Source organism: Hymenobacter metallicola (assembly GCF_004745645.1).
In the GTDB taxonomy this organism is placed as follows: domain Bacteria; phylum Bacteroidota; class Bacteroidia; order Cytophagales; family Hymenobacteraceae; genus Hymenobacter; species Hymenobacter metallicola.
The window spans coordinates 804842-862350 of the sequence record NZ_SRMB01000001.1 but is presented as its reverse complement, the minus strand read 5'-3'; the positions used below and the strand labels follow the sequence as shown (position 1 = coordinate 862350).

The following is a 57509-nucleotide window of genomic DNA, read 5'->3' as shown; positions in this document are numbered from 1 at the left end:
TGCCGTAAACAGGTAAAGCACAAAGATATGGGAATAATAAAACCTCAAACTCACCCGCTGTCATTTTCTTTTCCTATCCTCTTTCCATAATTCAATTTTAACAGGCTATAATTTAATAGACGAATTCTCCCAGTAGTCCACCTCTTCATCGGCTGGGCGCGGTACATAAGTTCAGCTTTTCATTACCCCTTCGTATCCTGAACCGTATAGCCCCTTACCACCAACCGCGCAAGCCGATGGAAACTCCTTATTTTAAGCCTATTCCCGCCGACTTGCCCCAGCCGGAAGCTGCTGCCCGCCTGAAACGGCAGCGTCACGCCGAGTGGGGTATAGCGGTGGCCTCAATGGGTGGAATTGGGCCCAAGCCCGAGCTGCTGCAGGAGTTGCAGCGCTACATCGACGGGGAACTGACAATCCAGCAGATTGCCCAGCTGCCCTACTCGTCCGACGTCAACCAGTCTCCGGCCCTGGAGGCTATTCTTACCCGCGAACGACTAAGCGACGCGGCGTAATTCAACAAAAAATCCCGGCCAGTGGCCGGGATTTTTTGTTGGGCTGGCAAGCCAATGCGGACTTAAACCGTCTGTTCTTTTTCCTGGATAAGCCGAAAGGCCTCGGCGTTGCCTTGCTGCTCGGCCAGGTCCAGAGCCGTCAGGCCGCGCACGTCGCGGACGTAGATATCGGCTCCGGCATCGAGCAGGAGCTTGACGAGGTTGTTGCGGCCAAACATGGTGGCAAACATCAGAGCCGTGCCCCCGTTGCCGTTCTGCAGGTTCAGGTCGGCGCCGTGCTCGATGAGCAGGGTGGCAATAGCGGGGTAGCCTTTGAAGCTGACGCCCATCAGGGCCGTGTTGCCGCTCACATCCTGCACGTTGGGGTCGGCGCCGGCGGCCAGCAGCGCCTGGGTGGCGGCCAGGTGGTCGTCGTAGGCCGCCACAATCAGGGGAGTGAAGCCCTTGCCATTCTGCACGTTCACATCCAGCTGGGCTAAGAGCTCCTGAAGTTGGGCTACGTCGCCGCGGCGGGCCGCATCGAAAAGGAGGTCTTCGGGTCGGGAAGAGGAAAAATCCATCAGTAGTAGGGGGTCAGGTTGTGGTTGGTTGGTGCAGGCAATACGACGAAAACTACCGCCGTGGTTAACCTATTGCATTTCGACATTTCGGCGGGCCGCCTAAGTAGTAGCCGCCTGCAGGTCGTGGCCCTGGATGGCACCGGCCATCAGGGCCGGAAACTGATCGGGCGTGCAGGCAAAGGAAGGAACCCCTAAGGCGGCCAGTTGTTCGGCCAGCTGCCGGTCGAAGCTCGGGGCGCCTTCGTCGCTGAGGGCCAGCAGGGCCACCATCGTCACGCCCGCCGCGTTGAGACTGGCCGTGCGCTTGAGCATTTCGGCCTGGTTGCCCCCTTCGTACAAGTCGCTGATGAGCACCAAAATAGTATCGGTGGGCCGGGTGATGAGTTGCTGGCAATACGTCAAAGCCCGGTTGATGTCGGTGCCGCCGCCGAGCTGAATGCCGAAAAGCAGATCCACCGGGTCCTGCAGGTCCTGGGTCAGGTCGGCCACGGCCGTATCGAAGACGACCATGTGGGTTTTCACGGCCTTGAGCGAAGCCAGCACTGCCCCGAACACGCCCGCGTACACCACCGACGAAGCCATGGAGCCACTCTGGTCCACGCAGAGCACGATTTCCTTCAGGGCCTGCCCGCGCCGGCCGTAGCCAATCAGCTTTTCCGGCACCACAGTTTTGTAGGCGGGCTGGTAATGCTTGAGGTTGGCCCGGATGGTGGCGCCCCAGTTGATTTCGGCGTAGCGCGGCCGGGGGTTGCGCACGGCCCGGCTCAGGGCGCCCTGCACAGCCTGGCGCAGGGGGTTGGCCAGGCGCTGCTCCAGATCCTGCACCACGCGCTGCACCACCTCCCGGGCCGTGTGCTTGACCTTGGCCGGCATCACCCGGCCCAGCGACATGAGCAAGCCCACCAGGTGCACATCGGGCTGCACGGTGCGCAGAATCTCGGGCTCGAGCAGCATGCGTTGCAAGCCCAGGCGCTGCATGGCATCTTTTTGCATCACGGCTACCACCGACGAGGGAAAGTAGCTGCGGATGTCGCCCAGCCAGCGCGACACCCGGGGCGCGGAGCTGCCCAGACCGGCTTTGCGCTCGGCCTGGTCGCTGTCGTAGAGGGCGGTGAGCACCTCGTCCATGCGGCCGTAGTCGGGGGAAAGCGGAATGTCATTGCTGGCGTCGGCGGGTGAGCCGAGCACGAGCTTCCAACGGGCGGCGTTGCTCATAAATTCGAATAAAGGCCGGCTACCGGGGCCTGAAACAGGTGAGAGCTTTGGCGGGTTTGCGGTACTTTCGGCTTTTGCCGCGACTGTACCCTGATTTCCGAATGAAATATAGCAACAATGCGCGCCGGGCCAGCTTGTGGCTGCTGCTGGGCGTGCTGGGCTGCACCAAAAAGCTGACCGTTTTGCCCCCGCCGGCTCCGGCCGGCGCCGTGGTGCCGGGCGTGAGTGAGGAGCTGGCCCGGGACCGGGCCCGGCGTATTTCGGGGGTTGCCTACGACCTGTTTCTGGATATACCGTGGGAAAAAGCCGACCCCATCCGGGCCACCGAAACCGTCCGCTTTCACCTGACCGACGCCAGCCAGCCCGTGCAGCTCGACTTCAAGGAGCAAGCCGATCATCTGAAAAGCCTGACGGTGAACGGCAAGCCCACCGGCGTTGACTTGCGGGCCGAGCACCTGGTGCTTCCCGCCGGTGACTTAAAAGGTGGGCTGAATCAGGTTCAAATCGAGTTTACGGCCGGTAACCAGAGCCTGAACCGCAGCGAGGAGTTTCTCTACACCCTGCTCGTGCCCGACCGGGCCCGCACGGTGTTCCCCGGCTTCGACCAGCCCGATCTGAAGGCTACGTTCAAGCTCACCTTGAACGTGCCGAATGAATGGGAAGCTATGGCCAACGCGCCGCTGGATTCGGTTCAAAAACTCGACCTCAGCGGCCTTCTGCCGGGGTCCAGCACTTACTTCTTCGCTCCTTCCGATACCATCAGCACCTATTTATTCTCCTTTGCCGCGGGCAAATTCACGCGCGTTTCGCGCACCTTGGCTGGTCGGAAAATGCAGTTTCTGCACCGCGAAACGGATAAGGACAAGCTGCGCCTGAGCCTGGACCCGATTTTCCGGATTCATGCCGACGCGCTACAGTTTTTGCAGGACTACACCGGCATTCCCTACCCCTTCCGCAAGTTCGACTTTGTGGCCCTGCCCGACTTCCAGTACGGCGGCATGGAGCACGTGGGCGCCATCGACTACAAGGCCAGCACCCTGTTTCTGGACCAGGGCGCTACCCAGGACCAGCTCCTGGCCCGCGCCAACCTGATTGCCCACGAAACGGCCCACATGTGGTTCGGGGACCTGGTGACCATGCAGTGGTTCAACGACGTGTGGATGAAGGAGGTGTTTGCCAACTTCATGGCCGACAAAATCACCCAGGTGGCCGTAGCCAATTCCAACTACAACCTCAAGTTCGTCATCGACCATTTTCCGGCCGCCTACGGCGTCGACCGCACTGCCGGGGCCAACCCGATTCGGCAGGAGCTGGCCAATTTAAAAGACGCCGGCTCGCTCTACGGCAACATTATCTACCACAAGGCCCCCATCATGATGCGGCAGCTCGAGCGGCTGATGGGCGAGGAACCGTTTCGGCTGGGCTTGCAGGAATATTTGCGCACCTACGCCCACGGCAACGCCACCTGGCCCGAGTTGATCCGCATCCTGGACGCCCGCACCCCGGCCGATCTGCAGGCCTGGAACCAGGTGTGGGTAAACCAGCCCGGCCGCCCCGTGTTCGACTACGACCTGCAAACCAGCCGGGGCATCATCAGCCGCCTGCAGCTCACCCAGCGGGCCGAGGATGGCTCGGCCCGGCTCTGGCCCCAGCGCTTCGAAGTGCTGCTCGTGTACCCCGACCGTGTCAAGGAGCTGACGGTGAATATGGACCAGCAAGCCGTGCTGCTGCCCGCAGCTGCGGGGGAGCCGGCGCCATCGTTTATCCTGTTCAACTCCACGGGGCTGGGCTACGGGGTATTCCCGATTCGGAAGCCCTTGGCTACCGGCGTCACCGGGCTGGCCAATCCCGTGGCCCGGGCGGCGGCCTACGTGAACCTGTACGAAAACATGCTCAACGGCCGTGGCATTGCCCCAGCTCAGCTGCTGACCGTGTGCCGCCGCGCCCTACTCCAGGAGCCGGAAGAGCTGAACGCCAAGCTACTCACGGGCCACGTGAGCGACATCTACTGGAAGCTGCTGCGGCCCGCCCAGCGCGCGGCCCTGGCCCCGGAGCTGGAACAGGAGCTCTGGCGCACGATGGAGCAGACGACCTCGGCCAACCTCAAAAAGCTGCTGTTCAAAACCTACCAGTCGGTTGCGCTGAGTGCGGCGGCCCAAACGCGGCTTTACCGCATCTGGGACCAGCAGCAGGCTCCGGCGGGCGTCAAGCTGACCGAGGACGACTACACGGCGCTGGCCCTGGCGCTGGCCGTGCGCGACTACCCCGCCCCCACGCCCCTGTTGCCCCGGCAGCTGACCCGCATCCAGAACCCCGACCGGCGGCAGCGCCTGGCGTTTCTGCTACCCGCCCTGGCCCCGGAGGCAGCCACGCGCGACGCCTTTTTTGCTTCGTTAGCCGACGAGAAAACCCGCGAAAAGGAAGCCTGGGTGGTGGCGGCCCTCGGCTACCTGCACCACCCGCTGCGGGCCGCTTTCTCCGAAAAATACCTACCCCAGAGCCTGGCCTTACTGGAGGAAATCCAGCAGACCGGCGACATTTTCTTTCCCTATTCCTGGCTGCAGGCTACCCTGGGCTTTTATCAGACGCCTACGGCGGCCCGCACCGTCCGGCAGTTTCTGGCCGCCCACCCCGCCTACAATCCCAAGCTGCGGGCCAAGATTCTGCAGGCCGCCGATGAGGTGTTCCGGGCCGAAAAGCTGGTACGGTAAGAGTCCGCTATTTTCTTCTGCGCTTCGAGTCAACAACCATCTACATTCAGGCCATCGACTGCCATGACACAATCCCACCTGATTTGATAATCTATGAGTTTGATTCAGAAGCTGCGTCATGTATTCGGTCCTGCACGGCCGACGTCTCAACCAACAACGCCCGAGCCGCCGACGCAGGTTGAAAGGGTGTTGCAACAGCAGCTTGTTACCCGGCTCCAGGAAGTATTCCCTGGTTTACAAGTGGCCCGGCACGGAGACCAAATCGTAATTGCCCCCTATTCCCTAATGCTGGATACTACTGTATTCGAGCGGACTCAGCACCCTAACGCAGTGGTTTTAGGCTTGGGCTTCCGGCTTATCCATTCGCAGTTCTTTCCTGCCGGAATAGTAGAGTGCCTTGCGGGGCTCGGTGAGAATGACTCCGATGCTATTGATTCTGGCATTCAGAATTACTTGCACAGTGGATTTAGTACTGTTGTTGAAGCCTTGGAAGGCAACCACAATCCTGCGTTAAACATAACTTCCGCCACCGGTGCCCTATGGCATTCTACACTAAGCCCAATCCAGGTCCAGGGGGCTTGGGCAGATCGGCAAGAGCACATAAATGAACATCACTTTTTTGACCTCTTAAAGCCCCAACTACTTCGCCAATTGACGTCAGAAGCGCTATGCTGGCTAAAACTATATACCTCGAAACAACCCAGTGGAGAGATTATAGCCGAATGCCTTCTAAATAACGAGCCTTGGCAAGAAGGCCTGGCTTTAGTATACCAGGATGCAGAACAATGGCCGGCCTCCGCTGCCTTTGCGGGGCAAAAGCAATTCTTGGTCTTTCGGCGCTGTGGCTCGGCGGTACTGTTATAGCAGAGAGTATTAAGATGGTATGCGGTTTCGCCTTTAAGGAGGAAACCTTTTTACCGGCCATAGGGGCTATCGGCTTTAAACTGCCGCTCAAACTCTTCCCGGGAGCAGAGCGTGTTGATGTCCGTCAGGCGGTCCAGGGCTAGGATGCCGTCCAAGTGGTCGATTTCGTGCTGCAGGAGTTCGGCCAGGTCGTCTTCCAGGCCGGCGTGGGTTTCGTGCCAGGTGCCCTGCACGTCCTGGTAGCGCACCCGAATCCAGGGGTAGCGTACTACCTGCATAAAAATGGACAGAAACGACAGGCAGGCATCCCACACGACCATGGTTTCGGGGCTGTGGTCGATGATGCTGGGGTTGACGAGCGGCCAGACCGGGCGCCCCGGCAGACGCAGCAGAATCACGCGTTGCAACACCCCGATTTGCGGGGCGGCAATGGCCCGACCGTAGCCGGTGGTTGCGCGCCAGTGCGCCACGGTGTCGGCCAGGTCCATAACCAGGCTGGCTACTTCCGGGGCCGTGGGGTCGGCCACGGGCTGGGCTACTTGGCGCAGCACGGGGTGGCCCAGCTGCAGAATATCACGAATGGGCATGGCTTTTTGCTACTAATTAGGGCTGTCTGACGGCCTGCACCAGCCGGCGCAGCTCCGCCGCCGAATACACCCGGCCCCGGGAAATGACGGTGTGAATCTGGCGCAGGTTGCGGATATCAGCCAACGGATTCTGGTGAAGCAAGACCAAATCGGCTTCCTTGCCCACGGCAATGGTACCGGAGCGCTGGTCGGCTTTCAGAAACCGGGCGCCGTTGATAGTAGCCGCCTGCAGAGCCTGAGCCGGGGTCAGCCCGGCCTCGACCAGCAGCTCCAGCTCGCCCAGCAGCGAGGCGCCCGGGTAGACGTAGGAGTTGAACGGCCCGCTGTCGGAGCCGGCCAGCAGCGTGACGCCAGCGGCCTGCAGGGGTTGGACCAGGCTCCGAAACCGGGCCGAAAGCTGCTGGTTGAAGGCCCGCGTGGCCGCCGACTGCTGCCGGGCGCTGGCCAGGCGGCGGGCGTAGGTGGCCTGAATGTCGGGGGCAATATAGGCCAGCATCGAGTCGCGGGCGTGGTCGGTGGCGGGCAGCTCGGTCAGCAGCTTCTGGATGTAGAGCGTGGGCACCACGGCCGTGCGCCGGGCCACCAGCAGGCGGTAGGTTTGGGCGGCCACGGCCGGGTCGTAGGTGCGGTACACGGCGGGCAGCACGGCAAACAGGCCCAGGGGCTGGCTGGTTTTCAAACTGGCCTGCACGGCGGCCGTGATGCTGTCTTCGCGGTTGGAACAGGCTTTGAGCACGTAATACAGGTGCTCGGTAGCATCGAGGCCCCGCTCGGCCGCTTCGCGCAGCGTTACACTGTAGGGCATGTGGCCGGTGGTCGTCATTCCCCGCTTTTGGGCCGCGGCAATGGCGCCCAGAAAGGCGTCCCGGGAAATGGTACTTTCGTAGAGCTTCACGTAGTCGACCTGCAGCTTCTGCAGCGAATCCAGGGCGCGGTCAATCTGGGCGGGTGTTTCAATTTCCAACGAGCCCGCCCAAGTAGGTTTGGGCCCGTCGAGCTTGGGGCCGGAGGTGAAAATGCGCGGCCCGGCCAGCTCCCCGGCCGCCAGCTGCTGGCGCCACCGGAAAATGGCCGGGGTCAGGTCGCCGCCCGCGTCGCGCACGGTTGTTACGCCGTGGGCCAGGTAGAGCGGCAGCAGGTTGCGGTTGGCCGTGGTAAGGGCCTCGCCCCCACGAAAGTGCACGTGCATGTCCCACAACCCCGGAATCAGGTAGCGGCCCTGGGCGTCGAGGGTGCGCTGGGCCGGGACGGACGTAGCCCCCGTTTTGCCCAGGTGCACAATACGGCCTTCCCGGATACCAATGGTCTGGTCGGGCCGCAGGGTACCGGTTTCGACCTCTACCACGTTGGCATGGGTGATGACCAGTTCGTAGCTTTTGCCGGCGGGGCGGCCGGCACACCCGGCCAGCAATGTTCCCAGCGCACTGGCCAGGATAGTAAAGCGAAGGTTCATGCCGATGAAAAAGCAGGTGGAGGCTAAGCAGTTAGGAAAGGTAGCAGATCCGGCAGGCTTTTGCAGCAACAATGAGCCGTGGGCCGCCTTTCTACCGCCCTCACCCGCCCAGGCCCAGCAGCTCGCGCAGCCCCGGCAACACCCGCAGGCCCCGCTCCAGGTCGATATCCGCTTCCGGAGTGGCAACAGCCGCGGCCCCGCCGGCCGCCAGGCTCAGCACCTGCTGCCGCTCGGGCTGACTGAAATCGGCGAAGGAGCGGCGGAGCAAGGGCACCACCTCCTGAAAGACGGATTCTTCCAGGCCGCTTAGCCAGGCGTCGAGCAAATCAAAAAGCACCCGGTTGTGAATCAGGAGCAAACCGCTGCCGCGCAGAAAGCCTTCAATCCAGGCCGTAGCGTACTCCGTGGGCTGGGCGGGTGCCAGGGCTAAACCCAGCAGCGTGGCCGTTTCCTCGGCCCCCAGCTGCTGGCCATCGAACAACAGGCGGGTGGCGGCCCCGGCCAACAGGCCGCTGCTGGCCGGCTGCCGGGCCACACTGTGCAGGGCAGCGTACCAGTCGGCGTGCTGGGCGGCATCGGGCAGGCGGCGGATAGCCAAGTGGGCCGCCTCCAGCTGCTCGAGCAGCTGGGCCGCCGCATCGGTGTCGAGGCCGGTGGTAGCCAGGGGCAGCGAGATGCACAGACGTGGCACAAGGTGGTGCACTACCTGGGCCACCTGGGCGGTTTCGGTGCGCCGCACGTTGCCGTAGCGCAGCACATTAACCAGGGGCGGCAGGGCCGTGAGCAAGTGGGCCACGTCGCGGGTATCGGCACTCAGGGTTTCGAGGCGGGCTACCAGCAGGCCCAGGGCCGGGCCCAGGTCGGCGCGCAGGGCCTCTTCCAGCAAGGTGCTAACCTGGCTCAAGTCGGTGGCCTGCCGGGCGCGCTGCGCGGCGGCCCCGCTGGCGGCGGCCACTACGGTGTTGCCCCAGCGGCCCGCTTCGAGCAGTTGCAGCACCATTTCCGGCCGCCACTGCAGGTCCCAGACCTCGTGAAAAGTGCCGCTCTTGCCAGTTACCCGCTCCGGCTTACCCCAGCGGATGTTGAGCAGCTGCAGGCGGTGCAGCAGGTGGCTGCGGCCCAAATCCAGGTCTTTGCGCAGGTCCAGGGCCAGGGTTTTACGGGCGGCCTCGGGCTTGAGACGCCAGGTTTTCTGCTGCAGGGCCAGGTCTTGCTGCAGCGGAGAAGCGGGCAGCTCGGCGGGCACTTCGCCCAGCTTCTGCCCAATGACCAGCTGCTCGTGTACCAGGCCCAGGGCCTCGGCGTACCCGCCCCCGAAAATGCTCACGGCCGCTTCTTCCAGCTCCTCGATGCCGGGCAGGGAGAGGCCGCGCACGGCAGCCAGGGCCTCGGCCAAGCGCACGCCTTCAATGGCATGGGCGGAGGAGGCGTCGAGCTGCTGCTCGCGCAGCAAGTGGGCCGCCCGCACCATCCAGTGGGTCACGACCTGCGCGTGGGGCTGCTCAAACAGCAGCTCGTACCAGGCCGGCGACAACACCCCGGCTCCGTAGCCCGACTGCCGGGCCAGGCGTTCGTAGGTCCAGGGTACCCAGGTGGCTTCGGTGGGTACTTTCTTCAGGCCCTTGAGGCAGGCTTTGTCGTTTTTGGCGTAGCCCGGCAGGTTTTCGGCCCGCAGCACCGGCGCGTGCCAGGCCCCGCACACCACGGCCACGCGCTGGTAGCCCTGCTTGAGCGTGCTGCGCAGGGTTTCGCGCATGTAGGCCTCCCGCAGCAGAGTTTCGGCTGATTCGGGCCAGGCTAGCTCTTCGCGCAGGGCCGTCATCATCTGCAACACCACCGCGAAGGCATCGGCGTGGCCGGCACTGTGCTCGATGCGGGCTTCCCACCACCGCTCCCCATCGGTGTAGCCGTCGAGGCGGGCCAGGTAGGCAATGGGGTCGTGGCGGAACGGATCTTCTGCGGCCCCCGACTCTCCGGCCGTTTCGGCGGCGGCAGGCTCCGCCGACGCTTCCGTTTCAACGGGCAAGTCAGCCGAAGAGTCCGGCGGCGGCACCAGCTCCACGGCATCGGACAGGGCAAAGCGCAGGGCCTGGGGCAAATCGAAGCAGCGCAGGTGCGCCCCGTGCTGCTGGCACCACAAGGTGGCCTGCCACTCGGGCGAGAAGTGGGCAAAGGGCAAAAAGCTAGCCTGTTGGTGCTGCTTGGGGTTGTAGAGCAACAGGGCTACCGGGGGCTGCAGATCCGGGGTGGAAGCCAGCAGCAGGGCTTTTTCGCCATCGGCGGGACACTCCAGCAGCACCATATCGGGCTGGTACTCGTCCAGGGCTTTCAGCAGGCTGGCGGTGCTGCCGGGGCCGTGGTGGCGAATGCCGAAAAGGCGAAGGTCGGTGGGCATACAAAACGAGGCAAAGGAGGCTCAGGCAGGACGAAACAGCGGGCGGGTAAAACCTGCTGCGCTCATGTAAGGGGAAGGGAAACGCGGTTGGCTTTAATCACCTCGGCCCCGGTTGCCAGACCGACGCCGGCTTTCGCAAAGCCCCGCTGCTCACTGCGGGCAATGAGCAGCGGGCATTCGGCGGGCGAGAGAAAGTCCGGAACTTCCAGAATGGCATCGGTCAGATAGTGCAGGGTCATAGCAGAAACAAGAGCGGAACAAGGAATACGTCGCGGCTAGATAAATTCGAACAGGCCAATCAGCCGGCCTCAAATTCCAGCGGGAAGCCCGGCGGATGCGCCAGTTCCACGTCTTCAATTTGCTCATCACGCAGCAGCTCCGTGCCATTTTCGGTTTGTTCATACGCCTGCACCACGGCCGCCAGCCAGGCTGTTAGGTCGGGGAAGAGCACGGGGCGGGCTTCCCAGTCGTGCCAGTGCTTGAGCACCTGCCCGGCCCGGCCGGTGAAGGTGCCCGCCGAGTCTAGGCAGACATGGTCGCCCCCGCCGTTTTCCAGGAATGGCACCCAGCCCGGCTGCCACCAGTTGGGCACAAAATCCCCGGCTTCCAGCAGCTCCCGGTTTACGCGCATGGTTTCGGCCGCGCTGTCCAACGACTGCAGGCAATTGTTCTGCACGAAGCTTTCGAAGCCCTGCTGCCCGTTGCGCCAGCCAAACCAGAGCCGCAGCTCGGCGGGCAGCGTCAGCCCGAACTCCGCCTCGAAAGCGGCCAGCTCCGCGGCAGGGGCCGCGGGCTTGAGTGTGGCGTAGTAATCGGGCCGGCGCTGCTGCAGCAGGGTATCGAGTCGGGTTAGCAGAGCGGAAAAAGTCATAATAAACAAGAGCAATAAAAAACAAGTATCACCTAACTATAATGACTTGATTAACAAATCTTTAAATATTATGCAAAAATTGCTATTGGGATTACCTGCAAGACAGGGCCTCTAACTTCTGTCATAAACTCTACGTTTTTCAGCCCATGTTCGTCCATGTTTTGAAAGCCTGAGAACATCTGCTTTAACATTGCATCAGAAAACTTACTAAGGCTTGTTTTGCGAAGCAGATTAATGCCCTGATTATTATCCTCCTTGATTACTCGAATAGCTTTTCCTAAAACACAAAATTCACCATCTGCTATATCTGATAATGAAGGATCATTTAGATAATCTCTATCGATAGTCAGAACTGCTTTAAACTGCTCATTACCAACGCTCTCACCAACAAGATCTAGGCTGCCTTCAGATTTCAATTGTTTAATAAGGCTCTCAAATTGTTCTAGGACTTTTTTGTTGGCTTGACCGTCTGCTTTTTGCTGTTTAGTCTGCTGACCAGAGTCAGTAAAGCCGAAAGCCAGCCTAAAAAGTGAAAAATAGCTTTCTAAATTATCAATAACCGGGTTCTTCTGGAGTTTAGATTTGAAAAGAACAAAGTCTCCACTCCCAGAGTCTAAAAGGCTTTCCTTCCTAATAACCCCTTTCTGGTCCAAAGCGTTATACATCTTAGCAAACAGTGAGTTGGGTGTATGCACCTTCTGTAGTTCGGAGGTCGATTCACTTGCATCTTTCTTATGCTTGCTTCCCTCACCCTCAAGCTTTACGCCTAGAAAAGCAAAGACATTATTCAGACCGACTTCACCCCTACTCTTAAGCAGAGAGTCAGCAGTCGAAGAATCTACAGTTTTAAGAGTCTGCATTTGACTGAAGCCATCTTCAATCATAGCTAATATGTCAAATACGTACTTCTGATTCAGGTACAGAGGAATTGGATAGACCATCAATGTGCTGCGTTAAGTATATTTTCCTTCTAGAGTGCTGCGTTTTGTGAAATATGGAAGTCCTTACTCCACCACCTCCCGGCAGGCCCGGTACAGGTCCTTCCATCCGTCGCGCTCCTTGACCACCGTTTCCAGGTATTCGAGCCACACCACGCGGTCCTGCACGGGGTCTTTCACCACGGCGCCAGTGAGGCCAGCGGCCAAGTCGGCGGCCTGCAGGGTACCGTCGCCGAAGTAGGCCGCCAGGGCCAGGCCGCTGTTGAGCACCGAAATAGCCTCCCCGCTGCTGAGCGTGCCGCTGGGGCTTTTGAGCTTGGTTTTGCCGTTTTCGGTCACGCCCGAGCGCAACTCCCGGAAGATGGTCACCAGGCGGCTGATTTGCTCCAGGGCCACCGTGGTGGGTGGCAGCTGAAGGGCCCGGCCAGTTTTCTCCACCCGGCTCTGCACAATCTGCACTTCCTCGGCCACAGAGGTCGGCAAGGGCAGCACCACGGTATTAAAGCGGCGGCGCAGGGCACTGCTGAGCTCGTTCACGCCCTTGTCCCGGTCGTTGGCCGTGGCAATGACGTTGAAGCCGCGGGTGGCCTGCACCTCAGTAGCCAGCTCGGGCACCGGCAGCACCTTTTCGGAAAGCACGGTAATGAGCGTATCCTGCACGTCGGCCGGAATGCGGGTCAGTTCCTCGATGCGCACCAGGCTGCCCTCCTGCATGCCCTTGAGTAGCGGCGACGGCACCAGGGCCCCGGCCGAGGGGCCTTCGGCAATCAGGCGGGCGTAGTTCCAGGAATAGCGAATAGCATCTTCCGAAGTACCGGCCGTGCCCTGAATCAGCAAGTTGGAATGCCCGCTGATGGCTGCCGTCAGGTGCTCCGACACCCAGCTTTTGGCCGTGCCCGGTACGCCGAGCAAGAGCAGGGCACGGTCGGTGGCCAGGGTGGCTACGGCAATTTCCATCAGCCGCCGCTGCCCGATGTACTTGGGCTCAATTTCAAAGCCGTTATTCAGGGTGCCGCCGAGCAGGTAGGTCACCACGGCCCAGGGCGAGAGGTGCCAGCCCGGGGGCTTGGGCCGGTCGTCGGCCGCGGCCAGAGCGGCAAGTTCTTCGGCGTATTGCACCTCGGCATGAGGCCGCAGAATGTCGGAAGCAGGAGTCAAAGCCATAGAAAAGTTGAAAGCGGAAGCGTAAACAGAACGTGGGAACGACAAGCTAGCGGCTTAGGCGGAGCTTGGGAAGAATTTTTGCGAGGGGCAGTGGCCCTACGACAGTCAGCGGAGCTTGCCAGAGGTTTTTGTCTCGAAGTGAGGGCAATAGCCAACCGATAAACCGCCCTTGGCCGGATCGGGCCAGCATATCAGCCGCCGCTTGCATCGGGGGGCTCGGTCAGGGTGGCGGCTAGCTGCTGCCGAAAGTGGAGCGTATCGAGCAGGCGGTTCAGGCTGCTGTGCAAGTACGACACGGTGCCCAGCAGGGGCTGCAAGGAGGCTGCGCACAGTTCGTACTGCGCGGCCGGCACGGTGCGGGTCATGTAGTCCAGCAGCTGGCTGGCGGGGTAATACAGGCGGTGGAGCTGTTCGGGGCGGCGCAGGGAGTCGGCCAGCAGCTCTACCACGCGGCGGGTCAGCGGGGCCGGCCAGGGCGCGGGCACCAGCTGCAGCAGCGGCAGCCAGCTCACCCCCGGGGCCAGCTGGGGTGTGGCATTCAGCAAGGGCAGCACCAGCTCCGTCAGGCGCGCGGGCGTCAGTAGGTGGGCCAGCGCCGGCAGCGGCAGCGCGGGGGGCTGCTGGCGGGGCTGCTCGTAATACCATTCCAGCAGGGCCGTAGCCCAGGCAGCGTCCTGGTGTAGAATGGCCGCTTCGGCCCAGGCCGGCAGCAGCACTTTTACCCACTCGGTACCCGCGGCCAGGTCCAGGATGCCGGCCGGCTTCAGGTTCCAGTGCGCGGCCCAGCGCTGAGGGGGCAGCAGAGCCAGTAGCTGCCCCAGCCAAGCCGCTTTTTCGCCCTCAAAACGGCCGTCTTTTTGCTCGATGCCGTCGGCCAGCCAGCTCTTGTCCCAGGCCTCGGGCAGGGTCACGACCAGCTTTTTGCTGAGCAAGGTGCGCTTCAGCGTTAGCAGCGGCGCGGTGCGCAGCCACAGGCGCTGGGCCAGGGCACTGCCGGGCAGGCGCCCGAGCAAGGGCAGCACCGTCTGGCGCACTTCTTTGCTTTTGGAAGCCAGGTACTGGAGCAGCAGCGCTTCATCATCCGGACCCAGGTTTTCGGCCAGCACTTCCAGGAGTTGGGCCTGGTTTTTAGCCGGTTCCTGGGGCAGGGCCGCCGCAAGCAGCTCCCGGGCCCGGGCCGGGTCGGTGCGGCGCAACTCAGCCAGCCACCGACTCCGCTGCCGCGGGGTGCCGGTTTCCCAGACGGTTTCATCGGCCGAGTCGGGCAGGGCCGCAAGCAGGGGCTGCCACTGCGGATTCAGGGCCGCCAGCCACCGGCCCCGCTCCCCCAGCACCGGGCCGGCCACCGCGTGCAGCTCGGGACGGGAACGGACGTATTCGAGCAAGGAGACCAGCAGTTCCGCCGGCACCCGGCGCCCATGCTGCCCCAGCTGCTGCAGGTACTCGGGCAGCAAATCGGCGTGGGTGCCTTCCAGCAGCAGGTGCAGGTATTGCCGCCCGCCCGGCCCGAGTGTAGTTTGTACTTCAGTACTAGGCGGTGGGCTGGGGCTCAGCACGGCCGCCGGCCCAATGGGGGGCTGATAACCCGCTTTGCGTACCAGGGCCAGGGCACCGCCCACGAGTAACACTTGCCGTTCCCGTTCGCCGCCGGCCACGGGCTGGTCCGGAGTTCCCAAGCCGGGAAGCGCCGGAACCGGCTCGGGCGTTTGGCTGGTACCCAGCAGAGCAATGCGCGTTAGTTGGCCCCAGGCCTGATGTAGGTTGGTCATAGCTCAGCAGGAAACGGCCGGGACGGAAGCAACCGAATACGTCAGTGGGCGAAGGCTGCGGCCGTTCCACTCCCCAAACAGGTACAGGGGCTGGCCCCCGCCCACGGCCAGCATCTGCCACCCTTCCAGCGCGGTGCACTGCAAGCGGAGCTGTTGTCCGGTGGGCGCGTGCTGCACAGCCCAGGTTTCATCGGGCAGCAGCACCGGCACCACGTCCCGCAATTGAGCCGGCCACTCCCGCAGCCAGGGGTTCCGGCTCAGGGCCGCCGCGTACTGCTCCAGCAGCGCGGGCAGTGGCAGCGCTGCCTGTGCCACTCTCGCTCTTATTCCCTGAAACGTCAGCGGCCCGGGTACGGCACGTAAGGGCTGCAAACCGGGGTAGTATACAACGCTTCCCGCATAGCTGCCTTCGGGTACCAGGGCCGTAGCAAACGGCTGCCCGCCAAAGGCAAATTCCAGCACCAGGGCATACCGCTGCGTGGTCTGTCCCCACAGCCAGGTCCGACGGGCCGTCAGGCGTTCCTCTTCCCAGCTGATTTGCCCCAGCACCCGCCAAGTATCGGCCACGGCCGGCTGCTGGGCCAGCAATTCTTCTTTTTTAATGCTTACCCCCAACAATTGCCGCACTTCCTGCCGGGCCGCTTCCGAGAGCTGGGGCAGATTGCGAAATGCGCCGAGCAGCAGATACAGCTCCCCCAGGCGCGCCAGCAGTAGTTCGGGCCAGTTGGCCGCCACGTAGCGCAGCCCCGCCAGTTCGCGCACTACGGCAGCCAGCCCCGGCAGCTGTCCATCCACGAGGCGGGCGGCCTGTTGCTCCCAGAAGGCGGCGGGCTGCTTGTCGAGGCTAGCCAGACCGTTGCGGATGATGTCGAGCAGCCAGATTTCCAGTTCTTCGGCACTGCGCTGCATCCGCTCCAGGCGCTGAGCTTCCCGCTTCTGCCGGGCCGCCGGGTCGGGGGCTTCCCCTGGAGGCGTTTCTTTAGCGGCCTGCCCCTGCTGCCGCGTTTGGCGCTTGCTCAGCCACTCGGCTAGCCAGCTGGGCGGCCCGGCTGGCGGCGGCAACTGCGGCTGCCGGGCTAGCAGCAGCAGCAGCCCCGCACCGTGTTTGCAGGGAAATACCCGGCTCGGGCACGAGCATTTAAAGGCCGGCTCCAGCAAATCAATACCAGTTTGGTAGGGTTTGGACCCACTGCCGGCGCACTCGCCCCACACGGCAGTGGGCGTCTGGCCTAGCTTGCTCCACTTGGCAGGCGTGGCCAGCTCCTGCCCGCGCTTCAGCGTTCCGGCGTCGGTGACCAAGGCCCGCACCTGCTCTTCCGTCCAGGTCACTTACTTAAGTTTATACGTCTTGAATTGGCAGCTCATAGCTACGCGGCAAAGTAGCGGTTCGGACCGTAAATACCGCATTGCCCGGACCTGCACTTTAGGGCGCTGGGTATTTTGTTTTCTCTTGCGTACCTAGCAACTCTTATATACTTGCCTTGCGCACTTATGCATTTCTCTGTTACGCCTGCCCTTGCGCCGGTATTGCGCGTGGCGCGGCCCACTAATAATATTGCAGCCCTGCGGGCCTTTTATCAAGATGGACTGGGCTTTGAGCTATTAGCCGAATTTGAAAACCATAACGGGTTCGACGGTATTATTCTGGGGCACCGTCAGTGGCCGTACCACTTCGAATTTACGCACCAGCGGGGGCATCGGGTGCCGCCTGCCCCAAGCCAGGATAATTTGCTGGTTTTCTATTTTCCGGATGCGGCCGCGTGGCAACAGCAAATCACGCAGCTACTCCACCAAGGTTATGCTCCTCTGCCGTCGTATAACCCGTATTGGGATACGCAGGGAAAAACATTTGCGGATGCGGATGGCTACCGTATTGTTTTGCAACAAAGTCAGTGGAAGCTTTAGCTCTGACTTGCCCTGCGGCCTTTGTCCAACATCTTCCCGAGCAGCACCACGTTGCTTATTGTTATTAATTGAGCCCAAAAAAGCCCCTGCTAGCAGGGGCTTTTTGGCTATGTAAAACCAGGAAAATACTTTTCTTGGCAGAACCTACTCCGTGGCAGCAGCCTTGGGTTTACGGCCGCGCTTGGCGCCATTGGGGTTGGTAGCACGAGGCTTACGCACCTTTGCAGCAGGCTGATAATCATCGGATAACACCGTTTCCATATCGGTTACCGCCTGATTCAGAGCGTTGATTGCGGAGGAAACGCTGCGTAGAGCTTTGCGCAAATCCTTCTTAACGACTTCGCTGCTTTTAGCGGCCTTGAGAACCTCTTCGAATTGGCTGAAATCTAATGCCATGCTGAAGTTTTTTTGGGTGAATGAATATAAAATTGTTCATCACTACGTGACTATGGCGCAAACGTAACATATTCATTTTCGTTTTCAATTAATTCAGCTAACCTTTTTCGAGCCCGACACTAGTAAATTAAGTAGCTAGGCTAATTTAAGCACTAACCGGACGACTAATGATTGCTACAGGCCCTAACTCTTATTTTTGAAAAACAGTAGGCAACAGGCCAGCTTGTTATAGTAGCCCGTTGCAAAACCTGTATTAACAAGTCTTTAGCTAACATACTCTTTTAGCAACCGGAATATAACCTATTGCTACCCCAGCTTCTGATTACTAAAATCCAACGAATTTCAGTTGCGAAGTCAGCGGCTAGCTAGCGGCCTACTTTACGTGGGCACCGCAATTTATTTTATGCGTACCGATGAAGACCGAATCAGCAAATCTGGCTGTAGCACGATGCGGCGCGGAGAAAACAGTGCGCTGCGCTCTTCCAGCATTTCCAAAAAAAGCCGGACTGCGGCCTGCCCCATCTGCTCGCAACGCTGATCGACTGAAGTCAGCATGGGCTCGGTCAGGGAGGTAAACGTTTCGTTGCTGAAGCCGGCCAGGGCCATATCGTTAGGAGCGCGCAGGTTATGACGCTTCAGTTCCTGCAGGGCTCCCACGATAGAAAAGTCGCTGGCGGAGAAGATGGCGTCGGGGCGTTTTTTTAGCGCCAGCATCCGCTGCATGCCCGTCACCCCGTCCTCCTGGGTCATGTCGGAGTAGTATAAAAGCTCCTCCTCAAGGGGCAAGCCCGCTTCCAGCAGCGCGTCGATATAGCCCTGGCGACGATTCTTATAGATATTCAGATGCTGCGGGCCGCCGAAGTGCGCAATGCGCCGACACCCTTGCGCCAACAGGTGCTTGGTCGACTGGTAGCCGCCTTCCCGGTCGTCAATTACCACAGCACTAACATCGAGCCCATCGAGCACCCGATCAAAGAAAACCAGTGGAATCTCCTGCTTACGAACCTTATCGAAATGCTTGAAGTCAAGGGTGTTGCGAGCCAGAGAAACAAGAATTCCCTCTACTTGAGCACTGAGCATTGATTCAATATTTTTCTGCTCGTGCCGGACATCCTCATTCGATTGGCAGATCATCACATTGAACCCGGCTTTTGTGGCCACCGTCTCAATGCCTTTTACGACCAGCGTAAAGAAATGCCCATCAATGTGGGGCACAATTACGCCCAGTAAGTTACTGCGGCCTTTGCGCAGGCCCGCGGCCATATGGTTGGGCTGGTAATGAAGCTCCTTGGCCAGCTGCCGCACTTTTTTCTTGGTCGCGGTACTGATGGTAGGATGGTCGCTAAGGGCCCGGGAAACGGTTGATACCGAAATACCCAGCTGTTTAGCTAGATCCGAGATAGAAGCTTTTGCACGCGCCAAGACAGTGTCGAATTAAGAGTGAGAGATGCCTTTACTTTCTGGGAAGGCGTGCCCTTTACGCAATTTGCGCAAAAAGCAACGCAAACTTTGCGGAAAATTTGCGTTTGCACGAGCCTGTAGTCTTGCACCGCAGGTGGTTTTTCCTGGCTTATTGAGGAAAGGGCTGGGGCGTGTAGGTTGGGCCTTGGCAGCGCGGGCCTTGCCCGGTCCAGAGCAGCTTATCAATGCATAATTGGCGCTCGGTCATGGCTTTGTTCCACGCATGATACACCAAGTGCTCCGTTTTACCATCGGGCCCGAGTACATGAGAATGGTGGCCTGGCCCGCGCACGTGGCCTGCCACGGCACCCAGCACCCGGGGGCCTTTGTCTGCCCCCGCATCCGAGTAAGGCCCCAGCACCGAATCAGCCACGCAGTAATCGACTCCGTAGCGTGGGGTGAGAAAGTTGGCTCCGCTGTAAAAACAGTAGTACTTGCCCTTATGCTTGCGCACGAAGGGGCCTTCTAAAGTATGCCACTCGGCAAAGGTCTGGTTGTCATAGAGCGGCATGGTGCGGTTTTTCTCGAACACCGTCCAGTCGTGGCGGGCCCGCATTACCGTGCGGCTTTCCCCAGCCAAGCGGGTCATATCCACCAGCCGGTCGACGACCAGGCCGGTACCCGGCCGGTAGCCTTGGTCGGAGTCAGTAAAGTCGCGGGCATAAAACAGGTACCATTGCCCGTCGCTGTCCTGAAACGGGTGCGCATCGATTGTGAACTTGCTACCGGGTACATCCAGCAGGGCTGCCTGGGTATAAGGTCCCTGAGGAGTTTTGCTGGTGGCTACGTGCAGCCGGTGGCCTACGGAGGCCCCAATGGCACCTCCACCCATAGAATAATACAGGTAGAACGTGCCCTGGTGATACATCACTTCCGGGGCCCAGAACTCGGCCCCGGCAGCGCCTTCGGGCGGGGTGAGTGCGCCCCCAGCCGGCTGCCAGTCAACCAAATCAGAGGAGGTAAGCACCGTGAAGATGCGGCCGTCGGGGGTGCGGGCCTGCCCGGTAGTGCCAAAAGCATAGTAGCGCCCCTGGTGGCGCAGCACGAACGGGTCGGGAAACTGGCCGGTATACACCGGGTTGGTGTAGGTGCGGGCCGCAGCCCGGGCTAGGGCTTGGTTCTGCAGGGCCAGGGTGGCTAAGCCCGCAGCAGCCTGCTGCAGAAAATGACGACGGGATGGCATAAGCGAAAAGTATGGGTGAGGTATGGGCCAGAATGAGAAGCAAACGGAGAGTAATAGACTGTTTTTCAAATTGATACAATCCCCCTAGGCCGATTCAAGCAGCACTGGCCGGCGGCGGCCGCCAGAGCCCTGAGGCAAGCTGGTAACAAGCATAAGAAAAATTATGCAAACGTTTGCGGGTATAACACCGTAAGCTCAGCTACTATTTTGTTCCTTGTCCTGCGAAAACCAGCCCGAATAGGGACTTAACTCAGTAAAATTAAGCTTCTGCCCAACATGGAAATCGGACTGGATATTTCACGAACAGGCACTTACCGTAAATATTCCGCTGTGTCTCCGAGATTCCCTAGTGGCCCAGGCTAGCATCCACTACCCAGGTTATTGGCCACACAAACGTTTGCCGGCTAATACTGATAATGCTGCCCCTTATCTTCCGACTCATGAAAAAACTGCTACTCATCCTGCTGGTCCTGACTTCTACCCAGGGTTCTTATGCGCAGAAAACCAAAGTAAAAACCAAGGGCATAGGCGGGGCCGTGGCGGTTCTGGCGGATCAGCGCTGGCCAGCCGAAAAAGCCCAGGCCTGGTACCGGGCTCACCCCTGGATCAGTGGGGCCAATTTTACGCCCAGTACGGCTATTAACCAGCTGGAAATGTGGCAGGCCGCCACCTTTGACCCGACTACCATCGACCGGGAACTGGGCTACGCAGCCGGCATTGGCTTTAATACCATGCGCGTTTTTCTGCACAGCCTGGCTTGGCAACAGGATCCGCAAGGGTTTAAGGAGCGGATCAATGCGTACCTGGCCCTGGCCGACAAGCACCGCATTCAGACCATGTTCGTCTTTTTCGACGACTGCTGGAACAAGGAAGCCAACACCGGGACTCAGCCCCTGCCCAAGCCGGGTATTCATAATTCGGGCTGGCTGCAGGACCCGGGCGACCCTGCCTCGCGCGATTCGCTCACGTTTAGCAAGTTAAAGCCGTACGTGCAGGATATACTCACCACGTTCAAGCACGATAAACGAGTATTACTCTGGGATTTGTATAACGAACCCGGCAACAGTGGCAAGCTAATGGCCTCCCTCCCGCTGCTGCGTAACGTATTCGCCTGGGCACGGGCTGTCAATCCGGATCAGCCGCTAAGCGTAGGGCTCTGGGCCTGGGATTTTCAGGCGCTGAACACGTATCAGGCGCTGCACTCCGATATCATTACCTACCACAGCTACGACGACGTGGCCACGCACCAGCGCCTTATCGAGTTGCTCGAAACGCACGGCCGCCCTTTGATTTGCACCGAGTACATGGCCCGGCCCCGCAACTCCCGCTTCGCGACCATCATGCCGCTGCTTAACAAGCAAAATGTGGGCGCCATTAATTGGGGACTGGTTGACGGTAAGACCAACACCAAATACCAGTGGGATACCCCCTTGCCGGATGGCAGTGAGCCCACCGAGTGGTTTCATGAGGTCTTCCGGCGCGATGGAACTCCCTACCGGGCCGACGAAGCAGAACTAATCCGGAAACTGAATGGCCGGCAACCAGCAAGTAAGACACCCTAAGATTCTACTTCATAGCACTTTAACCCGTACATCACCCGTCGTTAACCCGTTCACCAGCCGGGGTGCATGCGCAAGCATCATGCAAACGTTTGCAAACCGATACCCACCGCTTGGCTGTACCGCCAGACGGAACAGCCGCCCCCTTGGTGGCAGTTAGCAAGCTCGGCAATAGAAATCTATTGCAAATACTTTATATTATTTCTTGACATTTCTTCGCTTTGTCTCTAACGTTACGCAGAACGCGGTACAATTTCGCCTGGTCAGCCACGCGCCCCAGCACGCTACGCCATGGGGTAGCGCCGGGTAATGTGTCCTTTTAGCTTCCCTCAACGCAAACGTTTGCCGAAAGCCGTCGACCTGCAAACGTTTGCTACTATTCGCACTCTTTCTCTCCTCCTAATCCTACCCATCACTCCATGAAAAACTCCCTACTTAAGCTCCGGAGGCTCTCAGCACCCGTGACTCTGTGTGGTTTGCTCTGGTTGCCGACGGCCTCGCCCCTGGCCGCGCCCAGCCGGCTGGCAGCCGCTTGTCTGCCGAGCCGTGAAACCCCGGTGGCAGCCCCCGTAACGGGGCGCGTCCTGGACGAAAAAGGCCAGCCAATGCCCGGGGTAACCGTACTTGAAAAGGGCACGACCAATGGCAGCACGACCGATGCTGACGGGCGCTACTCGCTCACGGTGGCCGACAACGCAACGCTGACCTTTTCCTTTGTGGGCTACCTTAGCCAGGAAGTACCCGTGAGTGGGCGCAGCGAAGTAAATGTGGCCCTGGCCGTGGATGCCAAGTTGCTTAATGACGTGGTGGTAGTGGGCTACCTGACGCAGAACCGCCAGGAAGTAACCGGCTCGGTGGCCAGCGTGGGGGCCCAGGAAGTACGGCGGGCCCCGGTGGCTAGCGTCGGGGAAGCTATTCAGGGCCGTCTGCCCGGCGTGCAGGTATCCAACTCGGGCCAGCCGGGGCAGGCACCGAATATCAACATCCGTGGCCTGGGCACGGTTGCCAGCGGCAGCGGCCCGCTCTACGTCATCGACGGGCTGTGGGTACAAGGCCAGGGTGGACAGCGCGACTTCAACCCAGCTGATGTTGAATCGGTGCAGGTGCTCAAAGATGCCGCCGCCCTGGCTCCCTATGGCGCCTCCGGGGCCAATGGTGTAATTATTATCACGACCAAAAAAGGGAAGGCCGGCATTCCCAGTATTACGTTTAGCGCCAACGGCGGCGTGCAGAACCTGGTGAACCGCCTGGAGTTAACCAACGCCTCGCAGTGGGCCGCCATCAACCGGCAGGCGTACCAGAATGCGGGCCTCGCGCCCCAGCCGTACGCTGCCAACCCTCCGGCCGGAGTCGACACGGACTGGCAGGACGAGTTTTTCCAGCAGGGCTCCATTCAGGATTACAACCTCGGCTTTTCCGGGGGCGGGCCTAATTCCAACTTCAACGTTTCCGGGGGCTACTTCAATCAGAAGGGCACCGTGGAAGGGCCTAAGTTCGAGCGTTACAGCTTCCGCGTCAACACGGGCTTCAACCGGGGCCGGCTCCGGGTTGGCCAGAATGCCCTGCTCACGCGCACCAACCAGACCCGCCTGAACGGGCTGCCCTTCATCGACATTGTGCGCATGCTGCCCGTCATGCGGGTATATGACCCAACCTCCCCCGGGGGCTTTTCCGTGGGTACCGACAACGCCAATACCTTTGGCACCAACCCGCTGGCCCTGCAAAGCCTGCTCAACGACACGGGGACATCCAACCGCTTACAGGGCAACGTGTACGCCGAGGTATCCCTGTTTGACTTTCTGCGCTACCGCCTAAACTTGGCCACGGAATACCATAGCTTTCATGACCAGCAGAAGCGTCAATACGGCATTTGGCGGCGGGGCGACAATGTGAATGATCCGTCGAGCTTCCGCGAAACGCAGGGCAACGAGTTGTTCGGCATGGCCGAAAACACCCTGACCTTTGACCGCAGCTTTGGTCAGCACAACCTGACCGCAGTCGGAGGCTTCAGCCAGCAGCGCTTCCGCCAGGAAATCACCCGCGGCGTCAACTTCGGCTACGGCACCGGGCCTACTTACTATTGGGCCCTGGATGCGGGCAACCAGACTCCGCAAGTCATTGGCTCGGCCTACGTCTGGGCCAAGCGCTCCTACTTTGCCCAGCTCACCTACGATTACGACCAGCGCTACCTGTTCACGGCCGCTTTCCGGCGCGACGGCTCCTCTCGCTTCGACCCGGAGAAGTATGGCAACTTCGGGGCCCTATCGGTGGGCTGGCGCGTGTCGAAAGAGCAGTTTTTCCAGAACCTGAGCGCCTTCTCCGATCTAAAGCTGCGGGCTTCCTACGGCCGCCTGGGCAACGACCTGGTGAACGGCGCCTACGGCGGTTCGTATCTGTATCAGGGCTTTATAAATACGAATGCCAACTATATCCTGGGCAGCGGAATTCAGAACGGCGCTATTCAGACGGCCTACGCCAGCAACAACATTCGCTGGGAAGACCGCCGCACCACCAACGTGGGCTTCGACGCGGGTTTCCTGGAAAACCGCCTCTCGTTGTCGGCCGATTATTACGTGTCGCAAACCTACGATGCGTTGATTAACCCCGATCTGGCCCTGACCTTCGGCAACGCCGGCCCCAACCCCTTCCGCAACCTGGGCAAGTTGGAAAACAAGGGCTTTGAGCTGCAGCTCGGCTACAACGACGACCGGGGCAAGTTCCGCTACGGGGCCACGGCCAACCTGACGACACTCAAAAACACGGTGCTGGACCTGGGCACGGCCGGCGGCGACGCCTCGGGCAAGGCGAACTTCTTTAACGGCGGCCCTAACGAAATTACCCGCACCGAAGTGGGCCACGAAATTGGCTCGTTCTACCTCTACGAGTTTGACGGCATCTACCAGACGGGCGAGAGCAACATCCCGGCTGGCCTGCAGCCCGGCGACGTGCGCTACAAGGATAACAACAGCGACGGCATCATCGACGACCGGGACCGGGCCCACGTGGGGCGGGTGTTTCCCAAGCTCCAGTACGGCCTGAACCTGAGCCTGGGTTACGGGGGCTTCGATCTGACTGCTTTCTTCCAGGGCGTGCAGGGCAACGACGTGTTTAACGTGAGCCGCTACTGGCTTGACCGCACCGACGACAACGGCAACTACCGCGCGGACTTCTCCCCCTGGACTCCTTCCAACCCGTCCAACACCACGCCCCGGGCCCTGGTTTCGGGGGGCAACGGCGGTATTGCCCCCGGCAACAACGCTAAGTTCAACTCCACCCGCTGGCTCGAGGATGGTTCTTACCTGCGCCTGAAAAATCTGCAGCTCGGCTTCACGGTGCCTAAGCCCCTGCTGGAACGCACCAAGTACGTAGCCTCCCTGCGCGTGTTTGCGACCAGCCAGAACCTGTTTACGCTCACCGACTACTCGGGCTTCGACCCGGAAACCGTCGGCAGCGGCGCTTTTAACTCGCTGGCAAATAACCTCTCGCGCGGCGTCGACGAGGGTTCTTACCCCAACCTACGCTCGTTCACGCTGGGTATTCAGGCCGGTTTCTAGGGCCATTTCTCTCGACTTTTAAGCAGACCTCCATATGAAATCCACTTTTCTAACCCGGCTGGGCCTGGCCGGGGCCCTGCTCCTGAGCTTAGCAGCCTGTGAGAAAAACTTGCTCGAGCAGGTCAATCCTAACCTGCCCACCACCGAGTCGTCCTGGAAAACCAGCGACGATGCCGTAAGAGCCTCCACAGCCTGCTACGCGGGCCTGCAAGGCCTGGGCATGTACCGGCGCTGGCTCAACTTCGCCTTTGACCTGCGCGACGATACCGGCTTTAGCCAAAGCCCCTGGGGGGAGCTGGCCGACTTCACCAAGTTTGTGCAAACCAACTACAACTTTGAAGTCTCCCAACATATCTGGCGCGACCATTACCGCACGATTTACCGCTGCAACCAGGTCATTGCCTACGTGCCCGCTATTCAGGGCATGGAGGCCGGCCTGCAGCGCCGCGTGGTGGCCGAAGCCCGCTTCCTGCGGGCCCTGAGCTACTTCAACCTCGTCTCGCTCTACGGCAATGTGCCCCTGGCCCTGGCCCCGCCCTCCGATTTGAACCAAGTGTATCCGCAGGGAAACGAAGCCCAGGTGTGGGACCAGATCATCAGCGACCTGCAGGCCGCCCAGCCCGATTTGCCCGAAACGTACACCGGCAACAATGTGGGCCGGGCCACCAAGGGTGCCGCCACTACCCTGCTGGGCAAAGCCTACATGCAAAACAAGCGCTGGGCGGAGGCCCAGGCTCAGTTTGCCCAGGTTATCAGTGGCCCCTACGACCTGATGCCGGCCTACACCGACAACTTCCGCCACACCACGGAAAACAACAAGGAATCCATCTTTGAAGTCCAGTTTTCCGACGTGAACAAGGGCGGCAATGATGCGGGCGGTGGTCCGGATGCCACCTCCTCGCAGGGCGGGCAGCGCTCCAAGTTCTGGGGCGTGCCCGCTCCTTTTGGGGCGCTGGGCTTCAACGATGGCGAGGTACGGCCCTGGGTGGTGCGCGAAATGCTGCTGGAACCCACCGCTACCGGCCAGCGCGACCCGCGCCTGGCGGCTACCGTGTTCTACAACCGCCGCGACCTGACCCAGTTTCCGACAACCCGAATTGCCGATGCCGATACCCTGGTGTACGGAGTAGGCTTCCTGACCCGCTATGGCCGCGACGCCCGCGACCGGGCCCGCATCTACTGGCGCAAGTACCAAACTGATTACTACCGGAGCGAGGAAGACTTCGACTCGCCGGTTAATCATCGGGTGATGCGCTTTGCCGACGTGTTGCTACTACAGGCTGAAGCCCTCAATGAGCAGGGCAACACCCTGGCCGCCATTCCGCTGGTCAACCGGGTGCGGCGCCGGGCCGGCCTTACCGATCTACCCGCTACCTTATCGAAGGAAGCGCTGCGCACCCAGCTCATGCACGAGCGGGTGACCGAGCTGACCGGCGAGGGCCAGCGCTGGTTTGACTTACAGCGCTGGGATATGCTTACCGATCCGGCCAAAGTAAATCAGCTGAAGGCCAACGACCCGGACTTCAACAACTTTATCATTGGCAAGTCGCGGCTGCTGCCTCTGGTGCAGACCGATGTTGACCTGGGCCGCCTGCAGCAAAACCCCATGTGGTAGGTCCTCGAGCAGGGTAAACCACGAGCCGTTCCGGCTACGCGTCGGAGCGGCTCGTGGCAGTTTGCTAGCTTACCCATCAAGGGGGCTATTCCTGCGCCCGTGTAGTGTCCCCGAGTCCTGGCCTTGTTTTGTACTTACCTTCCTGCCCATGCCTTCTTTGTTTCGTCTGCTGCCGCTGGCCCTGCTAGCCCTGAACCTGGCCTGCCAGAAATCGGCTCCGGCGCAGCCTACCGTTGTTTCGCCCACCACTACCACCTTTACCAACCCGCTGCTGCCGGCTGGCCCCGACCCCTGGGTTGTCCGCCGGGGCGACATGTACTACTACATGCACACGACGGGCAACAACTTGGTCATTCGCAAAACGGCCAAGATGTCGGACCTGGGCTCGGCCGTCAGTACCGTCGTCTGGACGCCCCAGCAGGCGGGCGTGAACCAGCGCGACATCTGGGCGCCCGAACTGCACTTTCTGGACGGCAAGTGGTATATCTACTACTCCGCCGACCCCCTCTGCTGCGACGGGCACCGCATCAACGTGCTGGAAAATGCCAACCCCGACCCCACCACGGGTACCTGGGTTGACAAAGGCCGTATTGCGGTACCCGGCCAGGACTTATGGGCCATTGACGGTACGGTGCTGGAGCAGAACGGGAAGCGCTACTTGCTCTGGTCGGGCCACGAGGTAGCCAGCAGCCCGGTGCAAAACCTGTACATCGCCGAAATGAGCTCCCCCTGGACCCTGACCGGGCCCCGCGTGGAGCTTTCCCGCCCTGAGTATAGCTGGGAACAGAACGGTAGCCCAGACGTAAACGAAGGCCCTGAAATTCTTAAACACGGCACCAAGACGTTTATTGTCTACTCTGCCAGTCACTGCAGCACCGACGACTACGCCCTGGGCCTGCTCTCGGCCAGCAGCACCGCCGACCCTTTGCAGCGCAGCGCGTGGACCAAGACGGCCGCCCCGGTTTTTGTTAAAAACCCGGCCGCTCAGGCTTTTGGGCCTGGCCACAACGGGTTCTTTCAGAGCAAGGATGGCACCGAAGACTGGCTTATCTACCACGCCAACCCCTTACCAGGCCAGGGCTGCGGCGACAACCGAAGCCCCCGCATGCAGAAGTTTACCTGGAATGCGGATGGCACGCCCAACTTTGGCGTGCCCGTAGCTACGGGCTCTGCGCTGGCCAAGCCTGCCGGCGAATAACCCGGCGGTGCGGCCTGTTTCACGTTCTTCCCCCGACTCCCTTTTCATGGCACTAGCTTCTAATTCATCGTTACTCCTGGTCCTGGCCCTGGGCGGACTCGGCGCCTGCCAAAGCGCAACGCCCAGCGTTAGCACGCCCACGGCCCACGCGGCTGAAACCATTGCCGAAGCCGAGGCACCGGCTATTTCCATTGTCAATCCGGTGTTACCCGGCGATTTTCCCGACCCTTCCATCACCAAAGTAGGTGACACCTACTGGGCTACGGCTACCTCATCGAACTGGGGGCCTGCCTTCCCCCTGCTGCAGTCCACTAACCTGACCGATTGGCAGCTGGTGGGCCACGTATTCCCCGGGGAGCTGCCCACTTGGGCCGACTACTATTTCTGGGCCCCGGAAATCAGTCAGGAAGGCAACAAAACCTACATCTACTACACGGCTCACCAAAAAGGCGGCAACCTGGCCGTAGGCATTGCCAGCGCCGACCGGCCGGAGGGCCCCTACACCGACCACGGTCCGCTGGTAGGCCAGCCCAACGGCTCTATCGACGGATTTCCGATGCGCGACGAGAACGGACAGCTTTACCTGATTTGGAAGGAAGACGGCAACAGCGTGCAGCGGCCTACGCCTATTTGGGCCCAGCGCCTCAACGAAGAACACACGGCCCTGCTTGGCGAAAAAAAAGAGTTGTTTCGCAACACGGCCCCCTGGGAAGGCAACCTGGTTGAGGGTGTGTGCATGATCAAGCGCAACGAGTATTTCTACGCGTTTTACGCCGGCAACGGCTGCTGCGGCCACAACTGCACCTATGGTATTGGCGTGGCCCGCGCCAAGAACCTGCTGGGGCCCTGGGAGAAATACGACAAAAACCCGGTGTTGACCAAAAATGAAAAATGGGCCTGCCCTGGCCACGGCACTGTCTTCAACCGCGGCAAACGCTGGTATATGCTGCACCACGCCTACGATACGGGCAGCTTTGAGTTTGTGGGCCGGCAGGGCGTCATCAGCGAATTCGCCTGGACGGCTTCCGACTGGCCCGAGTTCCGCAGCGACGGTTCGGTGCCCCCCCAAGCGGCTCCAGCCCTCACGGCCCGCGACCTGCGCGACGAATTTGACCAGCCCACGCTGCTGCCTACCTGGCAGTGGCCCGTCGAGGAGCGGCCTACGGCCGTTGTGCGCGGCGGCAAACTGTTTCTGACGGCCCGCCCCCAGCACAGCGGCGCCGTACTAGGCCAGCAAACCTCCACGGCCGACTACACCGCTACCACGACGGTGCTCAACCCGGGCAAGCTGGTGGCCGGTACCCTGGCGGGCCTGGCCGCCCACGGCGACCCCGAAAACACGCTGGCCCTGACAGCTGGCAATGGTAAACTCCAACTGTGGCAGCTGCAAAAGGGGAAGTCGAAAACGTTGAGCGAAACCAAACTACCCACTAGTGCTTACGCGGCCCTCACGTTGCGTTTACAAACCCAGAAAGGTAATTCATTTCGCTTTTCCTGGAGTGCCGATAGTGGCCGTAGCTGGCAAAACATGCCCGGAATCAGCAGCCCCATCGACGGCACCTATCTGCCCCCCTGGGACCGGGGCGTCCGGGTCGGAGTACTGGCCAAAGGGCCAAGTTCCGCAGTAGTAGTTTTCGAAAACTTTAGCCTCGAAAATCAAGTCATTACCGCGCAGGCCGCAGAAACCAGGCCCGGCGGCAAATAGCAAAATCGGGCTGTTTTTTCTGGCTTATCCGTTGTACTCATCCGCTTTAACACCTCGACAGCACGGTTTTTTTTAGACAAGCTCCTCCAGAACGCCCGCCCGGCCCCTGCGTAGGACAAGGACGTACCGCTTCGTTTCATTTTCTAACTCTGTAGCCTTATGTTCGATAAACTGGAAACCCTCGACGACCTGTTTGAGATGCAGCTCAAAGATTTGTACAGCGCGGAAAAACAGCTGGTGAAGGCACTGCCGCAAATGGCAGAAACGGCTAAAGACGGCCGCCTGCGCCGGGGCTTCGAAAAACACCTGCGCGAAACCGAAAACCAGCTGGCCCGGCTAGAAAAAATTGCCGAAGCCCAAGACTTGGATTTAAGCGGCCATACCTGCAAAGCCATGGAAGGCCTGATAGCCGAAGGCCAGGAGACTATGTCGGAACGGGCCACGGAAGAGGTCATGGATGCGGCTCTTATTGCTGCCGCCCAGCGCATCGAGCACTACGAAATTTCGGGCTATGGCACGGCGGCCCACTTTGCCCAGCGCCTGGGCTACACCGAAGCCGCTGATTTGCTGCGCCAGACGTTGGAGGAAGAGCAGCTGACCGATACCAAACTTAACGACTTGGCTAAAAACTACCTTAATGCCAAGGCGGAATAAGACGGCGCACGGCCCGCGTTGCTTACAAGGAGCAGCGCGGGCTTTTCTGTTCATAGCTACAGGGGCTGCGCTGAAATACGGCCCATACTTGCACCCAGATTGCCTCGCTGGCGTATACAGCGGCTATGACCGACTTAGCTAAACTCCAAGCCTCTTTGCGCGACGATCTGCACCTGCCATTCCAAACCCAAGACTCTGAGCAAGGCAGTACAACACTCACGGTGCAGCCAGATGATAAAACTGTACTAGGGCCGGCGGGGAGTCAATTGGTGTACACCTTCCAGGGCGGCAAATTCGTGAGCCTTGAGATTCTGCTGGCCGCTGGTTAGCTCACCCGGCCCGCCCCACGTGTTTGCCCGAGGCCTATTGGCCGTCCGAAACACATAAGTCAGCCACCAGCTGCTCCGTCAGTACAGGATAGGGCTTTCCTGACCCGGGCTAACCGGCTCAGTACTCCTGGAAAAAGGAGCTTCTCCCGTAAGGCACCTATCTCTAATTAACGACGTACAGACGGGGAATGAGTAATTCAGAACGCTACACCGAAGCTCAGCGCCAGCGCGCCGTAACGTGGGCCGTCGCCCTAACGCAAAATACGCCCCTGACCCCGCGCCGGTACGAGCGGCAACTGTTGCACCAGTACCAACGCGGCCTGCTCAAACTGGACGAAGTCCTGCACCGCTTGGATACAAGTGTGTACCAGATCCTGTACCGCAGCCAAACCGTGCACCCCCTGTCGGCCCGGGAATTACAAGAGCTCCTGGCCTACTCTCTGCGCCACAACGCCCAGCACCAGATTACGGGATTACTCTTGTACAGCGAGGGGCGTTTTGTACAGGTGCTGGAAGGCCCGGAGGCGGAAGTACGGGCCCTCTACGCGCGCATTCAGGCCGACATACGCCACCGCCAGGTTATTACCGTAGGCGAAGGCCCCGCCCCAGCGCGCCGGTTTGCCGAGTGGACGATGGGTTTTGGCCAGGTCGCGCTGGCCGATGTGGCATTGGTGCTCGAGGCCGGAACACCAGACCTGCCCGTACCAGACGTGAACGAACGTCATCTGCAAGCCTTGTTGCGAGCCTTTGGCATGGGGGCCTCCAGTTTTGCCTTCGTCTGATCTGGATACTCAGCCAGCACTCGCCCACCGCTCCAACAGCAGCCTAACGGCGTATTTAACTCTCCACCTGTGCCCTGCCCAGATGCAAAGGATAGGCATTCAGGCAAGTTCTTTAAGAAGAGTAAAGGTGTAAATGTGTTTATAAAAGCACAGCGCCCCGTTCCAGTGCAAGCAGCCGACGGGACAGCGCCCCGCCTGAGGAGTTGGCCTCGGCTACCTGGGTCCGAAGTTGGTAAAATTGGGAGCGAAGAGCTTATAGCCGATATTTAAGTAGCTGCTGAATTGAATTATGTGGGCCGGTGCCTTGGCCTACTCACTACTGATGCCCCTGGGGCTATTCCTCTATACGTAACTTCAATGAGTTATTTTGAATCGGGCTCAATAGTTAACGTGCCCTGATGAAAATATCTCTTCCTATCCTGTATCAATTATTCTTCCTATTTCTCTTTAGTGGATGTAGCAAGGAGAATGAGCCCGCTCCGAATGCCGTAGAAATCTATATTGAAGGGGACGAACTTGACAACGTTGGCGCTATTGTAAGCGCTCTGAGTTGGGACTCTACTCAAACTCAAGGTTTTCCCGTAGAGCATGCGTATTTGTTCGAGAATATTACTGAATCCACCTACTCTGAAACAAAGTCGTTTAAACTAATCACAAATGAACAATTGATAGTCGACATTGAATTTCGAAAAGGGTTGCCAGAACCAGGCACATACTTGTTTGCTTCACTTCGGATAGGTGGTGTGGAACGGAGAAGGATTCGTGTTGATGAATTCACTAAGACCTATCCGGGAAATGAGTTATGCGTCTTAATTATTCAGAGCTGTAAAAACGACAAGAATAAAAAAGCCCCGGCGCAAGTCGGGGCTTTTTTATTCTTGTCGGTATGGATATGCGTAGATTGGTCAATTTGTCTTGTATGGTAAACTAAACGTACCGGTAATCTTCTTTGGATTTGTATTCGGGTACTGGCATAACGTACCATTGAATGTTCCGCTTACCCGGTGTTTGACTGTATCAAATTCGGTTATCTCAATGGCCGGGTTAAGTATCTAAGAGGCACACCAACAAAAATCCCCTTGTAAATACTTGATTTACAAGGGGATTTGGAGCAATGAGCCCCCAGCCGGGATCGAACCAGCGACCTACTGATTACAAGTCAGTTGCTCTACCAGCTGAGCTATGGAGGCGAATTGTGGTGCAAAACTAGCGCTTCACACCAAATTCCCAAACTAGGAGCGAATAATTTTTAATTGTTTTTTCAACGCATCAATGCGGCCCTTGGCTTCGTCAATGCGACCCTGGTACTCCTCGCGCAGTTGATTGGCGTTCTTGGAGCGCGCAAAGAACTCAAGGTTAGTCTGTAAGGTAGCAATGTCGTTTTCAACCTCATTAATTTCACGACGCAACGCCTGCTCCTTCCGGTACAGGGCCTGCTGCGAGTCGGGGCTGGATTTAAGACGTTCAACCTGCAGTTGGAACAGCAAATCGCTCCGCTCAGCGTAGGACAAGCCGGGCACGGCGTCCAGGTATTTGCCCATCAGGGTTTGAAACTTCTCTTCGGCCCGCTCAGCGGAGCCCCGAGGACCATTGGTAGCCCCGTCGAATGTCCGCCACTCTTCCACATGCTGCCGGAAGCCTTCTAGGGTACCCGGAGCGTCGGGCGTAAGCGCCGTTACGGCTTCGGCTACCCGGTCGAGGTGGGCAGCCTGTTCCTGCGACACCTGCTGGGCCTGCTGCACACGCTGCTTAGCTTCTTCGTTTTTGCGCTCGAAGAAAGAGTCGCAGGCGGTACGGAAGCGGTTCCATACTTTATCCGACTGCTTTTCGGGTACCCGGCCAATGAGCTTCCATTCTTTCTGCAGCCGGATGACAATTTCGCGGCCTTCTTCCCAATTCGGGTTCTGCAGAGCGGCTTCCGCCTGATTGCACAAATCGAGCTTACGTTGCAGGTTGGCGTTTTTCTCCTCGTCGAGGGACTTGAAGAACTGGTTTTTCCGCTGGAAGAAGCCTTTGTAGGCAGCCCAGAACTGTTTGTTAAGCTGTTCGGCTTTGTCGCGGGGCACCAAGCCGGCCGCGTCCCACTCTTCTTTTAACTTCTGAAGCTCATCGGTCTTAGCGCGCCACTCGTTGACCCGTTCCGTCTGAAATTCAGCGAAAGGCTTGATCTGCTCGAGCAGGGCCGTTTTGCGGGTCAGATTAGCGTTTTCCTGAGTCGAGCGCACATTTAGGAATTCCTTCTTGCGGTCGTGTACCTTCTCGGAAGCTTGCAAAAAGCGGTTCCAAATGGCGTCTCGCTGTTCGTTGGCCACGGGGCCGACGTGCTTCCACTCTTCGTGCAACTGGCGTAACTCCTGCAACGCCTTGTTGATGCTGGGTTGCTGCGCCAAGGCCTCGGCGCGCTGAATCAAGGCCTCCTTGGCTTCCAGGTTGCGCCGCCGATCCAACTCCTTCATTTCGAAGAAGAGGCCCCGGTTATTATAATAGATATCGAGTAGGGCGTGGTAGCTGTTCCAAATTTCCTGGGCATCCTTCTGGGGCACGGCTCCAGTGGCTTTCCAGTCATTTTGGAGCGCCTTGATGCGAATAGAGCTGTCCTTGGTTTCGGCGGCCTCTACCAACTGGCGCAGCTGCGAGAGCAAATATTGCTTGTGAGCCAGGTTTTTGGCGCGCTGTTCGTCTTCGGCGCGGGCATCCTTCGCCCGGCTTTCGCGAAAATCCTGCAGCGCCTTGGTCAACTCAGCGTGCCCTTCCGGGCCAGCATAGACAAAGTCATCGGCCTCCCCCCCGCCTTCGGTGAAACGCTGACGAGCCGCCGTGCGGTCAGCCGTAATTGCGGTTTCATACTGCCGGTGCAGATCAAAGATTTGCTTGCGGTTTTGGCGGGCATCGGGGCGACGCAGCAGGGCCAACAGGTGTGCAGCCTGGGCAGGCAGCTCCAGGGTAGTAAAGTCCGGAACCGGAATTTCTGGCACATACTCTTCCTCCTCCTCGGCCGAGGCACTATGAGCAGCGGCAGCCTCCGCGGCCTCAGCCGCCGAATCATTAGCCGAAGTAGGCAGGGCGGCAACGGGCGCGGGCGCGGCGTCGATATCAGCAGCCGTTTCCAACGGCACAACGGGCTCATTTACTGCCGTTACCACTGGCTTATTTTCAGTACTGGTTTCGGTCAGCACACCTGCTTCGGCAGCCGTGGGTGACGCCGTGGGTGCTGGAGAGTTTTGGGTGGCCGACGAAGCGTGTTCCGCTGACTGCACCCCGGGGTTCTGCGCTCCATAGTGGCTTTCGGCGCGGGCCAAAGAATCGGAAATAGCGGGAGTTTCGGCCGTGGCCTCCGTAGTAGCGGCCGTGGGCTCGGCCGTGCCGGCACCAGCGGGCACGTCGGCTACCGGAGCCGTACCCTGAGCGGGGCGCTCGGTGATTTCGTCGGTTGTGGTGGAAGCAGCGGGGGCGGGCGGCGCGGGCTCGTTTACGGCAGCAGCTGGGGTAGCGGGCGGCACAGCGGCAGCATCGGCCGGGTTTTGCTTGGCCTGGATTTCGGCCAGACGGCGCTCCAGAATGCTCATCGGCGACTCCGAAGCATCGTCGGAGTGGTTGGGGGCGGAATTCTCGTTTTCAGGTAACATAAGTCAAAGGAAAAGGCCTGGCGCAAGGAAAGAAGAGGTGGCCCGGCAGCGAAGAAAGCAAAAGCTAGTTTAGGCGGGGGTCGAGGGGGTAGTTGGACAGGACCCGGTAGCGGCCGCCCTTTTCCCGCAGAATGGCTTGCCAGAAGGCATCATTATCCAAAGTAAATACTTTCCCGGCAGCATTGGGGTGCACTATCCAAACATTTTCCTTCACTTCCTCCTCCAGCTGACCAGTGGTCCAACCCGAGTAGCCGGCATACAAGCGAATATCGGCCGGTGCCAGCTCCCCGCTAAGCAGCAAGCCCAGCACCACCTGAAAATCGCCGCCCCAGTACACGTCTTGGCCCAGGCTGATGGCGTTGGGCACATCAGCTCGGCGGTGCAGGTAGTGCAGCGTGTCGGGATATACCGGGCCACCCAGGCCCAGGGGCAACTGGGCCGCTGGTGAGGCGTCGCCGCCGGGCAGCTCGAGCACGTCGCCGAGTTGCAGGTTGGACGGACGATTGAGCACCAGGCCAAATGAGCCTTCCCCCTCGGAATGGCGGCACATCAGTACCACCGTCCGCTCGAAGTTCGGGTCGCCCAGAAAGGGCTGGGAAATGAGCATGCTACCGGAGCGAGGACGAGACATCGGAAGGAGCGCTTTGGAAGGTAGAAAGAAAGGTAACTACGGGTAAAACCGACAAGCAGACGCTTTAGGGAAAGGTTTTCGGCTGGCCGCAAGTTCCTGGCAATTATCGGAAGATAATAACCCATTCCTACGGCGGCTTGGTTCGGCTTGGGCAAAACGCCGGCTAAGCCGCGGAAACGAGCAACAGTAAAGGAAACTTTTTTCGGGTAAAAATCTAATCTAGCGGGCCGTTACTTCCTGGACTTGCCTGGGCAGAATAAGCAGGAAGAGGACCGATTATCAGCAGATAATCCAGGAATCGGAGCAAACATAGCCCCGGTTTTCTTTCTAATTTGCCGCCTGATTTTTTTCCTTCTTCTGATTTAAATGCCTCTATCCTTTTTAAAAGCCCCGTTGGCCCGCAAACAAGGCTTCCCCATAGGCTTGCTTGCCGTGGTGGTGCAGCTGCTGCTGGTGGTATACGTGTTTCGCCATCTTATCTTCCACCCTGGCGACTACCTGATTATTAATTACTATGATGGTATCAAGAGCTACTTCTCGATAGAGTCGTTTCTGCGCCAGCCGCTGAACACGGGCATGGTGGTGGAAGGCCACAACTTCCCCTTCGGCGAATACATGTACTATACCGACAGCACGCCCCTGCTGGTGCAGCTGGTGCACGTGCTGGTGCAGCTGGTGCCCTCCTTGCAGCCCTACGGACTGTACCTCTACGATCTGGGCATCATCAGTGGATTAGTGTTGAGCTCCTGGCTGTTGGGTAAAATCCTGCGCCCGGCCAACCTGCCCGCCTGGCTGTTTGTGCTGGTGGTAGTGGGCTTGCCCTGGCTGGGGCCCCAAACCTGGCGCCTGCGCGTGGGGCACATGAGCCTATCTTACACGCCTACCATTCTGTTCACTATCTGGGCGCTTCAGAAGATGTACCTAGCCTGGCCGACGCGCCGCCCCAGCTACGGAGCTCTGGCTATGCTGGTCGGGGGCATTTTTGTCTCGTCGTACCTGCACTTCTACTACCTGGCTATTCTGGGCGCCTTGGCCGGCTTTTTCTTTTTGTGGTGGTGCGTGCAGAATAGGTTGACCCGCCAGCCCTGGCTGCCTATTGCCGTGCGCGGCGGGGCGGCCCTGCTGGTGGCCCTGGTGCTCACGGCCGGCTCGCTCATGGTGCTGGATGGGCGCTACAATGAACGCCCGGTGGGCAGCAGCGGCTACGGCTACATCGACTGGAAACTCCAGGCGGGAGGCTTTTTTCGCACGTATGAGTACAACAAGGTTCACTTCCTGATTGAGCGTACCCTGGCCTACCCCTACGAGTCGATGGCCTACCTGGGGGGCTTCGTGCTCTACGGGTTGCTGGCCGCGCTGCTGCTTCGGCTGGCGCAGCGGCTGCCCGTGGGCCCCGAACGCCAGGAGCCCATGGGCCGGTTTCTGCTGCTGCTGCTGCTGGCCAGCTTGCCGCTGGTATTCATTGCCTTTGGAGAAACCTACGGCGTCGATAACGACACGTACACGATGTACAACTACCTGAACCCCTTCTACTGGCTGCACTTCGTGACGGACCGGGTAACCCAGTTCCGGGCCGTGGGGCGCTTTGTGTGGCCTTTCTGGTGGGCCCTGAACCTGCTGGTGGTCTGGGCCGTGGCCCGCTACTGGCAGCAAACCGGGCCGGCCTGGGTGCGCTGGGTGGTGGCGGCCCTGGCTTGCATCTTGCTGCTGGACACGCGCGACGCCATGACTTTCTACCAAACCGGGGTGCAGGTTCCCAACCTGTTGACGGACAAAACCCAGCGCCCGGAAATGGATCAGCTCATGCAGTGGATGGATACCCAGAAGTACCAGGCCATCCTGCCGGTTCCTTTCTACCACGTAGGCTCTGAGGGCGACTACACCTATACCATCGACCCCGACGACCCGCACTGTAACCATACCTACCAGCTGTCCTTGATTACCAACCTGCCCCTGATGTCGCACAAGGCCGTGCGCACGCCGCCCGAGCAGGCCCAGCAGCTGTTCAGCATCTTCCGCCCCGAAGGTCCCGACCCGGCCCTGCTGCAGCGCCTGGGCACCAAACCCGTGCTGGTGTTCCTGGATACCTCCTTCTACAACGGGCAAAATAACTACTACGCCGAAGGCCTGAAGGGCAAGGCTTCGCTACCGACCTTCGAGCGGGGCGACGACTTTATCCGGGAGCACAAGCTCAAGCGTATCCGCCAGCAGGGAGCCTACTCCTTGTATGAATGGTACCCCAACGCGCCGACGCAATAAAAGAACGGGCCGCTCCTTTTGGAGTGGCCCGTATCGTTTTTCCGCTGAACTTCCGACCTTCGCCCGGGTTTAGGGAATCTGCCCGCTTTCTTTCCCCTGCCTTCTGCCCATGATTGATCAACATCTCGCCAACCTGCGCCAGACCTACTCCCAGCGGACCCTGTCCGAAAACGAGGTGCAGGCCGATGCTGTGCTGCAGTTTCGTCAGTGGCTCGATGAGGCCCTCAGTGCCCATCTGGACGAGCCCACGGCCATGACTGTTTCGACCGTGAATGCCCAGGGCCAGCCCTCGGCCCGGGTGGTGCTGCTCAAAGGCCTGCCCGACGACGCCGGTTTTTTGTTTTACACCAACTACGACAGCCGCAAAGGCCAGGACCTGACGGAGCGCCCCCTGGCGGCCCTGACGTTTTTCTGGCCCGGTCTCGAACGCCAGGTACGGGTGGAAGGCACGGTAGAAAAGGCCCCCGAGGCGTTGTCGGATGCCTACTTCCAGAGCCGGCCCCGCAGCAGCCAGGTGGGCGCCTGGGCCTCTCCCCAAAGTCAGGTTATCGGGAGCCGGGAAGAGCTGGAAACCCAGGAGCGGGAGATTGAGCAGCGCTTCGCCAACCAGAACCCGCTGCCACGGCCCCCGCACTGGGGCGGCTTTATCGTGCGGCCCCAGCGGGTGGAATTTTGGCAGGGCCGCCCCTCCCGCCTCCACGACCGAATCGTGTACGAGCGCGCCGGCCAAGGCTGGACGCGGAGCCGCCTGGCCCCGTAGCGCCGCCATACCTGGGGGCAACAGGGAGGGCAGGCCGGCGAGCAAAGCGGACTACCATTCTTCAGTCAACAGCTAATGCACTGCTGCAAACTCACCTTGCTACTGTTCAAGCAACCAGATATTTATCGTTTAGATTCACCCTTCAATCTTTCCGTTCTTGGCTGAAATTCAACCCGTGCGGGGCTGGCGCTATAACCCCGAGCTGAGTGCCCATATCGATGACTACGTGTCCCCGCTGTTCGACGTGGTATCGGCCAAGCAGCGCGAGGCCCTGTACCGCAACGAGCTCAACAGCATTCACCTCTCGGTGCCCCGCGGCGACGACCCCGCCGGGGCGGCCTTGCAGCGGCTGACGACGTGGCAGGAAACCGGGGTGCTGCGCCAGGATGAAATGCCGGGCATTTACGTCTACTACCAGTATTTCCGGCTGCCGGGCAGTTCCCGCGAGTACTGCCGCAGGGGCTTTATGTGCCACATCCGGGCCTACGACTGGGCCGAAAATGTGGTGCTGCGCCACGAAAACACCCTGCCCGCTGCCGTCAACGACCGGGCCGAGCTGCTGGCCCGCACCCAGTTTCAGACCAGTGCCACCCACGGCCTCTACCGCGACGACGACTTTGAACTGGAGCGCTACCTCGACGAGGCCATTGCCGACCCGCTCTACCAAACCGAGGAAGACTACCAGGGTGCCCGCGACGTGCTGGCCGTTATTCAGGATGCCCGCCTTATTCGGCGGTTTCAGCAGGTACTGGCCCAGCGCCAGGTGATTCTGGCCGATGGGCACCACCGCTACGAAGGCTCCTTGGCTTACCGCCAGGCCCGCATGGCGGCCGAGCCCCACAATACGGGGCAGGAACCCTGGCACTTCCACTTAATGTACCTGACCAACAGCGCCGCCGACGACCTGCGGATTCTGCCCACCCACCGCCTGCTGCTGGAACTGCCGGGCGCCCTCGCGGACGCGGAATTCCTCACCCGGCTCGAACCGTATTTCACGGTGGTGCCCAAGGACGATGCCTACGACCTGCCCGAACTAATTGCCGGCAAGCCCTGGGCTTTTGGCCTCTACCTGAATGGGCAGGCTTACAAACTACGCCTCAAACCCGAAGTACACCAGCAGCTGGCCTGGGACACCACGGCCGAGGTAAAGGCCCTGGACCTGACGGTGCTGCACTTCTTTGTTTTGGAAAAGGCCCTGGGTATCGTGGGCCCCGACGCCCAGCGCACCTGGCCGGGCGTGGCCTACGTGCGAAACTTCTCCGAATGCCTGAGCCGGGTAGACCGGCAGGAAGCCCGGGCGGCCCTCATTGTCAACGAGGTGACTATGGAGGAAGTGGAGCGCGTGTGCCACTCGGGGGCCGTTATGCCCCCCAAGTCTACCTTCTTTTACCCTAAAACCATCGGCGGCTTCCTCTTTACCTCCATCCGCGACGACGAACACCACCATGCCTTCTATGCTCCCCACCTTGCGTTTAGTACTGGCCTCTAACTCGCCCCGTCGCCGGCAACTGCTCACCGACCTGGGGCTGCGCTACGAAGTACGCCTGCAGGAGGTGGATGAGAGCTTTCCGGCCCACCTGCACCGGGCCGAAGTGGCCGAGTACCTGGCCGCCCACAAAGCCGAGGCCTACCGCACTGGCCTGGCTCCGGATGAGGTGGTGCTGACAGCCGATACCATTGTGTGCCTGGGGGATGACGTGCTCAACAAGCCCGCCGACGAGGCCGAAGCCGTGGCCATGCTCACCCGCCTGCAAGGCCGGGCCCACGACGTATACACGGGCGTGTGCCTGCTCTGCGGCGACGGGCGGCGCACGGTTTTCTCGGACCAGACCCGCGTGCACTTCCGGGCCCTGACGCCCGCCGAAATCGAGTTTTACGTGCGCACCTACCAGCCCCTGGACAAAGCCGGGGCCTACGGGGCACAGGACTGGATTGGAATGGTGGCCGTTACCAAGCTGGAAGGCTCTTACTTCAACGTTATGGGCCTGCCGGTGCACCGCGTCTGGGAAGAGCTGGAAAAGCTGGGCATTGGGGCCTTACCCATGAATTTTTAGCGAATTTTCAGGCTAAAAACCACTAAGCCGAACCCGGTGCTGGCAGCCAGAGCGTTGCCAGCACCGGGTTCGGCGTTTATAGTCCCCTGCCTACTTGAGCCGGTCGTAGCGCAACAGGGCTTCCAGGTAATAGTAGTCGGCGTAGACCAAAGGGGCATCTACTTCCGTTTTAGCTGGTTTGTGGGCTACGCAGTGCTTGATGAGAAAATTGTGGTTGTCGCCCGGCGCGGCGCGGTAGGCCGGGCTGCTCAAGCTCACCAGCATCTGCTCGGCCGCCTGGCGGTAGCGCTTGGCATCGGCGGCGGGGCTGTAGTGCTGCAACTCCAGCAGGGCCGAGGCCACAATGGCCGCCGCCGAGGCGTCGCGCTCCTCGTTGGGGATGCCGGGCGCGTTGAAGTCCCAGTACGGAATCTTATCGGCCGGCAGGTTGGGGTGGTTGAGGAAGAAGTCGGCAGTTTGGCGGGCCTGCTGGCGGTACCGGTCCAGCTTGGTTTCGCGGTAGAGCATGGTGTAGCCGTAAATAGCCCAGGCCTGCCCCCGGGCCCAGGCCGAGTTGTCGGCGGCACCCTGGGCCGTTTTGCGGGCCAGCACCTGCCCTTTCCCGTCGTAGCAAACCACGTGAAACGTGCTGCCGTCGGGTCGGAAGTGGTGTTTCAGGGTGTTGTCGGCGTGGGTAATGCTGAGGCGGCGCAGCGTGGAGTCGCCGCTGGTGCGGGCGGCCCAGCACAGCAGCTCCAGGTTCATCATGTTGTCGATGATAACCGGGTACTTATAGCCGGCAAAGTCGTTCCAGGACTTAATCAGGCCCACCTGCGGGTCGAAGCGGGTAGCCAGGGACTGGGCGCCGGTCAGCAGTACGGGCGGGTAGGCGGGGTTCCGGGTGAGGCGGTAGCCGTTGCCAAACGGACAGTAGAGCATAAAGCCCAAATCGTGGGTGCCGGTGTTGTGCTGCTCCTGCTGCATGGCCATAGTCCACTGGTCGGCGGCCTGCTGCCACTGGGGCTGCTTGGTGTACTCGTACATATACCAGAGCGTGCCGCCGAAAAAGCCGCTGGTCCACCACTCCGACTTGGTATCCTTCAGCGTGCCATCGGGCCGGGTGGAATACGGAAACTTGGTCAGGTCGGGGTGAGTTTTCAGCAGCTGCTGGAGCTGCGCCCCGGCCCGGGCAAACTCCTGCTTCACATCAATTTTGCGCTTTTGGGCAGCCGCCGGCAGGGCCGTAAACAATGGCAAAACCGCCATTAGGGCGGAGACAAGTACAACGGAACGTTTCACGGGCTAGTAGGTTGGGAAATAGGAAAACTCGGGAGAGTGGGTGCAAGTAAGGATAGTCTGGGCATACTTGTTTACCCGGCTCCGGCAAAAGCGGCCTCAGCACCTAAAGCGTTTTAGCAACGGGCCTTGGGCCGGTCGCTTTCTCCGAAAACCAAACTGGGTTTGGGGCGGCTGCGTAAGGGCCAACAGCCGGGCTTGACCAGGCCCGAACGGCCATCCTGCTCCCGAATCCGCTTACTTTGCCGAATGCTCTACAGCTTGTTATTCGCGCCCTTTGCCGATGCGGCCCACCAAGCGCACTACGACGCCCTGCAGGCCGCTTTAGCCGCCGAAACCCCGTCCACTCCCACCCTGCTGCTGGGCAACTTCACCGTGGCCGACGAAGTTTTCGACGCCGTCGTTATCCGTCCCCGCAGCGTCACTACCCTGCTGCTGCTGCCCGGGCAGGGCGAGTTGCACCTCGACAAGGACGCGTGGCGGCTGGGCACACAGCGGCTGGTTGATCCAGTGGCGGCCTTCCAGCGGCAGCAGCGGGTGCTGGCCGCCTGGCTTAGCGCCGACCTGGGCCCCGTCCCCGACCACGACGTGACGGGCCTGGTGGTTTTCAGTTCCAGCGTGGAGTTTGGCCCCAGCGTGGAGCCCCAGCTGCGCCTGCTACCCACGGCCGACAACGTTCAGCTGCTGCGCCAGGCCGCTCACCTGCCCCGCCGCCTCTGGAACCTGGCCCGCCCCGGCATCGATCTGGCCGAAACAGCGCTGGTGAACTGGTTTCAGGCCATAGCCGGTGGCGCAGCCACCGAGGAAGATTTGGCCGAAGAAGTGTCGGAGCTGGTGACGCCCCTGGGCTTCTGGGAACACAAGGCGCGGCAGCTCTGGCGCTGGCTCGGGGCCGAAGACGTTCCCCACGACCAGCCCTACGGCTACCCGGCCCCGGAGGCAGTGGCCGCTAACCAGGACGAAAAAGCGCGGCTGGAGCAGATACGCCAGCAGGTACGGGCCGAGCTGCAGGAGCAAAACCGGGCCGCCGCCGCCCGGGAAAGCGCCCGGGAACAGACTATTGCCCAGCTCCAGGCTCAGTTGCAGCAGGCCTCGGCCGTAGCGCCCGAAACGGCTGCCCTGCAAGCCCGCCTGGCCGCCGAAACTCAGGAAAAAGCGGCTCTGGCCGAAGCCGTGCGCCAGGCCCAGGCCGAGCTGGCCGCCCGCAATCAGCAACTGGATGCCCGCATTGAGCAACTGGGGCAGGCGTTGCAACAACTCCAAAGCCGCCCGGCCCCGGGCCCCGCCGTGCCGCCCGCGTCGGCTGGTATTTCCCCACCGCCCGCTCTGCGGGCAGAGCCTATAGGTCCGGCGGCCCAAGCGCCCCGGGTATCGGCTCCTCCCCGGCCGGCCCCGGCCTGGCAGCTGCGCTGGCACCGGGTGGCCGTGGTAGCGGCCGTGGCGGGCGGTTTGGGCTGGGGCGTGTGGGGCGTTATGCACCTAGCCGGTAAGCTAACTTCGGCGCCGAAGTCCGACACTCCTGCCGCGCGCCGGACGCAGCAGCCCGCCATCACTGAACAACCCGTGCCCGTCGAAGCGCCAGTACTGGCTGATTCTACTGAGGAAGCCCCGGAAGAAGAGCCCACGAGCATAGATTCGGCAACTGCCCCTACCGATTCGTCGGAGGTAATGCCCGAAGTAGCGGAGCCCGAGCTGGACGACACCTCTACGCCGGAAAATTAGGTCCGTACTGCCGGGCAGCGTACTTTACGAGTTAGCGGCGCTTGTGCGGCCGACTCCACTTGTGTTAGTTACTGGTTTTATCCCGCTGTTCTAATGTTTTTCCTTCGCTTGCCAGCTTGGGTCAGCCTGCTGCTGACGATGCCTTGTTGGATTGCCTGCCAGCAGTCCGCTTCCACGGAGCAGGCCGCTGCGACTGCGCCGCCGCCACAATCCCAAACTACTTATCCGGCGACCCTGGCCCAGCGCTTCGGGCCGTTGCTGCGCGGGTCCTGGGTAAATGCGGACTACCTGGCGCATGTGCGCAAATCCCACTCTCCCCAACTGGCTTTCGACTACACGGGCGAAATATCCGAGTTCAGCATCAGCCTGGCGAAGCAGTCCGCCGACAGCCTGGTGGTAGGCCTGGGGCTGGGTAACCACGAAGGTGGTAATCTGACAATCTACTTCCGGTCCGGCTTGCAGCCCAACTCTTTGCCCACCAACTGGCCTGACTACGAGGAGCCGGGAAACGTCAGCGAAATCAGCTGCCAAGTGGGCCCGCGCGACACCACCCTGGTGCTGACGACTTATAGCCGGGACCGAAAAGTGGTCCGCCGGGTTTCCTACGAGCGGGTTCCCGGCGTGGCCGCCGATGAAATAGTGGCCCTGAACCGGGCCGTGAATACCGTGTTGTTTGCCGGCCGCTACACCGGCCAGGATTCCGTGGGCCGACCGGTACAGATTCAATTTACTCCCGATGGCCGGGTCCAGGGTCTACCCGGCGCGACCAGCTACGACACCAGCACCGACTTCGGGGGCGGACCAGGCAACGATATTGATAACGTGACTTTCAGCAATGCCGCCCGGGCTGACCGCACTATCCATTTCACCCGCAACGCCGACACGCTACGGCTCTACAGCACCACGTTGCTGGAGCCGGTAGATGATGCGCCCACGCTGACCCGCGGCCACTTGCTCTACAGGCTGGTCCGGCAGCGCTAAGACAGGCTCTACCCCGCTCACCTAATTCCTGACACGCAAAAAGGCGGCTTGACTGATGTGCTCAGTCAAGCCGCCATTTGTCGGGTTACGCAACTGCTAGCCGTTAATAGGGCTTCGCGTCGTGGGCCGTTGCTTCGGCTTCGGCCACGGCTTCTGAGCCCCGGGCTTCGTTGTACTGGTTGCCGCCCTCGGCCGTTTTGCCGCTGCGGGCCTGCTGCAGGCCTTCGGCCAAGCGCCGGCCCCAGTCGGGGTCACAGTTGGTGCAGAGCTCCACCATCTTGTCGCTCACGCGGCGGTCGGCGTCGGCGAGGGCGCCTACCATGTTATTAATCAGGTCGTCCCGCTCCCAATCTTCGTGCAGGCGGTACCGCTCACCGGCCTGCTTGAAGTTGTTCTGCCGGTCGATGGTCTGCTTCATCAGGCGGCCCTGGTACTGCGGCATGTGGTCGGGGGCGCTGCGGGGGGCTTCCACCAAGCCGTTCAGGGAGCTGGGCTCGTAGTTGATGTGCAGGTTCTGGTTAGGCGAAGAATCCACGTGGTAGGCCATCTGTCCGTCGCGCTGGTTGGTGGCCACGTGCTTTTTGGGCGCGTTGATGGGCAGCTGCAAGTAGTTGGTACCCACCCGGTAGCGCTGGGTATCGGAGTACGAGAACGTGCGGCCCTGCAGCATTTTGTCGTCGGAGAAGTCGAGGCCATCCACCAGCACGCCGGTACCGAAAGCCGACTGCTCGACCTCGGCAAAATAGTTTTCCGGGTTCCGGTTCAGCGTCATCTTGCCCACGGGCAGGAAGGGAAACTGATCCTGGGGCCAGATCTTGGTGTCGTCGAGCGGGTCAAAATCCAGCTCGGGATGCTCGTCGTCGCTCATGATCTGCACGCAAAGCTCCCACTCGGGGAACTCGCCCTTGGCAATGTGCTCGAACAGGTCCTGCGTGGCGTGGTTGAAGTTCTTGGCCTGAATGGCCTCCGCTTCCTGGGCCGTCAGGTTTTTGATGCCTTGCAGCGGCTCCCAGTGGTATTTCACCAGCACGGCCTCGCCTTGCGCGTTTACCCACTTGTAGGTGTTCACGCCCGAGCCCTGCATTTGCCGGTAGTTGGCCGGAATGCCCCAAGGCGAAAACAGGAAAGAAACCATGTGCATGGCCTCCGGGGTGTTGCAGATGAAGTCGAAAATCCGCTCCCCGCTCTGGCGGTTGGTTACCGGGTCAGGCTTTTGGGAGTGAATCAGATCCGGGAACTTCATGGCGTCGCGGATGAAGAACACCTTCAGGTTATTACCCACCAGGTCCCAGTTGCCGTCTTCGGTGTAAAACTTCACCGCAAACCCACGGGGGTCGCGCAGGGTTTCGGGCGAGTGGCCGCCGTGGCCTACCGTGGAGAAACGCACAAACACGGGCGTCTGCTTGCCTTTTTCCTGGAACAGCTTGGCGCGGGTATACTTGGCAATCGGCTCCCCGCCTACCGTGCCGTAGGCTTCGAATACGCCGTGGGCCCCGGCCCCGCGGGCGTGCACCACGCGCTCCGGAATCCGCTCCCGGTCGAAGTGGCTGATTTTTTCAATGAAGGCATAGTTCTCCAGCGTAGCCGGTCCGCGGTTGCCCAGGGTGCGGATATTCTGATTGTTGGTAAGGGGATGGCCCTGGCGGGTGGTCAGGGTTTGAGCGTGTTCCCCGTCCGTCGTGCGCGAGTCGTGAGAGGTGCCCGCGCCCGTAACGGCCGTGCCGGTACCGTCGCCCGACACAGGGTGGCCATTGGAGCCAGCCGTGCCATTCTGGTTCTGTTCTTCGTTCTGTGCCATTGGTATTTTGGGATGGATTGGAAGTAGTAAAATACCAAAAAAGGTCCAGAAAGTTTTATGCGAAGCGCCAAAGCCCCATTCCGGGTATTGGTTCCCCTGCTTCCCAAATGGGGTGCAGGGTGGGTAACTGCCGGAAATGCATCTTTTCCGGGCGTGTATCCTTGGTCTAACTTCCTTGAAATGAATTAGTCGAATAGCACTCCGCCAAACCACTTCAACAGTCGCTACTTAGCCAGAGTAGCTGTAGCACAACCAAATCTTACACTTTAGCCCGGCTGGCGACAACCGCAATGCACAAGCCCATAACGGCAATAATTGAAAAGGACACCTGCAGGTTGAAGGCGCCGGCTACCAAGCCAATCAGGGGTGGCCCTATGAGGAACCCTAGAAACCCGACGGTCGACACGGCGGCCAGCGCCACACCCGGCGACATAGTAGAAACCTTACCCGCCGCACTGTACACCAGCGGCACCACCGACGACACCCCAAAGCCAACCAGCAAAAAGCCGAGCACCGCCGTAGGCAAGCCCGGTAGGGCAACAGCCAGCAACAGGCCCGCCGCCGTCAGCAGCCCGCTGACCTGGAGCACGGTTCGCACCCCAAAGCGGTGGGCAAACCAGTCGGCCACGAAGCGGCCTCCGGCCATGGTGCTCATAAAGGCGGTGTAGCCCACTCCAACCCAGGCCTTTTCGGCCCGCACTACCTTTTTAAAGTAAATGCCGCTCCAATCGAACATGGCGCCTTCGCAAATCATAGAGCAAAAGGCAATCAGCCCCAGAGTGAACAGGGCCTTGTCGGGCATGGCAAAGATGGGCTGGTTGGCTTCTCCCCCACGGTCTTGCCGCAGGGTAAAGGGCCAGCACAGCAGTATCCCCACCATGATGGCCGCCCACACCAGGGCAAAATGCGGAAATGGGTCCAGGCCACGGCCCATCATAAAAGTACCAATGGCGGCTCCCGCGAAACCGGCCAGGCTCCACACGCCGTGGAAGGCGGCCATGATGGAACGTTGGTACAATGCTTCCACGCCCACAGCCTGCGTGTTGACCGAAATGTTCATCAGGTTGCTGGTCATGCCGTAGAGAAACAAGCAGCCCACGAGCTGATACAGGTTCTGGGCCCAGCCAATGCTGACCAGCGTGCCGCTGTAGAGCACGGCCCCGAGCATAGCCATCTTCCGGCTGCCCTGCGTGGCCACCAGCCAGCCCGACAAAGGCAACGACAACATCAGCCCCACGGGCAGGGCAAACAGCACCACGCCGAGCTGGGCTTCCGACAAACCCATTTTCTGTTGGATGCTCGGAATCCGGGAAGCCCAGCTGGCGAAACATAGCCCCTGCAGAAAAAATAAGGTACTGACTGCCCAGCGGTGCGCCTTGTTGGAAATGGGTGCGGACGAAGTAACTGAAATCATAAAGTTCTGAGCGACACGCGCCTGACCCGGCCCAGGTGAAGTGTAATCCTTCTCGCGGCCCGCCCACTTTCTGGTGAAACGGGCTACCGCCCGCTCCAGCGACGCAAAAATAGTGTGGCGGCCTGGAACGAATTAGCCGCGTACGGCCTTTGTACGGCCACTTCCCGGGTAAGGGAAGCTCAGTCCGTTCCCGAGCCAGCCGCTTGTATGAAAAAATTGTTACTGTTTAAAAAAGCTCATTCCCACGAACGACTAAGCCAAAAAATTCAGGCCGAGCTAACCAAGCAGTTGGAGCTAGTGGGCTCCCTTTCCGAAACCTGCCAGAAAATTACGCTTACGCAACTCACGGAATGTTTACCGCTATTGTTAGCCTTTCGGCCGCGGAAAGTGCGCGGCTGGCAGGACAGTGAACACCACGGGGCCTCCCTGAGCCTTTCCTTCGGGGGAAACTACCAACTGGTCATCACCATTTTCTGCCCGCCTAACGACGCGCAACCCTGGTACCCCGACGCCAAGATTTTTGTGTACAAAGGTTCCCAGCTGGCGACCTACCTGGCCTGCCACCATAGCTACCTGTGCGCAGCCCTGCACCGTAGCCTGCAGGTGCTCAGTCAGGAGCAGGCAAAGCAAGCCCACTAGCCGAGCTAGTGCCCCCGGGCCAGCAAAGCAATGCCGACCACAATGCTGGCCAGCCCCAGGGCCTGGGACCACGACAGGGTTTCGCGCAGCACCACCAGCCCGAGCAGCGCGGTGAGCAGCACGGAGCCCCCCACGATGACGGGGGTGCCCACCGAGGAAGGTACCCCGCGGCTGAAAACCACAAACGTCAGGATTTCGGCCAGGCCCACGCCCACCCCGGCCAAGGTGGCCAGCAGCAGGCCCTGGCCGGAAATAGGCAGCGGCTGCCCCTGCAGCTTGAGCTTGAGCAGCCACACCGCCCCCAGCACCGCCGCTACCAGCTGCAGCACCACGGCCCCTACGGCCGCGGGCAGCTGGTCGGAGGCCAGCTTGATAAAGAAGTTGTAGAGCGCCAGGCAAAAAGCCGTCAGCAGCGCCAGGGCAAGCCAGGGCATCTTACTTGAGACGCTCCAGCAGCCCCTGCTGCAGCTGCTGCCAGTTCTGGTAGTCATCCTTGGCGGCCCACTGCTCCTGCAGCGCCGACTTGCGCACCACGGCCTCGACGGCTTCGATGGCCAGCTCGCGCAGATCCTCACTTTCGGAAGCATCCAGCTTGACAATCACCGGAATCAGGTCGACGGGAAACTCCTGGGCCGGCTTGCCCAGAATGGCCGCCACGATTTCAGCCGCGGCCAAGGCTTCGCTGGCTTCGTGGGCTTCCAAAGGGCCTTCTTCCTCGGCCGCCGTGGCCAGGGCCTCGTAGAGTACGGCCTCGGTGTGGTTGTCGCGAAAATCCTCGGCGAAGTCGGCCGCCGCGTCGTTGTCGAAGTTATAGTAGCCCCAGGTGCCCATAGGTGTTTGGTTTTTAGGAGTAGCTAACGTAAATGAGCTACGAATTGGTTGGTCCTGACAGTCTGGTATCGGGACCCAAAGCGGATTCTACAATGCGCCAGCGCCCCTGTTTGGCCGCAATCCATCGGTAGTCGTTCTTATCTTCTGCATCTACGCTCCAGTCTAGATCCTCAGCCCAGTACAAGGTATCATCCTGCCAGTAGCATACGGCTTCCATCAATATTGTAAGACCTGTATCGGCATTTCGCTCATCCTGGACCCAATTGAAGCTGACAACGTCTTCGAACTCAACTTCGATAACCGAAGCCTCCCGGAATTGACTTTGAAACAGCATTCGCACAAAAGTCCGGTTATCGAAACTCATGCTCAAGTCCTCACTGACAAACTCCCGGTTCTGTAGCGCGACTTCCTTGATACAGCTGTCATGAAAATCGCGGTACACCTGCATTAGATGGTCTACATCGGCCTGGCTGGCTAGCGTATTCCACATAGCATTTACCGAAACTTCTCCTTGAGAATCTCCAGCTCCACGGCCGGCGAAATCTTCTCATACAGCACGTGGTAGGCCGCCGAAGTAATGGGCATGTGCACGCCAAGCTTCTTGTTGAGTTCGTGGATGCTCTTGACGGCGTAGTAGCCCTCGGCCACCATATTCATTTCCATCTGCGCCGACTTGACCGAGTAGCCCCGCCCAATCATATTGCCGAAGGTGCGGTTGCGCGAAAACTGCGAGTAGGCCGTCACCAGCAAGTCGCCGAGGTAGGCCGAGGCCGACAAATCCCGGGGCTGGGGGTTCATGGCGTGCACGAAGCGCCGCATTTCCTGCACCGCGTTGCTAACCAGCACGGCCTGGAAATTGTCGCCGTAGCCCAGGCCGTGGGCGATGCCGCAGGTCAGGGCAATGATGTTTTTCATGACGGCGAAGTACTCAATACCGTCGAGGTCTTCCATCGGGTAGGCCTTCACGTAGCGGTTGCGCAGCAAGTGGCAAAAGTCGTCGGCCAGGCCCAGGCTGGGCGAGCCAATGGTCAGGTAGCTCTGCTTTTCCAAGGCCACTTCCTCGGCGTGGCAGGGCCCGGCTACGACGCCAATTCGCTCGTGGGCCAGGCGAAACCGCTCGGCCACGTAGTCGGTTACCAGCACATTCTTGCCGGGCACCATGCCCTTGATGGCCGAAATGACCCGCTTGTTTTTCAGCGAATCCCGGTCGAGCTTATCCAGGGAGCTTTGCACGAAGGCGGCGGGCACGGCCAGCACCAGCCAATCGGCCTCTTCCACCGTTTCTTTCAGTTCGGTAGAAGGGAAAACGCGGCTTAAGTCGAAGGCCACGGAGGACAGGTAGCGCGGGTTATGGCGGGTACGAAGCAGGTGCTGCACGTCGTCTTTGTTACGCATCCACCAGCCCACGCGGGCCCCGTTTTCCGACAGTATTTTGGTTAGAGCAGTGGCCCAGGAGCCGCCGCCAATCATGGCTATTTTGTCCACTGGGGAAAGGGAATTTGGGGAGTCAGGGAGCCGAGTTTAGGCAAAAAAAATGAGAGGCTGGGAGCAGAACTGCTCCCGGCCTCCCAACTAGCCGAAAACGCGACTGTTAGCGTTTGGCACGCGCCTGGTAGCTCCCGGCGCCGTTGTGGGCTTACTTGTCTTCTTCGGGCTCTTCCTTTAGAGCGGCCTTATTGATGGTCTTGGCATCTTTCACCACTACCGGGCCGCCATCCTTCAGGGTTTTGGCTACGGCCCGGAACGGGCCGCTGACCACTTCGTCGCCCGCCTGCAGGCCGCTGCGAATTTCAATGTTGGAGAAGTCGCTGATGCCGGTTTTCACAGGGGTCAGCACGGCCTTGCCGTTGCGCACTACAAAGACCACTTCCTGAATGTCGGTTTTGGGAGCCGCCTTGTCAGTGGCCGGGGCCGCGGCTCCCCGCTCCTGCGGCTTGTCGGCCGTAGCCGTAGCGGTGCTGTCCGAGCGAGTAGTCACGGCGGCCAGGGGCACGCTCATCACGTTGCTCTTGCGGTCGGTGATAATGTCCACGGAGGCCGTCATACCGGGGCGGAAGGGCACGACCGTGCGGCCCTGCACCGTGCGCACCAGGTGGCGGTACGACTCGGGCAGCAGGCGGATGCGCACTTCGAACTCGGTGACGGCCTCAGCCGTCAGGGCGTCCTTGGCCGTGTTGGCAATGCTGGTTACCTGGCCGCGGAATTTCTCGTCCTTGCTGGCGTAGCTGTCCACTTCCACATCAACCGAGTCGCCGAGGTGCACGTTGATGATGTCGTTTTCATTCACGTTCACCCGCACTTCCATCGAGTTGAGGTTGGCAATGCGCATGATTTCGGTACCGGCCATCTGCGAAGTACCTACTACCCGCTCGCCCTTCTCCACGTTCAGCTTGCTTACCGTGCCGCTCACGGGGGCGTAAATGGTGGTTTTGTTCAGGTTTTTGCGGGCTTCCTCCAAGCTGGCCTGGGCGCTGGCTACGTTGCTCTGGGCGGCCCGAATGCTCTGGCGGGCCGAGTTGATTTCCTCCTGCGACGCATCGTAGGCGGCTTTGCTGGCTTCGTAGTCGGCCTGCGAAATCACCTTCTGCTTGTAGAGCGAGGCATTGCGGCGGTAGGTCAGCTCGGTTTGCTTGGCCGAGGCAATGAGCTGCTGCAAACGGGCCTGGGTCTGGCCCACGTTGGCGCGCTGGGTGCCCACCGTGGCCGACTGCATATTCACCATGGCCTGGTAGTTATCGGGCCGGATGCGCAGCAGTAGCTGGCCTTTCTTGACCGAGTCGCCCTCGGCTACATACAGCTCGATGATTTCGCCCGATACGTCGGGGGAGATTTTGACTTCTGTCTCGGGCTGAATCTTACCCGAGGCACTCACTTTCTCAACAATCGTGGTGGGCGCGGCCTTGGCCGTCATTACCTCCGTGCCGGCGGGCTTGCCTACCCAGCCCATCTTTTTGGCGGCTACAAAGCCGACAATCATCACGAAGACAAGAGTCAGTAAAATGTATAGTAAGCGGTTGTTTTTCATGTTCGATAGAAAGCGAATCGACTAGTTGGTTGGAGCGAAACAGCGGAAAGTTGGGGCAAAAAAAGCAAGAAGCCAGTAGTCCGAACTAAATTTTCGGACTACTGGCTTTCATCAGACCTGGATTCGCTTACAGAGTGAGGCCACGACCTTCGTAGAAGTCCAGCACTTTCCGCCGGAAGATGAACTCGTACTTGGCCTGAATCATGCTGGATTCGGCCCCGTAGAGGTTGTTTTTGGCAATGTTAAAATCCGTGCCGTTGAGCAGACCGTTGTTGAAGCGGATTTCGGAGTTGCGATACGCCGTGCTCAGGGCTTCGGTCTGGCGCTTGGCCGAGATGTAGCGGCGCTGGGCCGCAACGGCATCGGCGTAGGCCTGCTGAATATTTTGGCGCAGTTGCAGCCGGCTTTGTTCGGCCTGCAGCTCGGCCTGCTTCACCCCGATCTGGGAGCGTTGCACGTTGGTGCGCACCTGCAAGCCGTTGAGAATCGGGATGGATAGGTTAAAGTTGATCTGCTTACCCAGGTTATTTTTCACCTGTGAGGTAAAGCCTTCGGGCAGCGTCTCAAAGCGGGGCTGCGGAATGCCCGCAATTAGGCCGGGCACGGCTTTCGGACCGGTGGGCGTAACCTCATAGATCAGGCCGGAGGGCACGATGGTAGAGTCGCCGGAGAGCTTGCGCCCAATACGGGCCGAGGAGTAGCCCGAAAACACACTGGCCCCGAACGTAAAACGCGGGTAATAGGCCCCACGGGCCACGTCCACCGTCCGCATGGAGCTTTGCACCCGCAAGTCGGCTGCCTTGATTTCGGGCATCAGGCCCAAAGCCGTCTGGTAAGTGCCATCCGGATTGCCCGAGAACGATGCTTCATCGTCGGGGTCGGGAAGCGTGGGCACCTCAATTTCGAAGCCGGTGGCCGAGGTCAGGTTCAGCAGCTGGGCCAGCTGCAGCTTGTAAAAGGCCACCTGGTTTTGGGCCGTAATAACGTTGAGTTCATCGGAAGCCAACTGGGCCTGGCTGTCGAGCAGGTTGCTTTCCGCTACGCTGCCGGCCTTGAGCAGCTTCTGGGTACGGGCCACCTGCTGCTGGCTGCTGTTGACGCGCGCCTCATTGGTGCGCACCAGCTCCTGGGCTAGCACCAGCTGCAGGAACGACGAGGCCACGTTCAGGGCAATGTCATTGCGCGACTTCTCAATGTCGCTCAGGCCGGCCTGGTAATCGAGCTGGTTGCGCTTGATGGTATTGCGGACCTGAAAGCCCGAAAACAGGTTCAGACCGGCCGAAACCGAAAAGTTGTTGGCCCGGGTGGTCTGGTTCTGAAACTGAAAGGTGAGCGGGTCGACGTTGGTACCATAGTTCCAGCTCTGGGAGGCCGAGGCGTTGGCCGTGGGCAACACAGCCGCCCGGCTTTGGCGCAAGATGGCATTGGTATTCTCGACGCTGAGTTGTTGCTGACGGATGGTCAGGTTGTTTTGCAGGGCCACGTCGATGGCCCGCTGCAACGAATAGGGTCCACTGGGAGCCGTTGGGGGCACAGAACCCGCCGGAGGCTGCGCCGGCGAAGTAGTCTGCGCCAGAGCCGGCTGGGCTGCTGCGCTTAGCAGCAAGGTGCCAACGCCCGCAACGGCCAGCTGGCGTAAAATCTGGGTAGGAGGTGTTTTCATAACGAGAGAAGCAGCATGAAGCCTAAGAGGTAAAGTTAATTATTCAATATTAGGTATATAAGTTACTCGGTGCACCCAGCTGAGCTGGCGCAGGTATTCGAGGGTAATTTGCTTGATACCGGAGTCCATTTCGATAAACTGGCGGGCCGCGTCGTTCTTGCCCTTGCGCGACACAAACATGGTGGCAATGTTGCAATCGTCGTGGGCAATAACGGAGGCAATAAAGGCAATAGAACCGGGCCGGTCGTCGGCATCCACGATGAGCGTGTGCAGGGAGGCCGAAAAATCGGACGGAAAGCCATCAACTTCCACAATGCGGATCACGCCTCCTCCGCGGCTTTGCCCGATAACCTCTACGCTGTGGCCGCTGCGCTCATCGCGCAGTTGCAGCCGAATGGTGTTGGGGTGCATGGTCGAGGCATTGCCCACGCTTTGAAAGGTGTACTGCAGGCCGGCCTGCTGGGCGTGCTCGAAAGCCTCGCGGATGCGCTTGTCGTCGGTGGCCATGCCCAGCAGGCCGGCCACGATGGCGCGGTCGGAACCGTGGCCTTCGTAGGTGCGGGCAAACGAGTTGTAAAACGTGATAATTGCGTGCGTGGGCAACGAGCCCAGGATGCGAATAGCGGCGCCGGCAATGCGCACCACGCCCGCCGTGTGCGAACTGCTGGGCCCGATCATCACGGGTCCGATCATATCGAAAATGCTGCTTTTCTCGGCCATAAGTGGGCTAAAAGTAGGTGTTTTGACCGGGAAACCAACCAAAAAAGCAAGTCTTACGTAGGAGGCCGGCACGTGCCGGCGACCCTTTGCTCAGTAGATGAGCGCTAAGGCCGAAGGGTTGCCTGCAACTGGCAGATTCGGCGGCTTTTTTGTTCCTTGTGCCCTCGTTCCCACCCCGACGGTTTCTTTCTCCCGCTTCCAACCACCCCCATTCATGTCACTGCCACAGGACGAATTCTCGCCCGCCGTGCTCGAACAGCTGCGCCGTTTGCAGCAGAAGTACGCCGCCGACGGCCAGGATTTAGCAGGCTACCTCGAAGGCCTGTACTACGCCGACTACGTCAACTACTGGGACTACATCGAGCTGGACACGCTGCTCTCGTTGCAGCGCCCGCTTACCCAGATTCCCGACGAGCGAATCTTTATCATGTACCACCAGATTACGGAGCTCTACTTCAAGCTCTGCCTCTGCGAGTACGAGCAGATTGGGCAGCTCACGGCCCCTACCGTGGGCGAGCTGGTGCTGCGCCTGGGCCGCATCAACCGTTACTTCGAGAACCTGATTGACTCGTTCGACGTGATGGTCGACGGCATGGACAAGAATCAGTTTCTGCAGTTTCGCATGGCCCTGATGCCCGCCTCGGGCTTTCAAAGCGTGCAGTACCGCATGATTGAAATTGCCTCCACCTCGCTCGACAACCTGCTCAACAAGGAGAAGCGCCGCCTGCTGGGCGAAGCCGCCGCCCACGACGAGCTCATGGGCTGCATCTACTGGAAGGCCGGGGCCACCATCGAAGAAACCGGCGCCAAAGCCCTGACCCTGATTCAGTTCGAGAAAAAATACACCAAGCAGCTCAGCCAGCACGCGGCCGAGTACCAGGACCGCAACGTATGGACCGTGGTGCAGCGCCTGCCCCAGGAAGACCAGCAGCACCCGCGCCTGATTCGCCAGCTGAAGTTGCTCGACACCAACGTGAACATCAACTGGCCTTTGATGCACTTTAAATCGGCGGTGCGCTACCTGGAGCGCGACCCCACGGCCCTGGCGGCCACCGGCGGCACTAACTGGAAGAAATACCTGCCTCCCAAATTTCAGAAGCGCATCTTCTACCCCCAGCTCTGGACTTCGCAGGAGTTGGAAGACTGGGGTAAGAACTGGGTGGAAAGCATTTTGGAAGAAGCCCGAAGCTAACAACCCCGCGGGGCCCGGGAACGGAAGGATACGCCTTCTGCTCCCGGGCCCCGCGGGGTATTGGGGCTCTGTCGCTAGCCGCAGGCCCAGGCGCGGGCAGCTAGCAGGTCGGTAAAGGTGCGCATCTCAAAAGGCAAGAGCGGTTCGGCCGTCTCCTGCACCTGCCCGATCAGCAGCTTGTTAAGGGGGTCGGCGGCTTCCACGCGGGCAAACCGCCGAAGCCCCATCTTCACCAGTTCGGGCAGCATTTCCCGGGCAATCCACTCCAGGTCGGCGGGGCGAACGGGCCCGAGTAGGCGGTCATCGGCAATCCAGGCCGTAACCTGCTGCTGCCGGGCGTGGTCCAGCACCTCTCCGATGGTATGCCGCAGCACTGCGCTGCTCATAAACCCCTGCCACTGGGCCTCCAGCGCGCGAAAAGGGCCTTCATCGTGTAGGTAGAGACTCACGTGCGAATAAGAAGCCAGCAGCTGCATGCCAAGTATTTTTTAGTAGAAAGTGCCCAAGTAACCTAAAGCCGGACGCTTTGTTGGCCGCTAGGAAGCTGTGGGGGGGGCGCCGTGGCCAGCCACGGCAGGGCGGCATCAAAGAGAGATGAGCTCGAAAGCTAGCGGCCCAAAGCGGGCAGAGGAGGGTAAAAATCAACCGGAAAGCATCCTGGCACAAGCACAAACGTAGTAGGCGGTAACCCATCCTCCTGCTGACGCGCTTCTTATGCCCAAAATACTACTGTTCATTCTGCTCGGGTGCCTGGGTGCTGCGCCCCTTTGCCGGGCCCAAGGTGAAGCGACCTTAGAACGGCCCCGCTACGCTGGCCGGGCCCAAACCGCCGCCCAGCGCCAGACCGACCAGGAATTTGTAGCTCAGGCACTGAAGCAGTACAAAACCCGGGCGGCCGCTTCCGAAACCTACGTTGACGAGGGCTGGAGCGCTTTCTATCAGGAGAAATATGCCCAGGCCCTGCAGCACTACAACCGGGCCTGGCTACTTGATTCGGCCAGTGCCAACGTGTTTTATGGCTTTAGTGCCTACCTCAGCAAACGCGGCACTCCCGCCCAGGCGGAGCGGTATTTTGCCCTGGCCCAGCAGCGCGACCCCAACAACCGCGGCGCCCTGACTTACTACACGCGCCTGGCCGATCTGCAGGAGAAATTGGGCGACCAAGCCGGCGTGCTGGCTTCTTACCGGGAAGTTATCCGGCTTGATCCTAAAAACGCCGGGGCCTACCGCGTGTTGGGCACCACCTACGCGGCCCTGCAGGACAGTGCCAAGGCCCGGCAGTATCTGCAAAAAGCCCTGTCCCTGAACCCCCAGGATTCCGTAACCTATCTGGGCCTGGGGCAGCTGGCCTACAGCCGCCAAGACTACGCCCGGGCCGTGGCCACCTACAGTCAGGCCCTGCGCCTGAACCCGCGCTACCTGGATGCCTACGCGGCCCGCGGCCTGGCCTACGAGCAGCAAGGCCAGCTGCAGCAGGCCCTGGCCGACTACAACAAGTGCCTGGAAATGGCTGATTTTCTGGACAAGGGTCAGTTCTAC

At 60.2% G+C, this 57509-nt stretch carries 49 protein-coding genes and 1 tRNA gene (1 of these 50 cut by a window edge); 22 read left to right on the top strand and 28 right to left on the bottom strand.

Annotated elements, in window-relative coordinates:
* Window positions 1-236 precede the first annotated feature (236 nt).
* Window positions 237-512 (top strand): hypothetical protein, encoded by a 276-nt coding sequence (locus E5K02_RS03625; protein WP_135392163.1) that lies wholly within the window; start codon window positions 237-239, stop codon window positions 510-512.
* A 62-nt stretch (window positions 513-574) separates the two neighbouring features.
* Here the strand turns inward: E5K02_RS03625 and E5K02_RS03620 are convergent, their stop codons facing one another.
* The gene (locus E5K02_RS03620; RefSeq protein ID WP_135392161.1) at window positions 575-1072 is read right to left on the bottom strand and encodes an ankyrin repeat domain-containing protein; all 498 of its coding nucleotides are present in this window, start codon (window positions 1070-1072) and stop codon (window positions 575-577) included.
* 99 nt (window positions 1073-1171) lie between these two features.
* Window positions 1172-2287 (bottom strand): VWA domain-containing protein, encoded by a 1116-nt coding sequence (locus E5K02_RS03615; protein WP_135392159.1) that lies wholly within the window; start codon window positions 2285-2287, stop codon window positions 1172-1174.
* A 101-nt stretch (window positions 2288-2388) separates the two neighbouring features.
* Here E5K02_RS03615 and E5K02_RS03610 point away from each other — a divergent pair, with 101 nt between their 5' ends.
* Together E5K02_RS03610 and E5K02_RS26215 are read left to right on the top strand one after the other, a co-directional pair.
* Window positions 2389-4998, top strand: coding sequence for a M1 family metallopeptidase (locus E5K02_RS03610; protein WP_135392157.1), 2610 nt, complete (start codon window positions 2389-2391; stop codon window positions 4996-4998).
* A 93-nt stretch (window positions 4999-5091) separates the two neighbouring features.
* A complete protein-coding gene (locus E5K02_RS26215; RefSeq protein WP_394346413.1) occupies window positions 5092-5862 on the top strand; it encodes a DUF6348 family protein in 771 nt (256 codons plus the stop codon).
* 50 nt (window positions 5863-5912) lie between these two features.
* Here the strand turns inward: E5K02_RS26215 and E5K02_RS03605 are convergent, their stop codons facing one another.
* The 9 genes from E5K02_RS03605 to E5K02_RS03570 form a co-directional block, all read right to left on the bottom strand.
* Window positions 5913-6449: a peptide deformylase gene (locus E5K02_RS03605; protein ID WP_135392155.1), complete on the bottom strand. Its 537-nt coding sequence runs from the start codon at window positions 6447-6449 to the stop codon at window positions 5913-5915.
* Between the two features lie 16 nt (window positions 6450-6465).
* The gene (locus E5K02_RS03600; protein ID WP_135392153.1) at window positions 6466-7902 is read right to left on the bottom strand and encodes an amidohydrolase family protein; all 1437 of its coding nucleotides are present in this window, start codon (window positions 7900-7902) and stop codon (window positions 6466-6468) included.
* A gap of 100 nt (window positions 7903-8002) precedes the next feature.
* The gene (locus tag E5K02_RS03595; RefSeq protein ID WP_135392151.1) at window positions 8003-10297 is read right to left on the bottom strand and encodes a DUF5682 family protein; all 2295 of its coding nucleotides are present in this window, start codon (window positions 10295-10297) and stop codon (window positions 8003-8005) included.
* A 62-nt stretch (window positions 10298-10359) separates the two neighbouring features.
* Window positions 10360-10536: a hypothetical protein gene (locus E5K02_RS25445; protein WP_167856274.1), complete on the bottom strand. Its 177-nt coding sequence runs from the start codon at window positions 10534-10536 to the stop codon at window positions 10360-10362.
* 59 nt (window positions 10537-10595) lie between these two features.
* Window positions 10596-11168 (bottom strand): SMI1/KNR4 family protein, encoded by a 573-nt coding sequence (locus E5K02_RS03590; RefSeq protein ID WP_135392149.1) that lies wholly within the window; start codon window positions 11166-11168, stop codon window positions 10596-10598.
* 68 nt (window positions 11169-11236) lie between these two features.
* Entirely contained in the window at window positions 11237-12109 is an 873-nt protein-coding gene (locus E5K02_RS03585; protein WP_449404996.1) for a DUF6414 family protein, read from the bottom strand.
* A 63-nt stretch (window positions 12110-12172) separates the two neighbouring features.
* Window positions 12173-13270: an ATP-binding protein gene (locus E5K02_RS03580; RefSeq protein ID WP_135392145.1), complete on the bottom strand. Its 1098-nt coding sequence runs from the start codon at window positions 13268-13270 to the stop codon at window positions 12173-12175.
* Window positions 13271-13461: 191 nt separating this feature from the next.
* Complete coding sequence (locus E5K02_RS03575; RefSeq protein ID WP_135392143.1) at window positions 13462-15039, bottom strand: DUF5691 domain-containing protein; 1578 nt, start codon at window positions 15037-15039, stop codon at window positions 13462-13464.
* 3 nt (window positions 15040-15042) lie between these two features.
* Window positions 15043-16368, bottom strand: coding sequence for an SWIM zinc finger family protein (locus tag E5K02_RS03570; RefSeq protein WP_135392141.1), 1326 nt, complete (start codon window positions 16366-16368; stop codon window positions 15043-15045).
* A gap of 162 nt (window positions 16369-16530) precedes the next feature.
* On the opposite strand from E5K02_RS03570, the gene E5K02_RS03565 reads away from it, so the two are divergent.
* Window positions 16531-16944, top strand: a complete 414-nt coding sequence (locus tag E5K02_RS03565) for a VOC family protein (RefSeq protein WP_135392139.1) — start codon at window positions 16531-16533, stop codon at window positions 16942-16944.
* Window positions 16945-17088: 144 nt separating this feature from the next.
* Here the strand turns inward: E5K02_RS03565 and E5K02_RS03560 are convergent, their stop codons facing one another.
* From E5K02_RS03560 to E5K02_RS03550, 3 genes are all read right to left on the bottom strand, one after another.
* A complete protein-coding gene (locus tag E5K02_RS03560) occupies window positions 17089-17340 on the bottom strand; it encodes a hypothetical protein (RefSeq protein ID WP_135392137.1) in 252 nt (83 codons plus the stop codon).
* Between the two features lie 396 nt (window positions 17341-17736).
* Window positions 17737-18762: a LacI family DNA-binding transcriptional regulator gene (locus E5K02_RS03555; protein WP_135392135.1), complete on the bottom strand. Its 1026-nt coding sequence runs from the start codon at window positions 18760-18762 to the stop codon at window positions 17737-17739.
* Window positions 18763-18910: 148 nt separating this feature from the next.
* Window positions 18911-19984 carry a glycoside hydrolase family 43 protein gene (locus tag E5K02_RS03550; RefSeq protein ID WP_135392133.1) on the bottom strand — a complete coding sequence of 358 codons (1074 nt, stop codon included), beginning with the start codon at window positions 19982-19984 and terminating at the stop codon, window positions 18911-18913.
* A gap of 440 nt (window positions 19985-20424) precedes the next feature.
* Between E5K02_RS03550 and E5K02_RS03545 the strand changes: the two genes are divergently transcribed.
* From E5K02_RS03545 to E5K02_RS03505, 9 genes are all read left to right on the top strand, one after another.
* Window positions 20425-21546, top strand: a complete 1122-nt coding sequence (locus E5K02_RS03545; RefSeq protein WP_206025920.1) for a cellulase family glycosylhydrolase — start codon at window positions 20425-20427, stop codon at window positions 21544-21546.
* A gap of 416 nt (window positions 21547-21962) precedes the next feature.
* Window positions 21963-25097 (top strand): SusC/RagA family TonB-linked outer membrane protein, encoded by a 3135-nt coding sequence (locus tag E5K02_RS03540; RefSeq protein ID WP_135392131.1) that lies wholly within the window; start codon window positions 21963-21965, stop codon window positions 25095-25097.
* 34 nt (window positions 25098-25131) lie between these two features.
* On the top strand, window positions 25132-26712 hold the full coding sequence (locus E5K02_RS03535) for a RagB/SusD family nutrient uptake outer membrane protein (protein WP_135392129.1): 1581 nt from the start codon (window positions 25132-25134) through the stop codon (window positions 26710-26712).
* Between the two features lie 148 nt (window positions 26713-26860).
* Window positions 26861-27910 (top strand): glycoside hydrolase family 43 protein, encoded by a 1050-nt coding sequence (locus tag E5K02_RS03530; RefSeq protein ID WP_135392127.1) that lies wholly within the window; start codon window positions 26861-26863, stop codon window positions 27908-27910.
* Between the two features lie 46 nt (window positions 27911-27956).
* Window positions 27957-29615: a family 43 glycosylhydrolase gene (locus E5K02_RS03525; RefSeq protein ID WP_135392125.1), complete on the top strand. Its 1659-nt coding sequence runs from the start codon at window positions 27957-27959 to the stop codon at window positions 29613-29615.
* A gap of 159 nt (window positions 29616-29774) precedes the next feature.
* Window positions 29775-30269, top strand: a complete 495-nt coding sequence (locus E5K02_RS03520; protein ID WP_135392123.1) for a YciE/YciF ferroxidase family protein — start codon at window positions 29775-29777, stop codon at window positions 30267-30269.
* Window positions 30270-30394: 125 nt separating this feature from the next.
* Window positions 30395-30598, top strand: coding sequence for a hypothetical protein (locus E5K02_RS03515; RefSeq protein ID WP_135392121.1), 204 nt, complete (start codon window positions 30395-30397; stop codon window positions 30596-30598).
* 188 nt (window positions 30599-30786) lie between these two features.
* Window positions 30787-31380, top strand: coding sequence for a BLUF domain-containing protein (locus tag E5K02_RS03510; protein WP_135392119.1), 594 nt, complete (start codon window positions 30787-30789; stop codon window positions 31378-31380).
* A gap of 398 nt (window positions 31381-31778) precedes the next feature.
* Window positions 31779-32306, top strand: a complete 528-nt coding sequence (locus tag E5K02_RS03505; RefSeq protein WP_135392117.1) for a hypothetical protein — start codon at window positions 31779-31781, stop codon at window positions 32304-32306.
* A 191-nt stretch (window positions 32307-32497) separates the two neighbouring features.
* Here the strand turns inward: E5K02_RS03505 and E5K02_RS03500 are convergent.
* The 3 genes from E5K02_RS03500 to E5K02_RS03490 all read right to left on the bottom strand — a co-directional run bounded on the left by E5K02_RS03500 (window position 32498) and on the right by E5K02_RS03490 (window position 35637).
* A tRNA-Thr gene (locus E5K02_RS03500) sits at window positions 32498-32570 on the bottom strand.
* Window positions 32571-32612: 42 nt separating this feature from the next.
* Window positions 32613-35006 carry a DUF349 domain-containing protein gene (locus E5K02_RS03495; RefSeq protein ID WP_135392115.1) on the bottom strand — a complete coding sequence of 798 codons (2394 nt, stop codon included), beginning with the start codon at window positions 35004-35006 and terminating at the stop codon, window positions 32613-32615.
* Window positions 35007-35070: 64 nt separating this feature from the next.
* Entirely contained in the window at window positions 35071-35637 is a 567-nt protein-coding gene (locus E5K02_RS03490; RefSeq protein ID WP_135392113.1) for a YqgE/AlgH family protein, read from the bottom strand.
* Between the two features lie 366 nt (window positions 35638-36003).
* On the opposite strand from E5K02_RS03490, the gene E5K02_RS03485 reads away from it, so the two are divergent.
* The 4 genes from E5K02_RS03485 to E5K02_RS03470 all read left to right on the top strand — a co-directional run bounded on the left by E5K02_RS03485 (window position 36004) and on the right by E5K02_RS03470 (window position 40710).
* On the top strand, window positions 36004-37896 hold the full coding sequence (locus tag E5K02_RS03485) for a hypothetical protein (RefSeq protein WP_135392111.1): 1893 nt from the start codon (window positions 36004-36006) through the stop codon (window positions 37894-37896).
* A 109-nt stretch (window positions 37897-38005) separates the two neighbouring features.
* Entirely contained in the window at window positions 38006-38656 is a 651-nt protein-coding gene (gene pdxH, locus E5K02_RS03480; RefSeq protein WP_135392109.1) for a pyridoxamine 5'-phosphate oxidase, read from the top strand.
* A gap of 157 nt (window positions 38657-38813) precedes the next feature.
* Window positions 38814-40145 carry a DUF1015 domain-containing protein gene (locus E5K02_RS03475; RefSeq protein WP_135392107.1) on the top strand — a complete coding sequence of 444 codons (1332 nt, stop codon included), beginning with the start codon at window positions 38814-38816 and terminating at the stop codon, window positions 40143-40145.
* Window positions 40111-40710: a Maf family nucleotide pyrophosphatase gene (locus E5K02_RS03470; RefSeq protein ID WP_206025919.1), complete on the top strand. Its 600-nt coding sequence runs from the start codon at window positions 40111-40113 to the stop codon at window positions 40708-40710. The genes E5K02_RS03475 and E5K02_RS03470 overlap by 35 nt, the downstream gene beginning before the upstream one ends.
* Window positions 40711-40800: 90 nt before the next feature.
* Here E5K02_RS03470 and E5K02_RS03465 read toward each other — a convergent pair whose 3' ends face one another.
* Window positions 40801-41988 (bottom strand): glycoside hydrolase family 88 protein, encoded by a 1188-nt coding sequence (locus tag E5K02_RS03465; protein ID WP_317128889.1) that lies wholly within the window; start codon window positions 41986-41988, stop codon window positions 40801-40803.
* A 246-nt stretch (window positions 41989-42234) separates the two neighbouring features.
* Here E5K02_RS03465 and E5K02_RS03460 point away from each other — a divergent pair, with 246 nt between their 5' ends.
* Both E5K02_RS03460 and E5K02_RS03455 read left to right on the top strand, forming a co-directional pair.
* Complete coding sequence (locus tag E5K02_RS03460; protein ID WP_135392105.1) at window positions 42235-43707, top strand: hypothetical protein; 1473 nt, start codon at window positions 42235-42237, stop codon at window positions 43705-43707.
* A gap of 93 nt (window positions 43708-43800) precedes the next feature.
* Window positions 43801-44688 (top strand): hypothetical protein, encoded by an 888-nt coding sequence (locus tag E5K02_RS03455; RefSeq protein WP_135392103.1) that lies wholly within the window; start codon window positions 43801-43803, stop codon window positions 44686-44688.
* Window positions 44689-44791: 103 nt separating this feature from the next.
* Here E5K02_RS03455 and E5K02_RS03450 read toward each other — a convergent pair whose 3' ends face one another.
* Together E5K02_RS03450 and E5K02_RS03445 are read right to left on the bottom strand one after the other, a co-directional pair.
* A complete protein-coding gene (locus E5K02_RS03450) occupies window positions 44792-46486 on the bottom strand; it encodes a catalase (RefSeq protein WP_135392101.1) in 1695 nt (564 codons plus the stop codon).
* Window positions 46487-46745: 259 nt separating this feature from the next.
* Complete coding sequence (locus tag E5K02_RS03445; RefSeq protein WP_135392099.1) at window positions 46746-47900, bottom strand: MFS transporter; 1155 nt, start codon at window positions 47898-47900, stop codon at window positions 46746-46748.
* A gap of 207 nt (window positions 47901-48107) precedes the next feature.
* Between E5K02_RS03445 and E5K02_RS03440 the strand changes: the two genes are divergently transcribed.
* The gene (locus E5K02_RS03440) at window positions 48108-48539 is read left to right on the top strand and encodes a hypothetical protein (RefSeq protein ID WP_135392097.1); all 432 of its coding nucleotides are present in this window, start codon (window positions 48108-48110) and stop codon (window positions 48537-48539) included.
* A gap of 5 nt (window positions 48540-48544) precedes the next feature.
* On the opposite strand, the gene E5K02_RS03435 is transcribed toward E5K02_RS03440, so the two are convergent.
* The 7 genes from E5K02_RS03435 to sdaAB all read right to left on the bottom strand — a co-directional run bounded on the left by E5K02_RS03435 (window position 48545) and on the right by sdaAB (window position 54778).
* The gene (locus tag E5K02_RS03435; protein ID WP_135392095.1) at window positions 48545-48973 is read right to left on the bottom strand and encodes an EamA family transporter; all 429 of its coding nucleotides are present in this window, start codon (window positions 48971-48973) and stop codon (window positions 48545-48547) included.
* A gap of 1 nt (window position 48974) precedes the next feature.
* Window positions 48975-49370: a DUF4259 domain-containing protein gene (locus E5K02_RS03430; protein ID WP_135392093.1), complete on the bottom strand. Its 396-nt coding sequence runs from the start codon at window positions 49368-49370 to the stop codon at window positions 48975-48977.
* Window positions 49371-49407: 37 nt separating this feature from the next.
* Entirely contained in the window at window positions 49408-49860 is a 453-nt protein-coding gene (locus E5K02_RS03425; RefSeq protein WP_135392091.1) for a hypothetical protein, read from the bottom strand.
* Window positions 49861-49865: 5 nt separating this feature from the next.
* Window positions 49866-50855: an NAD(P)H-dependent glycerol-3-phosphate dehydrogenase gene (locus E5K02_RS03420; protein WP_240737137.1), complete on the bottom strand. Its 990-nt coding sequence runs from the start codon at window positions 50853-50855 to the stop codon at window positions 49866-49868.
* Between the two features lie 151 nt (window positions 50856-51006).
* On the bottom strand, window positions 51007-52395 hold the full coding sequence (locus E5K02_RS03415; protein WP_135392089.1) for an efflux RND transporter periplasmic adaptor subunit: 1389 nt from the start codon (window positions 52393-52395) through the stop codon (window positions 51007-51009).
* Between the two features lie 127 nt (window positions 52396-52522).
* Entirely contained in the window at window positions 52523-54058 is a 1536-nt protein-coding gene (locus E5K02_RS03410) for a TolC family protein (protein ID WP_135392087.1), read from the bottom strand.
* A gap of 39 nt (window positions 54059-54097) precedes the next feature.
* On the bottom strand, window positions 54098-54778 hold the full coding sequence (sdaAB, locus tag E5K02_RS03405) for an L-serine ammonia-lyase, iron-sulfur-dependent subunit beta (protein ID WP_135392085.1): 681 nt from the start codon (window positions 54776-54778) through the stop codon (window positions 54098-54100).
* Between the two features lie 214 nt (window positions 54779-54992).
* On the opposite strand from sdaAB, the gene E5K02_RS03400 reads away from it, so the two are divergent.
* Window positions 54993-55970 carry a tryptophan 2,3-dioxygenase family protein gene (locus E5K02_RS03400; RefSeq protein ID WP_135392083.1) on the top strand — a complete coding sequence of 326 codons (978 nt, stop codon included), beginning with the start codon at window positions 54993-54995 and terminating at the stop codon, window positions 55968-55970.
* Window positions 55971-56044: 74 nt separating this feature from the next.
* Here E5K02_RS03400 and E5K02_RS03395 read toward each other — a convergent pair whose 3' ends face one another.
* Window positions 56045-56419 carry a hypothetical protein gene (locus tag E5K02_RS03395; protein WP_167856273.1) on the bottom strand — a complete coding sequence of 125 codons (375 nt, stop codon included), beginning with the start codon at window positions 56417-56419 and terminating at the stop codon, window positions 56045-56047.
* A gap of 265 nt (window positions 56420-56684) precedes the next feature.
* Here E5K02_RS03395 and E5K02_RS03390 point away from each other — a divergent pair, with 265 nt between their 5' ends.
* Window positions 56685-57509, top strand: partial view of a tetratricopeptide repeat protein gene (locus E5K02_RS03390; RefSeq protein WP_135392079.1) — the 5' portion only. It continues 135 nt past the right edge of the window; the window shows 825 of its 960 coding nt (coding positions 1-825); it begins with the start codon at window positions 56685-56687; its stop codon lies beyond the right edge, outside the window.

Coding starts and splice junctions, on each gene's coding strand:
- E5K02_RS03625 (WP_135392163.1), top strand. CDS start 237: ATGGAAACTCCTTATTTTAAGCCTATTCCCGCCGACTTGCCCCAGCCG.
- E5K02_RS03620 (WP_135392161.1), bottom strand. CDS start 1,072: ATGGATTTTTCCTCTTCCCGACCCGAAGACCTCCTTTTCGATGCGGCC.
- E5K02_RS03615 (WP_135392159.1), bottom strand. CDS start 2,287: ATGAGCAACGCCGCCCGTTGGAAGCTCGTGCTCGGCTCACCCGCCGAC.
- E5K02_RS03610 (WP_135392157.1), top strand. CDS start 2,389: ATGAAATATAGCAACAATGCGCGCCGGGCCAGCTTGTGGCTGCTGCTG.
- E5K02_RS26215 (WP_394346413.1), top strand. CDS start 5,092: ATGAGTTTGATTCAGAAGCTGCGTCATGTATTCGGTCCTGCACGGCCG.
- E5K02_RS03605 (WP_135392155.1), bottom strand. CDS start 6,449: ATGCCCATTCGTGATATTCTGCAGCTGGGCCACCCCGTGCTGCGCCAA.
- E5K02_RS03600 (WP_135392153.1), bottom strand. CDS start 7,902: ATGAACCTTCGCTTTACTATCCTGGCCAGTGCGCTGGGAACATTGCTG.
- E5K02_RS03595 (WP_135392151.1), bottom strand. CDS start 10,297: ATGCCCACCGACCTTCGCCTTTTCGGCATTCGCCACCACGGCCCCGGC.
- E5K02_RS25445 (WP_167856274.1), bottom strand. CDS start 10,536: ATGACCCTGCACTATCTGACCGATGCCATTCTGGAAGTTCCGGACTTT.
- E5K02_RS03590 (WP_135392149.1), bottom strand. CDS start 11,168: ATGACTTTTTCCGCTCTGCTAACCCGACTCGATACCCTGCTGCAGCAG.
- E5K02_RS03585 (WP_449404996.1), bottom strand. CDS start 12,109: ATGGTCTATCCAATTCCTCTGTACCTGAATCAGAAGTACGTATTTGAC.
- E5K02_RS03580 (WP_135392145.1), bottom strand. CDS start 13,270: ATGGCTTTGACTCCTGCTTCCGACATTCTGCGGCCTCATGCCGAGGTG.
- E5K02_RS03575 (WP_135392143.1), bottom strand. CDS start 15,039: ATGACCAACCTACATCAGGCCTGGGGCCAACTAACGCGCATTGCTCTG.
- E5K02_RS03565 (WP_135392139.1), top strand. CDS start 16,531: ATGCATTTCTCTGTTACGCCTGCCCTTGCGCCGGTATTGCGCGTGGCG.
- E5K02_RS03560 (WP_135392137.1), bottom strand. CDS start 17,340: ATGGCATTAGATTTCAGCCAATTCGAAGAGGTTCTCAAGGCCGCTAAA.
- E5K02_RS03550 (WP_135392133.1), bottom strand. CDS start 19,984: ATGCCATCCCGTCGTCATTTTCTGCAGCAGGCTGCTGCGGGCTTAGCC.
- E5K02_RS03545 (WP_206025920.1), top strand. CDS start 20,425: ATGAAAAAACTGCTACTCATCCTGCTGGTCCTGACTTCTACCCAGGGT.
- E5K02_RS03540 (WP_135392131.1), top strand. CDS start 21,963: ATGAAAAACTCCCTACTTAAGCTCCGGAGGCTCTCAGCACCCGTGACT.
- E5K02_RS03535 (WP_135392129.1), top strand. CDS start 25,132: ATGAAATCCACTTTTCTAACCCGGCTGGGCCTGGCCGGGGCCCTGCTC.
- E5K02_RS03530 (WP_135392127.1), top strand. CDS start 26,861: ATGCCTTCTTTGTTTCGTCTGCTGCCGCTGGCCCTGCTAGCCCTGAAC.
- E5K02_RS03525 (WP_135392125.1), top strand. CDS start 27,957: ATGGCACTAGCTTCTAATTCATCGTTACTCCTGGTCCTGGCCCTGGGC.
- E5K02_RS03520 (WP_135392123.1), top strand. CDS start 29,775: ATGTTCGATAAACTGGAAACCCTCGACGACCTGTTTGAGATGCAGCTC.
- E5K02_RS03515 (WP_135392121.1), top strand. CDS start 30,395: ATGACCGACTTAGCTAAACTCCAAGCCTCTTTGCGCGACGATCTGCAC.
- E5K02_RS03510 (WP_135392119.1), top strand. CDS start 30,787: ATGAGTAATTCAGAACGCTACACCGAAGCTCAGCGCCAGCGCGCCGTA.
- E5K02_RS03505 (WP_135392117.1), top strand. CDS start 31,779: ATGAAAATATCTCTTCCTATCCTGTATCAATTATTCTTCCTATTTCTC.
- E5K02_RS03495 (WP_135392115.1), bottom strand. CDS start 35,006: ATGTTACCTGAAAACGAGAATTCCGCCCCCAACCACTCCGACGATGCT.
- E5K02_RS03490 (WP_135392113.1), bottom strand. CDS start 35,637: ATGTCTCGTCCTCGCTCCGGTAGCATGCTCATTTCCCAGCCCTTTCTG.
- E5K02_RS03485 (WP_135392111.1), top strand. CDS start 36,004: ATGCCTCTATCCTTTTTAAAAGCCCCGTTGGCCCGCAAACAAGGCTTC.
- pdxH (WP_135392109.1), top strand. CDS start 38,006: ATGATTGATCAACATCTCGCCAACCTGCGCCAGACCTACTCCCAGCGG.
- E5K02_RS03470 (WP_206025919.1), top strand. CDS start 40,111: ATGCTCCCCACCTTGCGTTTAGTACTGGCCTCTAACTCGCCCCGTCGC.
- E5K02_RS03460 (WP_135392105.1), top strand. CDS start 42,235: ATGCTCTACAGCTTGTTATTCGCGCCCTTTGCCGATGCGGCCCACCAA.
- E5K02_RS03455 (WP_135392103.1), top strand. CDS start 43,801: ATGTTTTTCCTTCGCTTGCCAGCTTGGGTCAGCCTGCTGCTGACGATG.
- E5K02_RS03450 (WP_135392101.1), bottom strand. CDS start 46,486: ATGGCACAGAACGAAGAACAGAACCAGAATGGCACGGCTGGCTCCAAT.
- E5K02_RS03445 (WP_135392099.1), bottom strand. CDS start 47,900: ATGATTTCAGTTACTTCGTCCGCACCCATTTCCAACAAGGCGCACCGC.
- E5K02_RS03440 (WP_135392097.1), top strand. CDS start 48,108: ATGAAAAAATTGTTACTGTTTAAAAAAGCTCATTCCCACGAACGACTA.
- E5K02_RS03435 (WP_135392095.1), bottom strand. CDS start 48,973: ATGCCCTGGCTTGCCCTGGCGCTGCTGACGGCTTTTTGCCTGGCGCTC.
- E5K02_RS03430 (WP_135392093.1), bottom strand. CDS start 49,370: ATGGGCACCTGGGGCTACTATAACTTCGACAACGACGCGGCGGCCGAC.
- E5K02_RS03425 (WP_135392091.1), bottom strand. CDS start 49,860: ATGTGGAATACGCTAGCCAGCCAGGCCGATGTAGACCATCTAATGCAG.
- E5K02_RS03415 (WP_135392089.1), bottom strand. CDS start 52,395: ATGAAAAACAACCGCTTACTATACATTTTACTGACTCTTGTCTTCGTG.
- E5K02_RS03410 (WP_135392087.1), bottom strand. CDS start 54,058: ATGAAAACACCTCCTACCCAGATTTTACGCCAGCTGGCCGTTGCGGGC.
- sdaAB (WP_135392085.1), bottom strand. CDS start 54,778: ATGGCCGAGAAAAGCAGCATTTTCGATATGATCGGACCCGTGATGATC.
- E5K02_RS03400 (WP_135392083.1), top strand. CDS start 54,993: ATGTCACTGCCACAGGACGAATTCTCGCCCGCCGTGCTCGAACAGCTG.